Source organism: Marinobacter sp. (assembly GCF_052091845.1).
GTDB lineage: Bacteria > Pseudomonadota > Gammaproteobacteria > Pseudomonadales > Oleiphilaceae > Marinobacter.
Map to the genome: position 1 here is coordinate 1 of NZ_JBQDCO010000014.1, position 57243 is coordinate 57243.

At 52.9% G+C, this 57243-nt stretch carries 53 protein-coding genes and 1 tRNA gene (1 of these 54 only partly in view); 39 read left to right on the forward strand and 15 right to left on the reverse strand.

Annotated features, from left to right (window positions below; translation table 11 throughout):
• Window positions 1-17 precede the first annotated feature (17 nt).
• From mauJ to ACTHYN_RS06450, 7 genes are all read right to left on the reverse strand, one after another.
• Window positions 18-1217, reverse strand: coding sequence for a methylamine utilization protein MauJ (mauJ, locus tag ACTHYN_RS06420; protein ID WP_441811645.1), 1200 nt, complete (start codon window positions 1215-1217; stop codon window positions 18-20).
• Window positions 1218-1308: 91 nt separating this feature from the next.
• Window positions 1309-1641, reverse strand: a complete 333-nt coding sequence (locus ACTHYN_RS06425; RefSeq protein WP_441811646.1) for a YnfA family protein — start codon at window positions 1639-1641, stop codon at window positions 1309-1311.
• Window positions 1642-1934: 293 nt separating this feature from the next.
• Window positions 1935-2633 carry a TSCPD domain-containing protein gene (locus ACTHYN_RS06430; protein ID WP_441811647.1) on the reverse strand — a complete coding sequence of 233 codons (699 nt, stop codon included), beginning with the start codon at window positions 2631-2633 and terminating at the stop codon, window positions 1935-1937.
• Window positions 2634-2661: 28 nt separating this feature from the next.
• The gene (locus ACTHYN_RS06435; protein ID WP_441811648.1) at window positions 2662-4800 is read right to left on the reverse strand and encodes an adenosylcobalamin-dependent ribonucleoside-diphosphate reductase; all 2139 of its coding nucleotides are present in this window, start codon (window positions 4798-4800) and stop codon (window positions 2662-2664) included.
• A gap of 293 nt (window positions 4801-5093) precedes the next feature.
• Window positions 5094-5888, reverse strand: coding sequence for an ABC transporter ATP-binding protein (locus ACTHYN_RS06440; protein WP_441811649.1), 795 nt, complete (start codon window positions 5886-5888; stop codon window positions 5094-5096).
• 9 nt (window positions 5889-5897) lie between these two features.
• Window positions 5898-6800, reverse strand: a complete 903-nt coding sequence (locus ACTHYN_RS06445) for an ABC transporter permease (RefSeq protein WP_441811650.1) — start codon at window positions 6798-6800, stop codon at window positions 5898-5900.
• Window positions 6801-6874: 74 nt separating this feature from the next.
• Window positions 6875-7849, reverse strand: a complete 975-nt coding sequence (locus ACTHYN_RS06450) for an ABC transporter substrate-binding protein (protein WP_441811651.1) — start codon at window positions 7847-7849, stop codon at window positions 6875-6877.
• Window positions 7850-8080: 231 nt separating this feature from the next.
• On the opposite strand from ACTHYN_RS06450, the gene ACTHYN_RS06455 reads away from it, so the two are divergent.
• Together ACTHYN_RS06455 and ACTHYN_RS06460 are read left to right on the forward strand one after the other, a co-directional pair.
• Window positions 8081-9748 carry an AMP-binding protein gene (locus ACTHYN_RS06455; protein ID WP_441811652.1) on the forward strand — a complete coding sequence of 556 codons (1668 nt, stop codon included), beginning with the start codon at window positions 8081-8083 and terminating at the stop codon, window positions 9746-9748.
• Between the two features lie 124 nt (window positions 9749-9872).
• On the forward strand, window positions 9873-10364 hold the full coding sequence (locus tag ACTHYN_RS06460; RefSeq protein ID WP_441811653.1) for a thioesterase domain-containing protein: 492 nt from the start codon (window positions 9873-9875) through the stop codon (window positions 10362-10364).
• Window positions 10365-10372: 8 nt separating this feature from the next.
• Here ACTHYN_RS06460 and ACTHYN_RS06465 read toward each other — a convergent pair whose 3' ends face one another.
• Both ACTHYN_RS06465 and ACTHYN_RS06470 read right to left on the reverse strand, forming a co-directional pair.
• Window positions 10373-12061, reverse strand: coding sequence for an ABC transporter permease (locus ACTHYN_RS06465; RefSeq protein WP_441811654.1), 1689 nt, complete (start codon window positions 12059-12061; stop codon window positions 10373-10375).
• Window positions 12062-12211: 150 nt separating this feature from the next.
• Window positions 12212-13228 carry a Fe(3+) ABC transporter substrate-binding protein gene (locus tag ACTHYN_RS06470; RefSeq protein WP_441811655.1) on the reverse strand — a complete coding sequence of 339 codons (1017 nt, stop codon included), beginning with the start codon at window positions 13226-13228 and terminating at the stop codon, window positions 12212-12214.
• Window positions 13229-13474: 246 nt separating this feature from the next.
• Between ACTHYN_RS06470 and ACTHYN_RS06475 the strand changes: the two genes are divergently transcribed.
• The 3 genes from ACTHYN_RS06475 (at window position 13475) to ACTHYN_RS06485 (ending at window position 15926) form a co-directional block, all read left to right on the forward strand.
• Window positions 13475-13762, forward strand: a complete 288-nt coding sequence (locus ACTHYN_RS06475) for a PilZ domain-containing protein (protein WP_441811656.1) — start codon at window positions 13475-13477, stop codon at window positions 13760-13762.
• A gap of 122 nt (window positions 13763-13884) precedes the next feature.
• On the forward strand, window positions 13885-14451 hold the full coding sequence (locus ACTHYN_RS06480) for a hypothetical protein (RefSeq protein ID WP_441811657.1): 567 nt from the start codon (window positions 13885-13887) through the stop codon (window positions 14449-14451).
• A gap of 164 nt (window positions 14452-14615) precedes the next feature.
• Window positions 14616-15926: an HD-GYP domain-containing protein gene (locus tag ACTHYN_RS06485; RefSeq protein ID WP_441811658.1), complete on the forward strand. Its 1311-nt coding sequence runs from the start codon at window positions 14616-14618 to the stop codon at window positions 15924-15926.
• On the opposite strand, the gene ACTHYN_RS06490 is transcribed toward ACTHYN_RS06485, so the two are convergent.
• A complete protein-coding gene (locus ACTHYN_RS06490) occupies window positions 15916-17064 on the reverse strand; it encodes an organic solvent ABC transporter permease (protein ID WP_441811659.1) in 1149 nt (382 codons plus the stop codon). The two genes, ACTHYN_RS06485 and ACTHYN_RS06490, sit on opposite strands and share 11 nt — an antisense overlap.
• A gap of 233 nt (window positions 17065-17297) precedes the next feature.
• Here ACTHYN_RS06490 and ACTHYN_RS06495 point away from each other — a divergent pair, with 233 nt between their 5' ends.
• The 3 genes from ACTHYN_RS06495 to queF are packed head-to-tail and all read left to right on the forward strand — an operon-like array spanning window position 17298 to window position 19879.
• The gene (locus ACTHYN_RS06495) at window positions 17298-18248 is read left to right on the forward strand and encodes an ABC transporter ATP-binding protein (protein ID WP_441811660.1); all 951 of its coding nucleotides are present in this window, start codon (window positions 17298-17300) and stop codon (window positions 18246-18248) included.
• The gene (locus tag ACTHYN_RS06500; protein WP_441811661.1) at window positions 18245-19018 is read left to right on the forward strand and encodes an ABC transporter permease; all 774 of its coding nucleotides are present in this window, start codon (window positions 18245-18247) and stop codon (window positions 19016-19018) included. The genes ACTHYN_RS06495 and ACTHYN_RS06500 overlap by 4 nt, the downstream gene beginning before the upstream one ends.
• A 42-nt stretch (window positions 19019-19060) precedes the next feature.
• Entirely contained in the window at window positions 19061-19879 is an 819-nt protein-coding gene (gene queF, locus ACTHYN_RS06505) for an NADPH-dependent 7-cyano-7-deazaguanine reductase QueF (RefSeq protein ID WP_441811662.1), read from the forward strand.
• Between the two features lies 1 nt (window position 19880).
• On the opposite strand, the gene ACTHYN_RS06510 is transcribed toward queF, so the two are convergent.
• The gene (locus ACTHYN_RS06510) at window positions 19881-21326 is read right to left on the reverse strand and encodes an adenylate/guanylate cyclase domain-containing protein (protein ID WP_441811663.1); all 1446 of its coding nucleotides are present in this window, start codon (window positions 21324-21326) and stop codon (window positions 19881-19883) included.
• 152 nt (window positions 21327-21478) lie between these two features.
• Between ACTHYN_RS06510 and ACTHYN_RS06515 the strand changes: the two genes are divergently transcribed.
• The 18 genes from ACTHYN_RS06515 to secF all read left to right on the forward strand — a co-directional run bounded on the left by ACTHYN_RS06515 (window position 21479) and on the right by secF (window position 39369).
• Window positions 21479-22033, forward strand: coding sequence for a nitroreductase family protein (locus ACTHYN_RS06515; RefSeq protein WP_441811664.1), 555 nt, complete (start codon window positions 21479-21481; stop codon window positions 22031-22033).
• Between the two features lie 223 nt (window positions 22034-22256).
• Entirely contained in the window at window positions 22257-22655 is a 399-nt protein-coding gene (gene flgB, locus ACTHYN_RS06520) for a flagellar basal body rod protein FlgB (protein WP_441811665.1), read from the forward strand.
• A gap of 33 nt (window positions 22656-22688) precedes the next feature.
• Window positions 22689-23141 (forward strand): flagellar basal body rod protein FlgC, encoded by a 453-nt coding sequence (gene flgC, locus ACTHYN_RS06525; RefSeq protein ID WP_441811666.1) that lies wholly within the window; start codon window positions 22689-22691, stop codon window positions 23139-23141.
• A gap of 18 nt (window positions 23142-23159) precedes the next feature.
• Window positions 23160-23837 carry a flagellar hook assembly protein FlgD gene (locus ACTHYN_RS06530; RefSeq protein WP_441811667.1) on the forward strand — a complete coding sequence of 226 codons (678 nt, stop codon included), beginning with the start codon at window positions 23160-23162 and terminating at the stop codon, window positions 23835-23837.
• Window positions 23838-23863: 26 nt separating this feature from the next.
• Window positions 23864-25747, forward strand: coding sequence for a flagellar hook-basal body complex protein (locus ACTHYN_RS06535; protein WP_441811668.1), 1884 nt, complete (start codon window positions 23864-23866; stop codon window positions 25745-25747).
• An 87-nt stretch (window positions 25748-25834) separates the two neighbouring features.
• Entirely contained in the window at window positions 25835-26587 is a 753-nt protein-coding gene (locus tag ACTHYN_RS06540) for a flagellar basal body rod protein FlgF (protein ID WP_441811669.1), read from the forward strand.
• Between the two features lie 92 nt (window positions 26588-26679).
• Window positions 26680-27468, forward strand: a complete 789-nt coding sequence (gene flgG, locus ACTHYN_RS06545) for a flagellar basal-body rod protein FlgG (RefSeq protein ID WP_441811670.1) — start codon at window positions 26680-26682, stop codon at window positions 27466-27468.
• Between the two features lie 59 nt (window positions 27469-27527).
• The gene (gene flgH, locus ACTHYN_RS06550; RefSeq protein ID WP_441811671.1) at window positions 27528-28229 is read left to right on the forward strand and encodes a flagellar basal body L-ring protein FlgH; all 702 of its coding nucleotides are present in this window, start codon (window positions 27528-27530) and stop codon (window positions 28227-28229) included.
• Window positions 28226-29323 carry a flagellar basal body P-ring protein FlgI gene (locus tag ACTHYN_RS06555; RefSeq protein ID WP_441811672.1) on the forward strand — a complete coding sequence of 366 codons (1098 nt, stop codon included), beginning with the start codon at window positions 28226-28228 and terminating at the stop codon, window positions 29321-29323. The genes flgH and ACTHYN_RS06555 overlap by 4 nt, the downstream gene beginning before the upstream one ends.
• A gap of 8 nt (window positions 29324-29331) precedes the next feature.
• Window positions 29332-30318: a flagellar assembly peptidoglycan hydrolase FlgJ gene (gene flgJ, locus ACTHYN_RS06560; protein ID WP_441811673.1), complete on the forward strand. Its 987-nt coding sequence runs from the start codon at window positions 29332-29334 to the stop codon at window positions 30316-30318.
• 5 nt (window positions 30319-30323) lie between these two features.
• Complete coding sequence (gene flgK, locus ACTHYN_RS06565) at window positions 30324-32363, forward strand: flagellar hook-associated protein FlgK (RefSeq protein WP_441811674.1); 2040 nt, start codon at window positions 30324-30326, stop codon at window positions 32361-32363.
• A gap of 18 nt (window positions 32364-32381) precedes the next feature.
• Window positions 32382-33602, forward strand: a complete 1221-nt coding sequence (flgL, locus tag ACTHYN_RS06570; RefSeq protein WP_441811675.1) for a flagellar hook-associated protein FlgL — start codon at window positions 32382-32384, stop codon at window positions 33600-33602.
• Window positions 33603-33681: 79 nt separating this feature from the next.
• A tRNA-Leu gene (locus tag ACTHYN_RS06575) sits at window positions 33682-33768 on the forward strand.
• 41 nt (window positions 33769-33809) lie between these two features.
• The gene (queA, locus tag ACTHYN_RS06580) at window positions 33810-34922 is read left to right on the forward strand and encodes a tRNA preQ1(34) S-adenosylmethionine ribosyltransferase-isomerase QueA (protein WP_441811676.1); all 1113 of its coding nucleotides are present in this window, start codon (window positions 33810-33812) and stop codon (window positions 34920-34922) included.
• 14 nt (window positions 34923-34936) lie between these two features.
• On the forward strand, window positions 34937-36058 hold the full coding sequence (gene tgt / locus ACTHYN_RS06585; RefSeq protein ID WP_441811706.1) for a tRNA guanosine(34) transglycosylase Tgt: 1122 nt from the start codon (window positions 34937-34939) through the stop codon (window positions 36056-36058).
• A 30-nt stretch (window positions 36059-36088) separates the two neighbouring features.
• Window positions 36089-36451: a preprotein translocase subunit YajC gene (gene yajC, locus ACTHYN_RS06590; protein WP_441811677.1), complete on the forward strand. Its 363-nt coding sequence runs from the start codon at window positions 36089-36091 to the stop codon at window positions 36449-36451.
• A gap of 94 nt (window positions 36452-36545) precedes the next feature.
• Window positions 36546-38420 carry a protein translocase subunit SecD gene (gene secD, locus ACTHYN_RS06595; RefSeq protein ID WP_441811678.1) on the forward strand — a complete coding sequence of 625 codons (1875 nt, stop codon included), beginning with the start codon at window positions 36546-36548 and terminating at the stop codon, window positions 38418-38420.
• Entirely contained in the window at window positions 38413-39369 is a 957-nt protein-coding gene (secF, locus tag ACTHYN_RS06600) for a protein translocase subunit SecF (RefSeq protein ID WP_441811679.1), read from the forward strand. The genes secD and secF overlap by 8 nt, the downstream gene beginning before the upstream one ends.
• Before the next feature lie 79 nt (window positions 39370-39448).
• Here secF and ACTHYN_RS06605 read toward each other — a convergent pair whose 3' ends face one another.
• Window positions 39449-40249: an inositol monophosphatase family protein gene (locus ACTHYN_RS06605; protein WP_441811680.1), complete on the reverse strand. Its 801-nt coding sequence runs from the start codon at window positions 40247-40249 to the stop codon at window positions 39449-39451.
• Between the two features lie 184 nt (window positions 40250-40433).
• On the opposite strand from ACTHYN_RS06605, the gene trmJ reads away from it, so the two are divergent.
• The 13 genes from trmJ to der all read left to right on the forward strand — a co-directional run bounded on the left by trmJ (window position 40434) and on the right by der (window position 53127).
• On the forward strand, window positions 40434-41300 hold the full coding sequence (gene trmJ / locus ACTHYN_RS06610) for a tRNA (cytosine(32)/uridine(32)-2'-O)-methyltransferase TrmJ (protein WP_441811681.1): 867 nt from the start codon (window positions 40434-40436) through the stop codon (window positions 41298-41300).
• Window positions 41263-42066 (forward strand): serine O-acetyltransferase, encoded by an 804-nt coding sequence (gene cysE, locus ACTHYN_RS06615; protein WP_441811707.1) that lies wholly within the window; start codon window positions 41263-41265, stop codon window positions 42064-42066. The genes trmJ and cysE overlap by 38 nt, the downstream gene beginning before the upstream one ends.
• Window positions 42067-42143: 77 nt before the next feature.
• Complete coding sequence (iscR, locus tag ACTHYN_RS06620) at window positions 42144-42641, forward strand: Fe-S cluster assembly transcriptional regulator IscR (protein ID WP_441811682.1); 498 nt, start codon at window positions 42144-42146, stop codon at window positions 42639-42641.
• 18 nt (window positions 42642-42659) lie between these two features.
• Window positions 42660-43808, forward strand: coding sequence for an IscS subfamily cysteine desulfurase (locus ACTHYN_RS06625; protein WP_441811683.1), 1149 nt, complete (start codon window positions 42660-42662; stop codon window positions 43806-43808).
• An 82-nt stretch (window positions 43809-43890) separates the two neighbouring features.
• On the forward strand, window positions 43891-44319 hold the full coding sequence (ndk, locus tag ACTHYN_RS06630; protein WP_441811684.1) for a nucleoside-diphosphate kinase: 429 nt from the start codon (window positions 43891-43893) through the stop codon (window positions 44317-44319).
• 62 nt (window positions 44320-44381) lie between these two features.
• Complete coding sequence (rlmN, locus tag ACTHYN_RS06635) at window positions 44382-45494, forward strand: 23S rRNA (adenine(2503)-C(2))-methyltransferase RlmN (protein WP_441811685.1); 1113 nt, start codon at window positions 44382-44384, stop codon at window positions 45492-45494.
• Window positions 45495-45540: 46 nt separating this feature from the next.
• Window positions 45541-46341 carry a type IV pilus biogenesis/stability protein PilW gene (gene pilW / locus ACTHYN_RS06640; protein WP_441811708.1) on the forward strand — a complete coding sequence of 267 codons (801 nt, stop codon included), beginning with the start codon at window positions 45541-45543 and terminating at the stop codon, window positions 46339-46341.
• Entirely contained in the window at window positions 46331-47278 is a 948-nt protein-coding gene (locus tag ACTHYN_RS06645; RefSeq protein WP_441811686.1) for a RodZ domain-containing protein, read from the forward strand. The genes pilW and ACTHYN_RS06645 overlap by 11 nt, the downstream gene beginning before the upstream one ends.
• 36 nt (window positions 47279-47314) lie before the next feature.
• Window positions 47315-48433, forward strand: a complete 1119-nt coding sequence (gene ispG / locus ACTHYN_RS06650; RefSeq protein WP_441811687.1) for a flavodoxin-dependent (E)-4-hydroxy-3-methylbut-2-enyl-diphosphate synthase — start codon at window positions 47315-47317, stop codon at window positions 48431-48433.
• Between the two features lie 50 nt (window positions 48434-48483).
• Window positions 48484-49764: a histidine--tRNA ligase gene (gene hisS, locus ACTHYN_RS06655; RefSeq protein ID WP_441811688.1), complete on the forward strand. Its 1281-nt coding sequence runs from the start codon at window positions 48484-48486 to the stop codon at window positions 49762-49764.
• A gap of 42 nt (window positions 49765-49806) precedes the next feature.
• Window positions 49807-50472, forward strand: coding sequence for a YfgM family protein (locus ACTHYN_RS06660; RefSeq protein WP_441811689.1), 666 nt, complete (start codon window positions 49807-49809; stop codon window positions 50470-50472).
• Entirely contained in the window at window positions 50472-51644 is a 1173-nt protein-coding gene (bamB, locus tag ACTHYN_RS06665) for an outer membrane protein assembly factor BamB (protein WP_441811690.1), read from the forward strand. Before ACTHYN_RS06660 ends, bamB begins: the two co-directional genes overlap by 1 nt.
• A 61-nt stretch (window positions 51645-51705) precedes the next feature.
• Entirely contained in the window at window positions 51706-53127 is a 1422-nt protein-coding gene (gene der, locus ACTHYN_RS06670) for a ribosome biogenesis GTPase Der (protein WP_441811691.1), read from the forward strand.
• A 26-nt stretch (window positions 53128-53153) separates the two neighbouring features.
• On the opposite strand, the gene pta is transcribed toward der, so the two are convergent.
• The 3 genes in view from pta to ACTHYN_RS06685 are tightly spaced (at most 59 nt apart) and all read right to left on the reverse strand, a layout consistent with a single transcriptional unit that may run on beyond the window.
• A complete protein-coding gene (gene pta, locus ACTHYN_RS06675; protein ID WP_441811692.1) occupies window positions 53154-55310 on the reverse strand; it encodes a phosphate acetyltransferase in 2157 nt (718 codons plus the stop codon).
• A gap of 59 nt (window positions 55311-55369) precedes the next feature.
• Window positions 55370-56557, reverse strand: a complete 1188-nt coding sequence (locus tag ACTHYN_RS06680; protein WP_441811693.1) for an acetate/propionate family kinase — start codon at window positions 56555-56557, stop codon at window positions 55370-55372.
• Window positions 56558-56578: 21 nt separating this feature from the next.
• Window positions 56579-57243: the final stretch of an EAL domain-containing protein gene (locus ACTHYN_RS06685; RefSeq protein WP_441811694.1), read on the reverse strand. Its footprint extends 1753 nt past the window's final position; 665 of the gene's 2418 nt are visible here — the last part of the coding sequence; the start codon falls outside the window, past its right edge — the gene reads right to left on this strand; it ends in the stop codon at window positions 56579-56581.

Below are 57243 nucleotides of genomic sequence, written 5' to 3' on the forward strand. Positions count from 1 at the left end.
CTCCCACCTCTACCTGGTTACACCAAAGTGCTGCAGTTATTATCTGAATTCACGAGGAAAGGGTCCGTTCTAGCTAGTAAATCATTAGTTTCAGCATTGTATATTTCTACCTGACCATTCAAATATTTCCCTTTGGCGAATAACGCGGTATCACTTCTTACATGCATAGATTTTGGCGTTCCATCGTCCATGATATTCACGTGTTCGAGTGGATCAAAAATGAGGCGCCACTCACCAAAATCAAGAACGATGACTAGTTGAAGGATTCCGTCTTCTGAACTCAAATGAATGATTAATGAATTTTCGTGTTGTTGGACACCAGCGGGCATCAATCCTTCATAACTTTGAAATCTCTCCGAATCTCTTAATCTTAAAGAAAGACAAGGGATTTCTATTTGAGAGCCATCTTCAAGGGCTTCACCCTGCTTTAAGGATTCCACCATTTCACAACCGAGTATTTTCTCGAATCCTTCTAGTTCATAGAGATGCGTGCTGTGGTAAGTTGACTTACTTATGATACCTAATTCGCTCTCGATGGCTATTGAAGCCAATTCTTTGATTACTGATAGATCCTCACTTAATCGTTGAACTTCAGATGGCACATCGGGATCAACTGCAGGCTCACTAAAAGCATGTGCTACGGCACAACGCCCTTGAACATATAAGTACCTTCCTAAATCAGGTTGTGTCTCATTTAGCTCTTCCAAACGCTTGGTTGCTCTATAATCTTTAATTGCAGATATATTTCGATTGATCCATGATTTTTGCTCAGGCCCTCTATCGAACAAAATATTCAAAACCTTGAAGAAGCCTAAGAAAGCATAGGCTGGGCTGTTAATGCTCTGCGCTTCTCGAAATAACGCCAATGCACGACGTGATTTTTCATCTTCTGGTTCAGGCAAATAATCAGCCCTGAATTTTTTCGAAATATATCTCGAATTTGATTTTCCAACTCTCATCGGTTGCTCGCCGTTCGAGCCTACAGAAAACAACTCGGATATACCTTCTTCCTCAACCCAAGAAAGAGCACTTAAAAATCTATTTATCAAAAGCCTCCCAGACTCCATGTCAACACCAGCAGGGCAAAACAGAGAGACAGATTGTGCATCTTCATCAGTTTCTGGTCGCAGCAGATACGTACAACCGAGATACTCAATTTCCGTCTCTTCTGTTGGCCAGCCAAATTTTGCTTTGACTGCTACTGTGAGCCATTTCACGATACTTAGTCCTGCCTAACGCTTGCAGCATGCGCGCCTACGAAATGAAGCCGAAGGCGCAATGTAGTAGGCGTCGCCGTGCCTGCATTGGTTATGTGGTGCGCGGTGCAAACATGATGATTGCCATACCCACCAAAGCAACGCCTGAGCCAACCAAGTCCCAGGCGGTTGGACGGATGCCATCCACTGCCCAGAGCCAGAGTATGGCGGTAAAAATATAAACGCCACCATACGCAGCATAAACCCTGCCCGCAGCGGTCGGATGTAATGAAAGCAGCCAGGCAAATGCCCCAGGGCTCAACGCGCCCGGCACCAGGAGCCAGATAGTTTTACCCTCGCGAAGCCAGAGATAAGGCAAATAACAGCCAACAATCTCCGCTAAAGCGGTAACGAGGAATAAACCTACGGTTTTCAACTCAGACAATAGAACCGGCTCCTTGATAGTAACACATAACAGCGTATTAGACCGCACTCTTCGTTATTCAATATTATGACTTCCGCGTTTTTACGCATCGTGATTACGTTCTTTCTAAGCACTATGGTTGCAAATATATACTAAAATCAATCATTTACAACCTAAGTCTTGTCAAACTTCGTAATATCACCGCGTAATAACGAAGCGGTCACGCGAATACGGAATGTCTGTGAGTGCCAGCCACAAAAAAGGCCCGAGGCTTACGCGTCGGGCCTTATCTTCAAACTACCTTTTGAGTTAGCTCAACCACACTTACTATCCCCACAAGACAGGCAAGTAGCACACCCATCCATCACAATCACCGCCTTGGTGCTGCACTTGCTGCACATGGTGGCGTTGGGGGGGAAGTCACCGGCCTGGTCGTCGTTGGTGGCTTTTGTGCTTGTGGATTCAAACTCGGCACGCTTTTCGGCGAGAATGCGCTTGGTGGTTTCGCTCATTTCCTCGCTTTCCATCAGGCCAACAGCCTTCAGGTGCTTCTCGATAACGGCACCAATTTCCGCTACCAAAGAGGGCATGAATACGCCGCCTTTTTTGAAGTAGCCGCCGTTGGGGTCGTATACAGAGCGCAGCTCTTCCACCAGGAAGGTCAGGTCGCCGCCTTTGCGGAATACCGCTGAGATTACGCGGGTGAGGGCGATTACCCACTGGAAGTGCTCCATGGATTTGGAGTTAATGAACACTTCGTATGGCTGACGGCTTTCGTGGTCTGTGTCTTCGTTCAGCAGGATGTCGTTAATGGTGATGTACATCGCGTGCTCGGCCACGGGCGGCTTGATTTTGTAGGTGGTGCCCACCAAAAAATCCGGCCGTTCGATGTATTCATTCATCTGAACGAGCTGAGTTTCTGGCTGTGCTGCGACCTGCGGCTCGCTAGGCGCGTCTGTGTCGGCTTTCTTTACCCGGTAGCCGACGATCTGATTACTGATTTTAACTGTCATGTCTGTTGTCCTGTGTCGGTGTTCCGGATCAATACTTTCCGTATGTGCCTTCTTTTAGCGCGTCAAACAGGTTGGCGGCGGTATGCATCTCGCCGTCGTACTCCACCTGTTCGTTACCCTTCAGTTCCACCTTGCTGCCATCGTCCAGTGTGAATTCGTAAAGAGTGTTCTCAAGGTCTGTTTCTTTTACCAGTACGCCCTGGAAAGCTTCCGGGTTAAAGCGGAAGGTGGTGCAACCTTTCAGGCCTTTGTCGTAGGCATACAGGTAGATGTCTTTGAAATCCTGATAGGCGAAATCGGTTGGTACGTTCGCGGTTTTGGAAATCGAGGAATCCACCCACTTCTGTGCTGCAGCCTGAATGTCTACATGCTGTGCCGGGCTTACATCATCCGCGGTGGTGAAGTAGCTGGGCAGTTTTTTGTCTTCATCTTCTGAGAAGGGCATGGCGCCCTGGTTAACCATGTGGCGGTAGGCCAGCAGCTCGAAGGAGAACACGTCAACTTTTTCTTTGGTCTTGCGCCCTTCGCGAATCACGTTGCGGGCATAGTGGTGCGAGAAGCTCGGTTCTATGCCGTTACTGGCGTTGTTGGCCAGCGACAGGCTGATGGTGCCCGTGGGTGCAATGGAGGTGTGGTGAGTGAAACGACCACCTTTTTCTGCCAGAGCTTCTACCAGTTTGGGCTCTACGCTGGCAATTTCCTGCATGTAGCGGCTGTATTTGGCGTGCAGTACGCGGCCTTTCAGCTTGTCGCCTATTTTGTAGCCATCTTTGGCCAGTTGTGCGCACTTGTTCATCATTTTAGGGGTGATTTCGAAGTCGTCGTCCATGATTGGCGCTGCGCCTTTTTCTTCGGCAAGGGCGAGAGACTGGCGCCAGCCTTCTACGGCCATTTCCTGAACCACGTTTTCTGTGAACTGTACAGATTCTTCTGAACCGTAAGGCATGCGCAGCATGGCAAGGGTGGAGCCCAGGCCCAGAATGCCCATGCCGTGGCGGCGCTTGTAGGTAATTTCGTGGCGCTGCTCTGGTAACGGCAGGCCATTGATTTCTACCACGTTGTCCAACATGCGGGTGAAGATGCCCACCACTTTGCGGTACTTTTCATAATTGAAACTGGCTTTGTCGGTGAACGGGTAGTCCACAAACATGGTCAGATTCACAGAGCCCAGCAGGCAGCTGCCGTAAGGGGGCAGGGGCTGCTCACCGCACGGGTTGGTGGCGCGAATGTCCTCGCAGAACCAGTTGTTGTTCATCTGGTTAACCTTGTCGATCAGGATGAAGCCAGGCTCTGCGTAATCGTAGGTGGATGTCATGATGGTGTCCCAGATGAACTGGGCTTTCAGGGTGCGGTATATGCGGCACGCCACTTTGCCTTCGTTATTGACTACATATCCGTCCAGCACCGGGAAGTCGCGGTATACAAACTGGTCGGTTTTAGTCAGGTCCAGGCCTTCGTCTTCTGCTTCTTTTTCGGTAACCGGAAAGGAGAGGTGCCAGTCGTCGTTGTTACGAACGGCGTCGATGAAGTCTTCGGTAATCAGCAGCGACAGATTGAACTGGCGCAGGCGGCCGTCTTCGCGCTTGGCCTGGATGAAGTCGATCACGTCTGGGTGATGCACATCAAACGTAGCCATTTGGGCACCGCGGCGGCCACCGGCTGAAGACACGGTGAAGCACATGCGGTCGAAGATATCCATGAAGGATAACGGGCCAGATGTGGTGGCGCCAGCACCAGCCACGTAAGCGCCTTTGGGGCGAAGAGTAGAGAATTCGTAACCGATACCACAGCCGGCCTTGAGGGTGAGGCCTGCTTCGTGGTTTTTCTCCAGAATATCGTTCATGGAATCCTGAACGGAGCCGGATACGGTGCAGTTAATGGTAGACGTAGCCGGTTTGTGCGCTTCGGCACCGGCGTTTGAAGTAATACGGCCGGCAGGAATGGCGCCGTTCTTGAGCGCCCAAGCAAAGTTTTTCATGTGCTCGGCGCGTACGGACTTGTTCTCAACTTGCGCTATGGCTGTGGCAACGCGCTGAAACGTGGCGTTGATGTCCTTATCCACGGCTTCGCCGGTTTTGGTTTTGAGTTGGTATTTGGAGACCCAAATGTCGAGCGAAGTTTCCTGCATCGGAATCGTTGTAACCACTGCCTCTGCCTTAGCGTTCATTGCCACCCTCAATCTTAAGTATGTCGGTTGTCGCTGGCACCGTGGGCGGTGCCATGCTTCTTAAAGCGCCGGGAGCACCGGTATAGGTGCTAGCCCACTAAAATCACTATATGTAGGTTTATTTTCGACGAGTATAACAGGATATAGTGGTATGTGAATTTAAGCGGAACTATTGATAAGCGACTTACGGCAAAGAAAATCAATGGCAAATGACTTGCAAGAAGGAAAACTGCGGGAAATCCGGCGCTTGAGGTGCAGTGAAAAAATGCGGAAGCCAGGCTCCCGCATTTTTGCTAACCGAGCAGCAAGCTGTCGTCGTCTACTGACAGCCCGCGCTGTTTTTCAAACAGGTCCAGAAGGTCTTTCACTTCCAGGCCTTCGCGGTCCTTGCCTTTAATATCAAATACCACCTGGCCCTGGTGCAGCATGACTGTGCGGGAGCCCACTTCCAGCGCCTGTTTCATACTGTGGGTTACCATTAAAGCCGTCAGTTTTTGCTCTTCGATGATCTTGGTGGTCAGCGACAGTACGAAGGCAGCGGTTTTGGGGTCCAGTGCGGCGGTGTGCTCATCCAGCAATAAAATGTTGGAAGGCGTAAGACTTGCCATCAACAGGCTTACTGCCTGGCGCTGGCCGCCGGAAAGCAGGCCCATTTTGTCGCCCAGACGATTTTCCAGCCCCAGGTTCAGGGAGGAGAGGCTTTCCCGAAACTGCTCCATGTATTGCTTTTTTACGGCGGCACTCAAGCCCCGACGCTGGCCGCGTTTGATGGCAAGCGCCAGGTTTTCCTCAATGCTCAGTCCTTCACAGGTGCCTGCCAGTGGGTCTTGAAACACTCGTGCCACACGTCCGGCACGTTTGTGGGTAGACAGCTTGGTTACGTTGAGATTGTCGACAACAATGTTGCCGCTATCAACCAGCACTTCTCCCGCCAAGGCGTTGAGGAAGGTAGATTTGCCGGCACCGTTACTGCCAATCACGGTTACAAACTCACCCTGGTTCACGGTAAGGCTCATGCCCCTGAGTGCAGGGTTTTCCAGCGGCGTGCCTCTGCCAAAGGTAAGCCGGAGATCGGTTGCGCTGATCATGTTGCCTCCTCAGGCTTTCTTGCGGGAAAGTTTGTTAACCAGCGAATTACGGGCGCCGGGCAATACAATCGCCAGGGTAACCAGAATCGCGGTTATCAGGTTCAGGTCCTGGGCTTTGAAGCCAAGGAAGTCCGCGTTTAACGCTAACGCAATGGCCAAGCGGTAAATGATAGCGCCCACTACGCAGGCAACCAAAGCACGAATGACTGTGGTTGGTGTAATAACCGCTTCGCCGCCAATCAGCGAAGCCAGGCCGATCACGATAACACCAACACCCATGGTGACATCCGCTGCCCCCTGGCTTTGGGCGAACAGGGCACCGGCCAGACCAACCAGGCCGTTAGAGACAGCAACGCCCAGAATAATCATGGCTCCGGTGGCTATGCCTTGTGCCCGAGCCATTCTGGGGTTGGCACCGGTTGCGCGCATAGCCAGCCCGGTTTCAGATTTCATGAAGCGCCATAAAAGAATCAGGGCAATAAATACCACAATCACAAAGAGCAGCACGGGTACCTGATGGTAGGCCAAGTCCAGCGAATACCAGGGGGTGAGTACGGTTTCCTCGCCAAGTAGCGCTATGTTTGGCCTGCCCATTACGCGAAGGTTGATGGAATACAGGGCAATCATGGTGAGGATGGAGGCCAGCAGGTTCAGAATTTTCAGTTTTACATTCAACATAGCCGTAACCGCACCGGCGGCCATGCCGGCGAGTACGGCGGCACCCGTGGCCACCCAGGGGTTCCAGCCCTGCATGATCAGAACTGCCGCAACAGCCGCACCAAGCGGGAAGCTGCCATCGACCGTTAAATCCGGAAAATCGAGTACACGAAACGAGATGTAGATACCAAACGCAACCAGGCCGTAGATGAGGCCTGTCTCTATTGCGCCATAAAATGCAATTTCACTGAGCATGGGCAAGGATCACTGTGGAAGAAAAACGGGCGGCTCCTTTTGGGGTCCGCCCGTGTAGGTCAGTAGGTCGAATGTTACTTATCGCTTTTAACAACTTTTTGAGCGCCGGCAATCACGTCTTGCGACAGGGTAATGCCCATGCGCTCTCCGGCAGCCGGGTTCACGAACAGGTTGGATTTTTTCATGGTTTCGAAGGGCATGTCGCCAGGTTTTTCACCCTTGAGAATGCGTGCGACCATTACGCCTGCCTGTCGCCCGTGATCGTAGTAATCAAAGCCCATGGCCGCAACAGCCCCCCGGGCAACGGTTGCCGTGTCGGCTGCGAATACCGGTATTTTAGCGCGCTCACCTACGGAGATCACGGCTTCTGCGGCGCTGATAACCGTGTTGTCGGTTGTCAGGTATATGGCATCGGCTTTACCAACCAAAGAGCGAGCCGCGCCGAGCACTTCAGAGGTTTTGGTGGCGGCGCCTTTTTCCAGGGTCAGGCCGCGAGCTTTCGCGCGTTCTTCCAGCATATCAACCAGTGCGACCGCGTTGGCTTCGCCCGGGTTATACACGGTGCCAAGGCGCTTGGCATCCGGCATGATGCGCTGCACCATGTCCAGGTGCTGTTCGATGGGCACCATATCACTCACGCCGGTAATGTTGGCACCGGGTGCCTTGGCACTTTTCACCAGTTTGGCGCCTATGGGATCGGTTACCGCACCGAATACCACGGGAATATTGCGCGCAGCAGCGGCAACGGTTTGTGCGGAAGGAGTGGCGATAGCCACAATCACGTCTGGGCCTTCGCCTACAAATTTGCGGGCAATCTGGGCGGCAATGGCGGAGTTACCCTGGGCGCTTTCGTGCATGATTTTCAGGTTGTCACCTTCTTTAAAGCCTCGTTCGGCCAGCTCATCCTTCACGCCTTGATGAACGGCATCCAGGGCGGGGTGCTCAACAATCTGCGTAATGGCAACGACACGTGGCTCTGCAGCCTGTGAAAGACTTGCCATTGCAAGTAAGGACGCGCCCAACAGGGTGCGCAGGGTTTTCGAGGCCATATGTTATCTCCGGTTTTTTTGCTGTTTTGTTTGACGGTGGAAGAGTTTACCACAGCCCCACCACCTTAGTAGCAGGGCATGTTGTTGTGTCGCGGTCTGATCACACATTTTTTGGAAGAGTTTTGCACAGTTGCCCCAAGTCACGCTTTGACTCTCCATAATGTGTTGAAATACCCTACTAAAGTCTAAATAATGCTCCGATAAATCAAATAACGAAAGCAAGGAAGGTCCATGCAAACAACAAACAAACTTCCCCTCGATATGGTCTACCACTGGGAGACCACCAAAACGAACTCCCTCTACCTGACCCAGCCGATTGGTGATGGGAAGGTGGTGGAGTACACCTGGGGAAGGGCGGTTGATGAGGCCCGCCGCATGGCGTCATACCTCAAGTCACTGAATCTGCCTGAAAAGAGCCGTATAGGTCTGATTTCGAAGAACTGCGCGCACTGGATCATGACTGACTGGGCGATCTGGATGGCGGGGCATGTTTCCGTACCTTTATACCCAACGTTAAATGCCGACACCGTTAACTATGTGCTGAACCATGCTGAGTGTGACGTTTTATTTGTGGGCAAGCTGGACGACTGGGATCTGATGAAACCAGGCGTACCTGAGTCGGTTCGTTGCATTTCCTACCCTCTGAGCCCGCCCAACGACTTTGAAACCTGGGACGATATTGTTGCGAAGTATCCGCCTCTGGAGGAGAACGTGCAGCGTGATGGCAAGGAGTTGGCTACGATTGTTTATACCTCTGGCAGTACCGGTCGGCCAAAAGGCGTCATGCTCAGCTTCCTGAATATGGCGCATTCTGCCACCGGTGGTCTTGAGGTTCTGCAGGTTGGGCCTAATGAGCGCATGCTGTCTTATCTGCCACTGGCACATGTGTTTGAGCGCACTTTTGTGGAATTGGCCTCTGTGTATGCGGGCTTTCACTTGTTCTTTGCGGAGTCTCTCGACACGTTTGTTGAGGATATGAAGCGGGCGCAGCCAACTCTGTTCCTGTCTGTTCCCCGGCTGTGGGTCAAGTTCCAGCAGGGTGTTTTGCAGAAAATGCCACAGAAGAAACTGAATACGCTGCTTAAGATTCCTGTCTTGAACACCCTGGTTAAGAAAAAGATCCTTGCGGGGCTTGGGCTGGATAAAGTCAAGCTGGCCGGCAGTGGCTCTGCACCTCTGGCCAGCGACGTGCTGGACTGGTATCGCAATCTTGGTCTGGAGTTGTTGGAAGGCTACGGCATGTCAGAGAACTTCGCCTATTCCCACATCAATAAATTTGGCCGCTCACGCACCGGTTATGTGGGGGAAAGCATGCCAGGTGTGGAAACGAAAATCAGCCCGGAGGGTGAGATTTTAGTGAAAAGCCCGGGAAGCATGATGGGGTATTACAAGGACGAGGAGAAAACCCTTGAAGCTTTTACCGAGGACGGTTTTTTGAAAACCGGCGATAAAGGCGAAATTGATGAAATGGGGCGCCTGAAAATTACTGGCCGCATGAAGGAAATTTTCAAAACAAGCAAGGGCAAGTACATTGCACCTGCACCTATAGAAAATCGTCTGATGGCGCACCAGTCAGTCGAAATGGTGTGTGTATCCGGCGCTAATCAAACTCAGCCCTTTGCAATGATTCAGTTGGCCGAAGGCATTCAGCCGCAACTGGAAGATGCCGGTTTCCGGAAGAAACTTGAAGACAGTTTTGCTGAGCTTGTCACCAGCGTGAACAAGACAGTCGATCCGCACGAGCAGTTGGCTTTTGTGGTTATTGTGAATGACGAGTGGTCAATCGGAAACAGCTTTTTGACCCCAACTCTGAAGCTTAAGCGTAATGTGGTTGAAGATGCCTATGAGAACAAGGTGGATGAATGGTATGGGATGCGCCAGAAGGTTATTTGGCAATAACGCCTATTTTCATCGTTGAGATCAGGCCCGGCTATGCCGGGCTTTTTTCGTAACAGAGCCGACATTGGTCGCATAGGGAAAAGCGGATGGCGGGCATAGAATTGGTGTATGTCAGGAGGGATTTATGGCTCAACTTTCCGCAGTCCAGAACCGTATTCATGCAGAGATTCCGCTTTCCCGCGCTCTGGGAATTGAATTGCACTCATGGGATGGCAGTGCGTTGTTGGTTAGCGCGCCGCTTGAACTGAACAGTAATCATCAGGGTACGGGGTTTGGTGGTAGCGTCTATTCGGTGGCTGTAACCGCAGCGTGGGCGCTTATGGAGCTGGCGTTGGCAGACCTTGGCTTGAAAGGCAATGTGGTTGTGCAGACGGGCAGTATTGATTATCTGGAGCCGGTAACCTCAGATTTTTATGCCATTTGCCGGGTGCCGGGGGATGAGATTCCGGCGCGTTTCAGAAAAGGCCTTGCAAGACATGGTAAGGCAAGGTTGGACCTTACTGTTGAGGTATTTTGCGGGGCGCCAAACACCTCGCCACAGGCCGATCCGGTGGCTGTTTTTCAGGGGCGCTTTGTTGTGCAGGATGCCCGCTCCAGTATTGCGCCTCAGCTTTGAGGGTTATATCAGGCTATAGAGCGAGTGTTGGAAATTGATCTGCTCATCAGGATGATCGGGATAATACCGGCCAGAACAATAATGAGTGCCGGCAGGGCACTGTGGTACAGGCGCTCATCGGAGGCAAACTGGTATACGTAGGTGGCCAGGGTTTCAAAGTTGAATGGCCTCAGTATCAGAGTGGCTGGCAATTCTTTCATGCAGTCTACAAACACGACCAGCGCGGCGGTGATCAATGTGCCGCGAAGCATGGGCAGGTGAACCTTTACCAGTGTTTTGCCCGGGCTGTTTCCCAGTGAGCGGGATGCCATGTCCATGCTTGGGGTAATCTTCTGCAATGCGCTTTCTACGCTACCGGCCGACACGGCCAGAAATCTCACCGTATAAGCAAATACAATCGCGAATGCAGAGCCACTGAGCAGCAGGCCAGTGCTCACATCGAAGTAATCCCGCATCAGGCTGTCTAGCCAGTTATCAAAGCCCGCCAGAGGCACAATGACCCCTACGGCCAGTACCGCACCGGGCATGGCGTAGCCCAGGCTTGAAAGGCGCATGAGTACCTGCATTCCACGGGTGTTATGAAGTCTGCGGCTGTAGGCGAGGGTCACGCCGATGAGCAGGGTGGTTAGCGCTGCCGCTCCTGAGAGGAACAAGCTATTGAGAGTGTTGCGTATAAATACCGGGTTCCAGCTCTGATCAAAGTACTCCCACGCATAAACGCCCAACGTAACGCCTGGAATAACAAAGCCAAAGACCACCGGCACGGCGCAAACGGCCACGCAGATCAACTGCCGTGGGTAAGACATGGTGAACCGGCGAATCGGGTCGCGATTGTCTCTGGCGGCAAACTGTTGCTGGCGTCGCCGGGAGTAACGCTCAAGGGTAACCAGAATAACCACAAACATGAGCATGGTTGTGGCTATCTGGGCCGCGCCGCCCAGATTGCCCAGGTTCATCCAGGTATCAAACAGGCCTGCGGTGAGGGTTTGCACGGCAAAGAAATCCACGGTGCCAAAGTCGTTCAGGGTTTCCATCAATACCAGTGAAAGCCCAACCGCGACGGCAGGGCGGGCGATGGGAAGAACCACCTTGAAAAATGTGCTCAGTGCTGAGTGGCCAAGGCTGCGGCTGACCGCAAACAACGAAGGGGATTGCTCCAAAAAAGCAGCGCGTGCCAGAAGGTACACATAAGGGTAAAGCACCAGGCCAAGCATTAGCGTGGCCCCTTCCAGACTGCGAATTTCAGGGAACCAGTAATCGGCGGCGTTACCCCAGCCAAACCAGCCCCTGAGCGAATCCTGAACCGGGCCGGCGTAATCCAGGAGGCTGGTATATACATAGGCAATCACATAGGCCGGCACGGCAAACGGCAACAGCATGGCCCACTCGAAAAGTTTGCGCCCCGGGAATTCGCACATAGTAACGGCCCAGGCGGTTGATAGGCCTATCACCAGTGTAATTGTGCCGACGCCTGCCATCAGCTTTAAAGTGGTGCTCAGATAACGGGGAAGCGTAGTATCCATCAGGTGTGGCCAGATATTTTCTTCGGGGAAGAAGGCCAGAAAAATGACGGATAAAACCGGGAGGGCGACAATGGCTGTGGTTAACAGGGCGCTGAACAGCCAGTGGCGAGAAGTGCGCTTTGCCAGCAAGGGCTGGGTGAGCCCGGGGTTAACGCTGGTCGCGGCCTCGCTCATAGAGTTCCTGTTAATGAGGTTGATTGGTTAGACGTGCATTGAAGGGTGTCGATTGTAATCAGCTCAAATAGTCGCTGCAATGATTGGAATCATTTGTGGGAGTGATAGATTGAGAAAGCGAGGGCGATGAGGCCGCCCCCGCCAACAGATTTATTCGCCGTCGTAGTCTACACGGTCAACCAGCTTGACTGCCGCGTTACGGTTTTCTGCGATATCGTGCAGAGAAAGGCTGTCTGGCTGGATCTCACCCCACTCTGCCACCAGACCGGTTGGCTTAACGTTGGGATTTGCAGGGTATTCTGTGTTTGCTTTGGCGTAGATGCCCTGAGCCTCGGGTGAGGTCAGGAATTCCATCAGTTTGATGGCATTTTCACGGTTTGGCGCGCTTTTGGTCAGGGAAATACCACTGATGTTGATGTGGGTTCCGCGGCCATCGGCGTTCGGGAACACCAGGCGAACGGCTTCGGCCGCCGGGCGCTGATTTTCATCCTGCAGCATGTTGCCGTAGTAGTAACTGTTGCCGATAGACACATCGCACACGCCCTCTGCAATCGCCTTGATTTGGTCACGATCGCCGCCTTGAGGCTTGCGTGCCAGGTTGTCTTTCACCCCTTCCAGCCAGGTTTCTGTTTCGGCTTCGCCGTGATGGGTAATCATGGATGAGATGAGGGCAATGTTGTAAGGGTGCTTGCCGCTACGGGTGCAAATGCGGTTATCCCACTTATCATCTGCAAGCTCTTCATAGGTGGTGATTTCACCTTCTTCAACGCGCTCTTTAGAGGTGTAGATCAGGCGCGCCCGGGTGGTGAGGCCAATCCACTTGCCTTCCGGGTGGCGCAGGCTTTCGGGTATGTTTTTATTCAGCACATCGCTGTCCACACCCTGAACCAGATCACGCTCGACCAGTTCGTTGAGGCGTGAGATATCCACGGTCATAACCACATCGGCCGGACTGTTGCGGCCTTCGCGCTCCAGGCGCTCAGCCAGGCCCTTCTTGGCGAATACCACGTTACTCTTGATGCCGGTTTCCTGCTCAAAGGCATTCAATAGAGGCTCAAGAAGATACGCCTGGCGGTATGAATAGATATTAACTTCGCCATCTGCAGAGGCTGCAAGAGGTAGGGCTGTGAGGGCGATTGCCGCTGTAGCGGCGAGTTTCATGCGCATGGTGCATCCTTAGCGGGTTTTGGTTTGGTGTGCGTTTGTGATTGAGTGCCATCCGGGCACTGATTGAGAGTCACAAACGCCTAAAAACGCCAACCATTCTCATTTGTGTTACGCGCGAAGTCAATATTCCCTTTGGCGTACTTCGTTTAAAATAGTGTTACTCTGTTTATTGTGATTCATACGATATAATTCGCATGCACACACGTTAATCTACTATGTACCTTAGTAAAGCAGTGGACGTCGCAGATGAGTGTAGATGATCGCAGGGAGCACTTTCGTACAGCGATGTGTGCCAAGGTGAAGGTGAATCACGAACAACTGGGAGAATTTGTGTTCTCTACCCGGGATATATCTGATGGCGGCGTGTTCGTTGTGGTAGATGATGAGCCGTTCACGCCGGGAATGGGGGATAAAGTAAAGGTACAGGTGCAAGGTTTGCCCCTACCGGCACCCGTGCTGGATATGGCCGTTGTTCGTATAACCAATGATGGTTATGGCCTGCAATTTGAAGAATGTGAAGAGAGTGATAACTGACACGCATTTTTGCAGCGCCTTCCCGTGGGTAATACCTCTCTCCAGTGAGATTGTCGTTAAGGATTAACGAGAGACTCGTGATTTATTTCAGATTCCATAGTCCAGTTAAGAGCGCTATACGCTTGTTGGTTCTAGCCGGTGTTCTGGTAGCTCAGTCTGGCTGCGCGACCTACTACGCTCACTACGCTATGTTCCCTGCCGAAAACTCCCAAAAGGAGCCGAGGACCATTCGGTTGTCCTGGCATAGTGCTGAATACCCTTCCTGGTGGTTTTTATCGGATCGTGCCACACCTGTAACCCTGGAAACTCAGTGCAGTGATCGTTCCTGGCGGTTATATGACAGTACTCATGCCCAGGCGGGCGAATGTGGCAAGGGTATTCGCGCGTGTGGAGAAAGCGGGGTTGATCGGCGCGTTCATGGAGGGGAGTCGGTCAATGCCGGTGATGCCTGCATAACGATTAACCCTTCGAACCCTGAGGCGCGGATCGCAGATATATCAGGCCGGCTGGAGTTGTTGGTAGCCTGCCGGCCCGTTTCTGCAGTCAAGGGTACGGATGAAGACGAAGTTAATGTTGATTATATCCGCGCATCAACGGTGCCTTACACGGTATACAGCCGTAAAACAGAGCGCGGCACCCTGAGTGCTCGCCCGCCCAGGTTTGATCGTGCGGTATGTAACTCAGATTAATGAGTTGTGATGGCGATCACATTGCTACAAGTTGTTTCCTTTTGAGTGACATGGTTACGGTTTGTCTTTCTGCGGTTACTTTGAGCTACCAAATTGTAATGGACTATTTCCGGATACCATTCAAGAATAGTACCTGTTAAAAAACACCTGTTCAGGAGCGAATAGTGGGCGTTGGTCAGAAAAAAATAGCGGTACACGATCTGGAGGTTGGCATGTTTGTGTCAGACCTGGATCGACCGTGGCATCAAACGCCATTCCCTATTCAAGGCTTCCATATTCGTTCCCAGAACGATTTACGCGCGCTTGTTTCATACTGCAAGTGGGTGTCTGTTGATGTTGCAGAATCCCGGGATACCGTTGAGCTTTCCAGGGTGGTCCGACCGGCTTTTGGAGCTAGGGGGCAATACAAGCGAGAGGGCCGGGAAGAGCTTCATCTTCCGCCGTTGAGCATACGCGAACCCGTAAAGTACACCGACGTTACCACCCTGAAGCGGGAGATGAAGTTATCAAGGCGCCTGCTTGAGGATGCGGGGGTTGCACTTGAGCAACTGTACGCCGCGGTATCCGGTCAAGAGGCTCGGGATTTGCGCCCGGTGGCTGCGGTTGTCAGCAAAATGGTACGCAGTGTTGTTCGCCAGCCAGATGCATTGCTATGGCTTAGCCGCATTCAGCAGCATGATAACCATATATACCAGCATGCTTTGAATACATCCGTTTGGGCCATTGTGTGCGGTCGACAGCTGGGGCTCAATGAAGGTTTGCTGAACCACCTTGGTCTTGGCTGTTTGCTTTCTCAGGTTGGCAAAACACAACTGCCTGAAGAATTGCTCAGCCAGGAAGGGCAGCTTGGCCCGGAAGAGTATGCGCTTTATCGTACCTATGTTGATAAAGGTATGGCGATGCTGGAAAAGAGCGGGCTTTCAAGAGCGGTGCTGAGTGTTGTGCAAGGCCATCGTGAGCGCCATAACGGTTCTGGTTTTCCTGTAGGTGTTCGCGGCGACAGAATCCCTGTGCTGGCTAAAATTGCCGGGCTTGCAGAGTTCTTTGAATCACTTATCGAACCAAGAGAAAGCCTGGCAGAGCCTATGACACCAGCAAAAGCGGTGGCTTTGCTCTACGACATGCGAAACATTGAGTTTCAGGACGATTTGGTTGAAAGCTTTATTCGCGCGATTGGTATTTACCCCACGGGCAGTCTTGTCGAATTAACAGACGGCCAGCGTGGTATTGTCATTTCTCACTCCCCTGAACGTCGGTTGTGGCCGCGTGTGATGGTTATGACAGACCGTCATCACGAACCCTTAAAAACTGCGAGGGTTGTGGATTTGGCAAAATACAACGAGAGCCGAACGGCAGCAGACATAATCGCCATCAAGGAATGCCTGGCACATGGCACAGGGGGGTTGGACCCGGTCGGTTACGATGTAACCGGCGCGGAATCTCGCTGGAGTCTTAGTCGGCTGGTCAGTCGGTAATAACAACCCGAAGGGTTTTCCTTATCCACCGGTAAGTGTTTTCAGGTGAAAAACTTATAACGATCTCAGACTCGCCGCCCGCCGGGCCATCTGCGTAGTAGTCCACTTCTGCCATTTGTGCGCTATAGGAATGCACCACCACATCCTGTGGCCTGGTGGTAATGACCTGCAGGTCAGAAAGCTCAGCGTTACCACCTATGCGATTTATCTTTATCTGTTTATTGCTGCTGTCGCTTGCCGGGTGTCTGGCAATATGATTATCCAGGTAGAAGCGGTTTCCAATAAGGGTTGTAATCTTTTTCAGTTCACGCTTCTGATAATCCTCAGCATCTTCGGCATCCACCTCATCCATGGATCGAGCTGCCTGAATAATGCGCTGTTTTTTTGCCCGTAAGTCTTGTTTATATTCAACGTTTGGGTTCCATTCTTCATCATCTTTCGGGCGCTCGGGCGCGTTCTTTATATAGTCTTCGGTTGGGGGAGCTTCGCACAGCTCATCCCCAGCCGGATAAAAGCAGATCTGGGCAAGCAATTGGTTGGCGGGCGAAGGGGTGTCGCCGGTTGCGTCAAATTTGCGTGCACTTACGTTGAAATCAATGGGGCTGGTCAGGTTGGGCAGAGCTGCATTCAATTGCTGTATTACGCGGTCCCGAATGTCAATGCCTTTGCCCTCCCGCACGCCCTCAGACCAGTTCAGGTTGATGAGAAATCGAGTGAGGTTGTTCAGTGGTACGTTGGAGATAGCTTCGGCTTCCGTTCCTGTGTGGCCAGGCAGGCCTTCACTATCGACGGTTGGGGTTGGTAGCTGCGCCCGGATATCCGGAAAGAACTCCAGCAGTGTAACCCACTCTTGCGTGGGTACATCTTCGGCAATAAGCAGGTCGCCCACCCAAAGGCTCAGAGTTTCACCAGGGTAGTACTGAAACTGACCGTAGGCATTCGTTTTACCGGATTGGCTGGCGGTCTGGTAAGTTAAGCCGCTGATCCCCAGAGCGTTAACTGTTCCGGTATTTGTATCATTGCCATCACTGTCACCGTCGCCGCTAAAACATCCCGCGAGAAGCGGGCTGATAAAAAGCGAGGCAAGAAGCGCGCGGGGCAAGGTAAGTGATGGGCGAGTGAGGTGAATGGCAGCCATGGTTCGTCTTTCATTCCCTGGGTCTCGACCGTGCCACTGAAACCATCGTGGGCGGTCATTTGTAAATTGTTGTAACTGCATTATAAGCAGTTGCTTAAAGCTATATCGGGATACCTGTCGCAGTTTACCTATTTCGCAGATAGCGAACTGCCGCGCTTTCAACCTTGAAAAAGGCGAACATGCCTCAACTTATTAGTGTTCTGTGAACGCCGCTTTGAGAACCGGAACCTGTTATGACCCATGCTTTGGAAATTGAAGGACTCACCAAAATCTATGCCAGTGGTTTTGAAGCTCTTAAGGGAATCGACCTTCATGTGGAACAGGGGGACTTCTTTGCCCTGTTGGGCCCGAACGGCGCGGGAAAATCGACCACACTGGGTATTGTAAGTTCTTTGGTGACCAAATCTGCTGGCCGGGTGAAGGTGTTTGGTTACGACATAGATACCCATCTTTCTGATGCCAAGCGTCACTTGGGTGTTGTGCCGCAGGAGTTTAACTTTAATCAGTTTGAGAAAGTGTTTGATATCGTCACCATTCAAGCCGGCTATTACGGGATTCCCCTGAAAAAAGCGGCAGTGGCGGCTGAGAAGTACCTGAAAAAACTCGGGCTTTGGGATAAGCGTAATACGCCAGCGCGCATGTTGTCTGGTGGTATGAAACGCAGGCTGATGATTGCTCGCGCCCTGGTACATGAGCCCAGGTTGCTCATTCTGGATGAGCCCACGGCGGGCGTGGATATAGAGCTACGGCGCTCAATGTGGTCGTTTCTTGAGGAAATGAACCGACAGGGCACCACCATTATTCTGACGACCCACTATCTGGAAGAGGCGGAAGCCCTGTGCCGGAATATTGCCATTATTGATCACGGTCGTATTATCCGGAACACCAGCAAGCGAGAATTGCTGCAGCAACTCAGCCTGGAGACATTTCTGCTGGATGCCGAGGTGGCGCCGGATAAAGCCCCTGAACTCGACGGTTTTGCCACCAGATTGGGAGGCGAAGGCGTGCTTGAAGTAGATGTTCAAAAAGGCCAGTCATTGAATGAAGTATTTATTCAACTGGAACGGCAGGGGGTTAACGTCGTCAGTATGCGTACGAAAGCAAATCGGTTGGAGGAGTTGTTTATCCGTATGGTGGAGCATAATGCCACCGATGCGGGGTTGAACACGGAGGCCGTATCATGAATGCTCAGGCGCTGTTGACGGCTTATAGAACGATTGTGTTGCGCGAAATCCGACGGTTCACTCGCATATGGCCACAGACATTGCTGCCACCCGCTGTGACCATGACTCTCTATTTTATTATTTTTGGCAATCTGATTGGTTCCAGAATTGGCGATATGGGCGGCTTCGACTATATGTCGTTTATTGTGCCCGGGCTGATAATGATGGCGGTTATTACCAGTTCATACGCCAACGTGGTGTCTTCGTTTTTTTCCATGAAATGGCAACGCAGCGTGGAAGAGCTGCTGGTGTCGCCGGTGCCGAACTGGATTATACTGGCTGGCTACGTAACCGGCGGCATGGCTCGGGGTCTGGGTATTGGCGTTATTGTGACATTTTTGTCGTTAGCATTTACCCGGTTGCAAATTCATAATTTGCCAATGGTTGTGGTAACGGTGTTTTTAACCTCTGCGTTGTTTGCCGTAGGTGGTTTCATTAATGCGCTGTTGGCCACCAAGTTTGACGATGTTTCCATAGTGCCAACGTTCGTTCTTACCCCTCTGACGTACCTCGGTGGGGTGTTTTACAGTATCGATCTGTTGCCGGACTTCTGGCAGGGCGTGTCAATGGTTAACCCGATCCTGTACATGGTGAATGGTTTCCGGTTTGGCATACTCGGCGTTTCGGATGTAAACCCGTTTGTGTCCCTTGGCATGATTTTGGTGTTTATAGCGGTGTTTTCGTTTATCGCTCTTAAGTTGCTGGCCCGGGGAAAGGGTATACGGCACTGATGTTACGTGTGTTTTCAGATATATTGATTTTCAGGAAATCCTATGGCCCTTGATAACGCGCCGCTTGGCAAAAGCAGTGATTACCCGGATCGCTACGATCCTGCCTTACTTTTCCCGGTAGCCAGGGAGGAAAATCGCCGCCGCATTGGCCTTGAAGACGGTCGGTGGCCATGGTTCGGGGGAGATCTTTGGCAAGCCTGGGAGCTATCCTGGCTGCGCCCAAATGGCATTCCGGATCTGGCTTGGGCCGAAATCCGGTTTCCCGCGGCTTCGCCGTCGCTTGTGGAATCCAAGTCGCTTAAATTGTATTTGAACTCTTTAAACCAGACAGTGTTTTCTTCTGCTGATCAGGTTGTGGAGGCCGTAACAGGAGATCTATCCAGCGTTTGCGGTGCGGCCGTGAATGTTCGGCTCCTGAGCGTGGACGACTCAGGCACAGCGATCGGGCGCCCATCAGGCTACGAGCTGATTGATAACGAGACAGTCAGCGAGGTGGTGTACGACTATGCGCCCGAGTCGCTTTCTGCCCACGGGCCAGAGGTTACAGAAAAGCTTTGTTCACACCTGCTGAAAAGTAACTGCCCGGTGACCGGTCAGCCTGATTGGGGCACAGTGCTGATCAGCTATACTGGCTCAGCTATCGATCGTGCCGGGTTGTTGCGGTACATAGTGAGTTTTCGGCAGAAGCAGGATTTTCACGAGCATTGCGTGGAAACGTTGTTTACGGACATTCTTGAGCGGTGCAAGCCTCAAAGTTTAACGGTTTGTGCCCGCTATACTCGTCGTGGCGGCCTGGACATCAACCCGTGGCGCAGCACAGAACCCGAAGAGCAGGTCGGTCCAAGGTTAATGCGGCAGTAAATCAGTCCCGAACGCTGTCTTCTTCATGCCGCAGGCGTTCTGCGGCATCTTCCAGGGCACTGAGTATGCTCCTGCGTTCCTTCTCTGAGATTTTATCGGAATCCAGATACATGGCAAAACCGCTGCGTTCATGCTCCATAAAGCTCCGGTTTGGGCCCATGTCTCTGCGGAAGTCTACCACTTCGTAAATAGGTACGGGTCTGCCGAAACCTTTTACGGTGATCTCGCCTTTGTCGCGGCACATAATCCGGTCTTTGATTAATGAGAAGGTCTCGTAGGAGACAAGAATTTCCCCTGGTTCGGCAAGCGATTCCAACCTGCTGGCAAGATTTACTTCCTTGCCGATAATGGTGTAATCCATACGGTTTTCAGCGCCAAAGTTGCCTACGGTTGTGTAACCGGTGCTGATGCCCATGCGAATTTCCAGTGGCGTTTTAATGCCCTGGCTGCGCCACTTCTGGCGCATTATTTTCATGTGTTTGCGCATATCAATGGCCATGGACACGCACGCAAAGGCATCTTCCCTCTGGCCCCGACTTGTGGGGTCGCCAAAGAACACCATAATAGAGTCGCCCACAAACTTGTCGATAGTGCCGCCATACCTGAGAGCCACTTCAGACATGCCGTTAAAGTAGTGGTTCAGCAATTCAGTGAGTGCCTCTGGCTCCATTTCTTCCGAAAGCTCGGTAAAGCCTTTTATGTCCGAGAAGAAAACGGCGAGTTTTTTGCGTTGGGTTTCAAGGCGAACGTCTCGCTCCCCTGTAAAAATGGACTGCCATACCTGAGGGGAAAGGTACTTTGATAGCTTGTGTGAGAGCGCAATGGATTGTTCGCGCTGGTTTTGTATCTGGGTTTTTGCCAGCATCAGGGCACGGGCTTGTTGGTGTGAATAAAACGCTGTCACGCAGATGTACAGGCCAGTGGATAGTATCGACAGTATGCTGGTGAGTAGCGGCGATTGAAACGATTCAGCCGGACCGAAGAGGGCGAATAACGCGACGATAGACGCTATCATAAAGCCGCAGCCGATCAGAAACTGCCGAATACCGCCAATGATCAGCGCGCTGAATATAAGCATCAGGGCGACGGATGCAGAGGGAATAGCAACCAGGCCAATGCAGCCGATGAAACCGCCCCCGATAACACAATCTGCGATGAGCATTTTCTGGCGAATGCGGGGGGAGTGTCTCAGGAAGGTTCGCCGGGTAAGTAAATAGGCTATGTGAGGCCAGCCAAGCGCGCCGGCAATTAGCCACAGGTGCCATTGCTGAAACGCGCCCTGCAAAACGCCCGCAATAATAATGGCAGTTGTGGCTGTATACGCCAGTAGACGCCCGTTGTAATCGGGCATGGGAGGAATCGCCACTGGGCTGTTCAGGGCTTCGGATGACAAGGATTTTTCTACGCTATTGCTGGCATTGCGTAGATCTGCGGAAGCACTCATCATGTACGCGGATCACTCATGGCGCTGGAACCGTATAATTTTAGTTATGGTATGCGGAGTACGACTAAAGGTTAACAGTATTACTTATAACCCACAATTCGCGGGACACGCTTGAGTAGTACCCGATCAGAATTCAGCTACCGGAAATTTAAAATATGAGTTCAGTCACTGACTTTTTGCTCAATCGGGCATCTGAGCCACGGCTGGAAGTGCCGGCTCCGGATGTTTCCACACTTGATCAGGCCTTTGAATGCGCGGCGCGCGCGCCTGACCATGCGTTACTTCGCCCCTGGCGTTATCTGGTGGTTGAAGGCGAGGGGCTGAAGGCTCTTGGAGAGTTATTTGTAGCGGCGCATTGTGATAGCGGTGAGGAAAAGAAACTGGAAAAAGTACGCAAGAAAGTACTTCGTGCGCCTATGATTGTAGTCGGCATTGCCTCGCCAAAAAAACATCACAAGGTGCCGGAGGTAGAGCAAATACTGTCTGCAGGCGCAAGCATGAGTTTCCTGGGTCTGGCCCTGCAAGATGCGGGCTATGGCGTCATGTGGCGTACCGGTAAAATGGCTTATCATCCTGTAGTGCGTGAAGGGCTTGGCCTTGATAAAGAAGAGTCGATTATCGGGTTTCTTTATACCGGCACTGTTTCTTCCTCCAAGCCTGCGGTGCCCCGGCCGGCATTAGCCGAGTTTGTCGCACGCTGGCCAGTGTAAATCAGGCCCATGCCCCCACTGCCGATGGTGGGGGAAGCAGCTTGCCGCTTTCATTGTTGTTTGCCGTTTTCTTTCCCTTCTTTATACCTCTTTTGCCCCGCACCCTGCTGTAAACGCCCGAATTCAACGGCCCCGAAAAAACTGGCATTAGCATTGCTTTAATCATGGCATAGAACAAAACCGGCAAGGCCCAAGTCGCCGGCGACAAGCATTCGGAGGTTACATGGCGATCACTTTTGACAAGGCTCTCGGCATTCATCAACACGCGCTGGAAGCCAGAGTAAAGCGGGCTGAGGTTTTGGCCAACAATATGGCAAACGCCGATACGCCTGGCTTCAAGGCGAGGGGTGTGGATTTTCAGGCAATGATGCAAAAGGCCCAGGACAACATGAGCGGCTTTGGCATGGAAAAAACCCATGCAGCCCATATGGATACGTCGGCAGGCGCCGGAGATTCAGATTTGCTTTACCGGGTGCCAAACCAGCCTTCAGTGGATGGTAATACGGTTGACGCTCAGGCAGAACAGTCTCGCTTCATGCGTAACGCCATGGATTATCAAGCCAGTTTTCAGTTTCTGAACAGCAAGTTTACCGGCCTGACGAAAGCCATCAAAGGCGAGTAAACGCCGTTTCACGATTAGCGAAGGAGAGACATCATGTCACTGGGCAGCATCTTTGACATCGCCGGTTCCGGCATGACAGCGCAATCGTTGCGGCTGAACACTACCGCCTCAAACATTGCCAACGCAGAGACCGCAAGTTCGAGCACAGATACCACTTACCGCGCACGCAAACCGGTTTTCTCGGCTGTTCAGCAGTCACTGCTGAACCCGGACCAACAGGGCCCGCTGGGTGCCCGGACAGAAGAAGGGGCAGGGGCGGGGGTTCGCGTAGACGGCATTATTGAAAGTGACGCCGAGTTGCAGATGCGCTATGAGCCTCAACATCCGGCAGCTAACGAAGACGGCTATGTATTTTACCCCAATGTGAATGTGGTGGAAGAAATGGCAGACATGATGTCTTCCTCAAGAAGCTTTCAGATGAACGTGGATATTATGAACACGGCCAAATCCATGATGCAGCGCATCCTGACACTTGGTCAGCAGTAACGGGGCGAGGGCCGAATCATGAGTGCAGTTAACGCAACACAAGCCACTGATGTGCTGGGTAATTACAGATCCCAGACGCAGGGTGCTGCCGGGGGCAATGGCGAGCTTGGCAAGAACGAGTTCATGGAATTAATGCTGGCGCAGCTTAAACACCAGAACCCGTTGGAGCCCCAGGATAACGGCGAGTTTATTTCCCAGCTTGCACAGTTCAGTTCGCTGGAAGAAATGCAGGCGCTGTCGGGCAGGGTAGATGATGTTGTTGGGCAGTTCCGCTCTACTCAAGCGCTTCAGGCATCGGCGATGGTTGGCAAAACCGTTCTGGCACCCTCTGAAGTGGGCATTTTGGGGGCCGAAGGCGAGATTTCCGGCAACATCCAGGTCCCCGCTTCTACGGGCGGTGTGCGGTTGTCTATCCAGAATCCAGAGGGCGAATTGGTGCGCCAAATTGATCTTGGCAGCAGCTCGGCGGGTGTGAAATCGTTCAGCTGGGATGGCAAGGATGGCGACGGCAACAGCTTGCCGCCTGGCCCCTACAAGATTGTGGCTGAGGGGTCTTACCCTCAGGGTAGTGTGCAGCTCCCCGCGCTTGTCAGTGCCAATGTAGACAGTGTGTCCTTAGGCCAGGGTGGGTCCGTTACCCTTAACCTGGCGGGCATGGGTTCTATTGCACTTTCAGATGTTAAACAAATTAAATAATACCGGTGTCAGATCAGGGGTAAGTTATGGCTTTTAATACAGGGCTCAGTGGCCTTAGGGCGGCAGCGGTAGATCTGGACGTAACTGGCAATAATATTGCCAACGCCAGCACCGTTGGGTTTAAGAGTAGCCGTGTGCAATTCGGCGATTTGTACGCCAGTGGCTTTCTGAGCTCTGGCAGCAACCCGGTTGGTGACGGCGTGAATGTTCAGGACGTAAAGCAATCATTTGGTCAGGGTAATATCAGCTTTACAGATAATGGCCTGGATATGGCCATTGAGGGCGATGGCTTCTTTGTTCTGAATAATGGGGGCGAAACTCGATACTCACGAGCTGGCCAGTTCACCATTGATAAAGATGGCTTTGTGGTGAATAACCAGTCCATGCGGGTTCAAGGTTACACTGCCGATGGCGATGGTAATCTTTCGGGAATTCGTGGTGATCTGGAAATTACGACTGATAATCTGGCACCACGTCGCACCACCAACCTGCGCTCTGAGCTGAACCTGGATTCCCGGGAGTCGGTACTTGAGTCTCGGGTGCGTGATGTGGGGCCGTTGGCATTTGGTGATGTTAACGGCGAGCAATTTAAGGTGACATACACCGACGGAACCCCCGCCTATTCGGTGGACTTAACGGGTGCGACTACTGCCCGCGAGATTGCCGGTAAGTTAACAGATGCACCTGGGTTGAGTGCTTCAGCGACTACAGCCGCGAACGTGGCGCTTACCGACGCGGATATTACAACGGCAGGCACGGCGTTCACGTTCGACCTTAAAATTAATGGGGCATCGCTTCAGCTGGATACCAGTAACGTGAACAGCCTTGAAGATCTCAAGGCTGCGATCAATGACTCAAACGATACCGCTATCTCTGCCGCTATTGTGGATGATGGTACTGGCACTAACACCAATGTGCTGCGTGTTAGCCATAACCAGGGTGAGAACCTTGATATCACGTACACTGGTGGCGCGGTCTCGGAAACCGGCGATATTAATGTAACTGGCGACCGCACAATTGCAGGTGTTGCGGCGACTGGAGGCTCTGGCAATAATTTTGCGACCGAGTATGGCCAGTCTCCCATTCGAATAACCAACGAATTTAACCCGCAGGATCAGCGTACTTATAACCACGCTACCTCAACGTCAATTTTCGATAGCCTGGGTAATTCCCATGAACTCACTCAGTTTTTCGTGAAAGAGCCCTCGCCGGGAAGCGGTGTGGGGGTGAGCGAGTGGTCGGTTTACCTGCAAATCGACGGTGAGATGGTTGCCGGTACTGATTCAACACCTTATACCGCAAGGTTTGATCAGGACGGTACCCTGCAGTCGATTAACGGTGATGCCAGTGGCGAAATTGTAATCACTGATTGGGTTCCCAAGGATAAAGACGGCCAGCCTAACGGTGCCGACGGCCCGCCAGCTGCAGGTGCCGCAGTTACTACTCCAATTCCAGACCCACCCACTACCTCAGCTTTTGTGCTTAGTTTGGGTGACACTACCCAGTATGGTGCCACGTTTGGCGTTGATGATCAGAGTCAGAATGGTTACACCACCGGCCGCTTGTCTGGTCTGGATGTGTCCAGGCAGGGCGTTCTGTTTGCCCGTTACACCAATGGCCAATCCACCGCTCTTGGGCAGGTTGCACTGGCTTCTTTCAGCAATACCGACGGGCTATCACCGGTGGGGGATACCAGCTGGGTTGAAACCTTCGAGTCTGGCCAGCCAGTTATTGGTAAGCCTGATACCGGAACGTTAGGTGGCATAAAGGCCAGCTCGGTTGAGGAATCCAACGTTGATCTTTCCGGTGAGTTGGTGAACCTGATCATTGCGCAGCGTAACTATCAGGCCAACGCCAAGACAATTGAAACCTCCGATGCCGTCACTCAGACCATCATCAACCTTCGCTAACCGGCTTTGAAGTAAATATGGCATGACTCCTGCAATAACGTCTGAAAGAGTACTGGAAACAGTCAAAATTCCGGCAGGAGTTGTCCCATGGACAAAGCACTTTATATCGGTATGTCTGGCGCCAAGCAGAATATGCTGTCCCAGCGTGCCCATGCCAATAATTTAGCCAACGTAAACACCACCGGCTTTAAGAAAGACTTCGCCCAGGCGCGCAGCATGCCAGTGTTCGGAGAACACCATCCTACCCGTGCCTATGCCATGGCGGAGCGGCCAGGAACTGATCTTTCTGCCGGGGCTCTGATGCAAACCGGCCGCAAAATGGACGTTGCTCTGGAAGGTGAGGGCTGGCTGGCGATTCAAAACGACCTTGGCGAAGAAGTTTTCACCCGCTCCGGAAGCCTGCAAGTCGATGTAAACGGTCTAGTGCGGCTTGCCGGTGGCGAAATGGTTCTGGGCAATGGTGGCCCGGTTGCACTCCCTCCTTTCGATAATGTCCAGATTGGCGCCGATGGCACTGTGTCCATCGTTCCTGTTGGTGGCCCACCGGATCAACTGGTTGAAGTGGATCGGTTAAAACTGGTCAATCCGGCCCGGGAATCGCTCGAGAAAGGTCTGGATGGGTTTATTCACCCCAAGCCCGGTCAGGCTGTTGAGGGTGGCGAGCCGGCAGACGGTGCGCTCCGTGTGGCTTCCGGTTTTCTGGAAAGCTCTAACGTGAATGCGGTGGAAGAAATGATCTCCAACCTTCAGTTGTCCCGCCAGTACGAGATGCAGGTGAAGGTTATGCGCACCGCAAACGAGAATTCCGAAGCAGCGGCACGACTGTTGCAAAACCTCTGATAGTTTTTTGAAAACAACGTAAAAACAAGGCTGGCCAGGCCAGAAGCGGCAAATTTTAGCCGCCTGCCAGACACCGGCAAGGAGTAATGACTATGCATCCGGCTCTTTGGGTTAGTAAGACCGGGCTAAGCGCCCAGGACACCAACATGTCGACCATCTCTAACAACCTGGCAAACGTGAACACCACGGGGTTCAAGCGTGATCGGGCGGTGTTTCAGGATTTGTTGTATCAGGTTAACAGGCAACCCGGTGGTATGAATACACAGAACTCGGAGCTGCCTTCAGGGTTGCAGCTGGGCACGGGTGTGCGAGTAGTTGGTACAGCCAAACAGTTCTCGCAAGGCAATCTTGAGGTTACCGAGCAACCTTTGGATCTGGCGGTAGACGGCCGTGGTTTTTTGCAGATCGCAATGCCGGATGGCCAGACAGCTTACACACGGGACGGCCAGTTCCAGCTTAACGCTGATGGCGATGTGGTCACTCCTGAAGGTTACCCGCTGGAGCCCAATATCAACATACCGGACAACGCCACCAGCGTCACTATTGGTAAAGACGGTACTGTTTCCGCTATTACGGATGACCAGGCCGCGCCCGTAGATCTTGGCCAGATTACGTTGGTTGATTTCATCAACCCGCAGGGGTTGCAGGCGATTGGCAACAACCTGTTCAAAGAAACCAATGCCAGTGGCGACCCTGCTGAAGGCGAGCCAGGGCTGGCCGGGCTAGGTTCACTGGAGCAGGGCATGGTGGAGTCTTCAAACGTGGAAGTTGTGGAAGAACTGGTGAACATGATCACCACACAGCGAGCTTATGAAATGAACTCAAAAGTGGTTTCTACAACCGACCAAATGCTCCAGTTCATTACTAACAACATCGGCTAAGGCTATGAAATGTCTGGCTTTGTGACACAAAGTGAGAGGCTAAGCGTGGGGAGTAACTCATGAAACTGACGACATCAACCTGGTTTGCCAGATCAGCCAGTACCTGCTTGCTGGTATGGATGCTTGTACTATTGCAGGGATGTACCGCCATGAGCCGGCCCCGTGCTGAACCGGATGACCCCGCCTACGCACCTGTGCGCGCCCAAGCCATGATGCAGCGCGATCCCGAGTCGGGAGCTATCTATCAAAACTCTCGTAATTACAATTTTTACGGCGATACCGTTGCCCTGAATATTGGTGACGTACTCACGGTGACTCTTAACGAATCAACCCGTGCGAGCAAGAATGCCGAAACCAAAATCAAGAAAGAAAACGACATATCTCTGCCGGAGCCCAATATTCTTGGCAAGGATAATATAGGCATTGCAACGTCTATCCAGAACGATCGGGACTTCCAAGGTAAAGCTGAGGCAGATCAGAGCAACAGCCTTGCGGGCAATATCACCGTTACAGTTGTTGAGGTGCTACCGAATGGCGTACTGAAGATTCGAGGTGAAAAGTGGTTGTCACTCACCAATGGTGATGAGTATGTACGGTTAACTGGTTTGGTGCGCCCACAGGATATCGACCCGGGTAACATGGTGGCTTCCAGCCGCATAGCAAATGCCCGCATTGCGTATGGCGGCACAGGCGATTTTGATCAGGCGAACCAGATGGGCTGGCTTGCACGGTTCTTTAACAGTGAGTGGTGGCCCCTATGATGTTACGTCGAGGCGTGGTGTTCTCGTTGCTGCTGGCTGTTTTGGCGTCACCGGTTATGGCTGACCGTCTGAAAGATCTGGCGCGGATAAAGGGGGTCCGTAACAACCAGCTTGTGGGGTACGGCCTGGTGGTTGGTCTTGACGGAACCGGCGATAAAGCGCCGTTTACCAATCAGACTTTCCGCAACATGATGAATCAATTTGGCATTACTTTGCCTGCCGGTGTAAACCCGAAGCTTGCCAACGTGGCAGCCGTTACCGTGAGTGCGACCTTGCCGCCCTTTGCTAAAGCGGGCCAGGAAATAGATATTACTGTGTCTTCTATTGGTAACGCAGACAGCTTGCGCGGCGGAACGCTGCTGATGGCTCCCCTGAAAGGTGCCGATAATAACGTTTATGCCATGGCCCAGGGCAGTCTTGTGGTTGGCGGGTTTGGAGCTCAAGGGCAGGACGGTTCGCGCATTACGGTGAACGTTCCCAGTGTTGGCCGCATTCCGAACGGCGCCACTATTGAGAGGGAAATAAAATCTCCTTTTACTCGCGGTGACACGATTACCTTCAATCTGATGCGCCCGGACTTTACAACCGCACGCCGTGTGGTCGAGGTGGTCAATCAGCACCTGGGGCCAGACATGGCCTATGCCCATGATGCAACGTCGATATCGGTACGTGCCCCTCGTGACCCGTCTCAACGTGTGAGCTTTCTTTCTATTCTGGAAAACCTTGAGGTAGACCCGGCAGACGACGCTGCAAAAGTGGTGATTAACAGCCGCACCGGCACCATTGTTGTGGGGCAGAACGTGAAGGTTAGCCCTGCGGCTGTGACCCACGGCAACCTTACCGTAACGATTCAGGAAAACCCCGAAGTGCAGCAGCCTAACCCGTTTGCGAATGGCACTACCGAAATTGAGCAGGACACGCAGATTGCTATTACTGAGGAACCGGCCCGCATGTTCAAGTTCGGGCCGACAATCACATTGAATGAAATCGTGCAGGCCGTAAACCAGGTAGGCGCAGCCCCCGGGGATGTAATGGCGGTACTGGAAGCACTGAAACAAGCTGGTGCGCTGCGCGCCGAGCTCATTGTTATTTAGGTGGCATGATGCAGGACTACCAGCTTCAGCAAGCGCGGGTATATACAGACTTCAGTGGACTGAATGCACTGAAAAATGGCGCTCGGGATGATAAGCAGGGCGCACTTGAGGAAGTTGCGCGCCAGTTTGAGAGTATTTTTGTGTCGGAAATGCTGAAGTCCATGCGCAAAGCCGGCGATGTGTTTGCGGAGGGTAATTACCTGAATACCAATCAGTCTGAAATGTACCGCGACATGTTCGACAGCCAGTTGAGTTTAACCATGTCTGGCGGGCAGGGCACCGGCCTTGCGGAAGCCCTGGTTCGGCAGTTGGGCAAAGATGTTCCCGGAGTCGATAAACAGGGTGGCACTTTGGCTTCGCACAAAACAACGCTGTCCGATTATGAGCGCAGTTTGCCAAGGCTGTCTCCCCGGCTGCCTGAGCGCGTGGAAGAGGTTAGTGGCGTTGCCGAGGCTAAAAATGAGATGCCTGCGGTAGAAGGCGTTGGCCCTGCGCCTGGCGAGTTCGACTCTCCGGAGCATTTTGTAAGCACGCTTTTGCCACTTGCAGAGAAGATTGCGGCAGACACCGGAATTAACCCGAAGCTTATGGTTGCACAGGCTGCCCTGGAAACCGGTTGGGGGCGCCACATGATAAAGGGCGACGGTAACCAGCCCAGCTACAATCTTTTCGGCATTAAAGCGGATAATCGCTGGCAGGGCGATTCTGTGTCCATCACTACCACAGAGTTTCGTGAAGGAGTGCCTATGAAAGAACGCGCAGACTTCCGTGCTTACCCGGATTACGAATCCAGCTTCCGGGATTATGTCTCGTTTTTAGAATCCAACCCCCGGTACCGCGACGTGCTTGCCAGTGCGGATCAGCCAAAGGTGTTTGCTGAAAAGCTTCAGCAAGCTGGCTACGCCACCGATCCACAGTATGGTGACAAGATCAATCGAATTATGAACCGCGAATCTCTAACGACACTATCAATGACTAACGGGGCCGGGGAGTAAGCATTATGGCGGGACTGATTGGTATTGGCCTCACAGGTATCCTTGGCCACCAGGGTGCCCTGAATACCACAGGCAACAACATTACCAACGCGAATACCCCCGGCTACAGCCGGCAGGAAGTGGTTTTCGAAACCCAGCAGGGCCAGCGCACCGGCGCCGGGAGCGTCGGTACGGGTGTCAGTATTTCGGAGATTCGCAGGCTGGCAAACGAGTATCTTGTGCAGCAGGTTCGTGAAGACTCCACGTTAACTGGCGAGCAGCAGACACTCAACACTGAACTCAGTCGGCTGGACAATCTGTTGGGCGGGGAGACTACGGGCCTTAACGGTGCCCTGAATAATTTCTTTGCAAGCTTGCAAAATGCTGCAGAAGATCCGGCCTCTTTGCCTCAGCGTCAGCTAGTGTTGAGTGAGGCCCAGCAGGTGGTTAATCGCTTTCAGGCACTGAACCAGGAGTTCATCCAACAGCGCGAATCTATAAAAACGCAAATGCAGCAGGGCGTGAAAGATGCCAACACCCTGATGAAAAATATTGCGGAGCTTAACCTGGCTATTTCTGAATCCCCTGGCCTGGCCCAAGGGAAAATGCCCAACGAGTTGCTGGATCAGCGGGACGAATCCTTACGAAAGCTGTCTGAGCTGGTCAATATTCGGGTCACGGAAACCGAGGGAAGTCAGGTAAACGTATCGCTTTCCAACGGGTTGTCATTGGTTGTTGGGCGTAATGCGGCGCAGCTTGGCACCCAGAATAGCGCAGAAGACCCTACCCGCCTTGAGTTCACGCTAACCAATGGTGGTCGCACCCTCAATATTGACGAGCAAATCACCGGCGGCGGGCTGGGTGGTCTAAAGCGTTTTGATAACGAGGCACTCAAGCCTGCATTTGATGAGCTGGGACGAATTGCTATCAGCATTTCTTCCGCCATGAATCACCAGCACGAAATCGGTATGGATCTTGCGGGCGAGCTGGGGGGGCTGTTTTTTTCCGATGTAAACGATCTGGCGGTTCAGAGAAGCCGGGTAGTGGCCAACGCCAACAATCAGCTGCCAAGAGACGGACAGCTGGCGGTGGAAATTACCGACAGCAGCAAACTGCCGGCCGGAAGCTGGACGCTGCAATTTGGCGGCGATGGGCGTAGCTTTGAGTTAATCGACAAGGCCTCCGGAAAAGTTGTCAATCAGGGCCGGTTGCCCGATCCGGTGGAATCGGAAATATCCATGCCCGGTTTTAATATCCGTATTGAAGGCGGCACCTTCAATGCTGGCGATAAGTACCTGATTCAGCCCAGCCGAAATGCAGCAGAGTCGATTAACCTGGAGGTTAGCCGGGAAGAAGATCTGGCGTTTGCCAGCCCGATACGAGCCACCACGGGTGAACAGAATACCGGCACCGGAGAAATCGATCAGGGCGCTATGCTGAACGTGCGTAACCCGTTTACCGGTTCTTTATTGCCTGGTTTTCAGAGCTCGGGAGAGTTGGCGAATGGCCCTCTGACCATCAAGTTCGATACAGACCCTAATGACCCTTCCGCTTTAACCTACACAGTAACCGGGCCGGGTGGCACAGTTGTGGGCACGCCGAATCAGCCCTATGACCCGGGCAAAACCAACACGGTGTTCAGTGGCGACCCGGCGGATGGCGATGACTACCAAGGGTTTCAGTTCAAGATCAAAGGTAAGCCGGCGGTAGGTGATTCCTTTGAAATCGGTTACAACGATAATGGCATTTCAGACAACCGCAATGCAGAGCTGTTGGCTGCGCTGGGCACTGCTAACACCATGAATGGCGGAACCCAGAGCTTCACAGAAGGCTATGCCGGTGTGGTAGAAGCTGTTGGCGTTAAAACCCGCCAGAGCCAGTTTGATCTGGAGGCGGGAAAAACCTTGCTGGAACAGTCGTCCGCTCAGCGCGAGTCGGTGTCGGGTGTGAACCTTGATGAGGAAGCCGGCAAGCTGATTCAGTTCCAGGCCGGTTATAACGCCTCTGCCCAGGTAATTTCGGTAGCTCAGGATTTGTTCAACACACTGTTGCAGACGTTCCGGTAACAGATGAGGTGATTTGGCATGATTAGAATTTCATCACAACAGGTATTCGCAAGCGGTATCAACCGGCTGCAAGAGCTGAACAGCAGCCTTAACAGTACGCAACAGCAGATATCTTCAGGCAAGCGTGTGAATAAACCGTCAGACGATCCTGTGGCTGCGGCTCGCATACTGAAGCTTGATCAGGAATTATCTCGGGTAAGCACCTATGAGCGTAACGTTAGCCTCGCAGATAACCGGCTGAAACAGGAGGAGAATTCGCTGGCAAGTGCCATTGATGTCATTCAACGTATTCGCGAGCTAACAGTGCAGGCAGGCAATGGGTCGCTATCCCCCAACGATCGCCAGTCTATTTCTTCAGAAATGAAAGAGCGGTTGGGGCAGCTAGCAAATCTTGCGAATACTCGTGATGCTTCGGGTGAGTATATTTTCAGCGGTTTTCAGGGGTCGGTTCAGGCGTTTCAGCAAAATGAAGAAGGCCAGTACGTTTATCAGGGAGACGAAGGTCAGCGGGTTCTGGAAATTGACGATGGTGTAACCGTGCCCATCAGTGACCACGGTAAGGGCATCTTTGTGGATATACCTGCGGCCGTTACCGGGAGCTACACTAATGATGCCTCCGGGGGATTCCTTTCTGGTGTGAAGGTAGTGAATGAAGCGGATTTGAACGCCGGTTTTAACGGCTCTCCCCCTGGCGATATCACCATTGAAGTAGACGCCGCCGGTAATATTCAAGCACAGGATATGAATGGAAATACCCTGCCTGTAGCTCCCCCCGTTTATGAAAGCGGCGAGCCCTTTGTAGTGGCTGGTGTTGAGGCGACGATATCCGACGTGACCGAAGGTGACGGCGATACGTTTACGTTGAATATAAACAAAAAACAGTCAGTGTTTGGCACCATAGAAAACCTGATTGCGGGGCTGGATTCTATGGAGAAGGGGACGCCCCAAGGCCAGGCAGCCTACGAAGACATGGTCGCCCAATCCCTGACCAATCTTGATAACGCTCAAGAGAGCATTGTTCTCAAGCAAACCGAACTTGGCGGCCGCATGAATGCTGTTGAATCCACCAAGGAATTTCTGGCAGATTCTTCTGTATACACAAACGAAATCCGCTCCCAGTTACAAGATGTGGATTACGCAGAGGCCATCAGCAATCTAAGCTTCCAGAGCTTTGTGTTGCAGGCGGCTCAGCAGTCATTTGCACAGGTGTCCCAGCTGTCTTTATTCGATCGATTATAATTTTTTGGGTTTGATAAAAAACTAGCGGCTTCTGGTGTTGCTTTCACGTTCAGGCTCAGTATAATTCCCCCTCTTCGTTGGCGGCGTGGTGAAATTGGTAGACACGACGGATTCAAAATCCGTTACTAGAAATAGTGTGGCGGTTCGAGTCCGCCCGCCGCTACCATATTCAAGTCGCGTAATGCGGCGTCGTGAACAGCCCGGTCCATGAACGTCTCCGATTTTCATTTTGAACTCCCGGACGAACTCATCGCCCGGTACCCCCTCAGGGAGCGCAGCGCTTCCCGCCTGTTATCACTAGATGGCATTACAGGCGATACCGCACATCGTTTTTTTACGGATCTCCCGGACTTACTCCAGCCCGGCGACCTTCTCGTTTTTAACGACACCCGTGTGATTCCCGCCCGCCTGTTTGGAAAGAAGGAAACCGGCGGCCAGGTTGAAGTGCTGGTAGAGCGCGTAACCGGTGAATGCGATCTGGTGGCCCATGTGCGCGCCTCTAAGGCACTGAAAGTGGGGCAAAGGGTAGTGCTTGAGGATGGCTCCGCGCTCCGTATGACCAGTCGTAGCGAGGCCCTGTTCCATTTTGAGAGCGAGGCTGAAGAGCCGGTTCTGGATCTGCTGGAACGCATAGGGCACATGCCTCTGCCGCCCTACATGGACAGGCCCGACGAATCAACCGATCGTGAGCGCTACCAGACCGTTTACGCCAGGGAGGCCGGTGCAGTCGCAGCTCCGACAGCCGGTTTGCATTTCGACGAAGCAGTGCTTGAGGCACTGAAAGCACGGGGCGTTGAGAGCACGTTTGTCACATTGCATGTGGGTGCGGGTACGTTTCAGCCAGTGCGGGTCGAAAATCTGGATGACCATGTTATGCATAGCGAAGTTGTGCATGTGTCTGAGGAGACTGTTGAAGCGGTTAACCGCGCCCGTGCCAGGGGTGGTCGTGTAGTTGCCGTTGGCACCACGTCTGTGAGGTCTCTTGAATCGGCAAGTCGTGGTGGTTGTTTGCGGCCGTTTCAGGGCGAAACCGATATTTTTATCTCTCCAGGTTACAGGTTTCAGACTGTTGATGCTTTGGTCACCAACTTTCATTTGCCCGAATCGACATTGATTATGCTGGTTAGTGCATTTGCAGGCTTTGAACATGTAAGGCGCGCTTATCAAAGTGCGATTGCCGAAAGATACCGCTTTTTCAGTTATGGCGATGCCATGTTTATCACCGGGCAAGAACTGAGCCGCGGTATGTTGCTTGGCGCACCGGAAAAGCCTGTCGAAGCTGACGGCTCAACATCATTAAACATCGGAGACAAGTCGTGAGCGAGTCCTGTTTCATGTCCTTTGAAAAACTCGGAGAAGATGGTCTTGCCCGGCGTGGCCGGCTTACATTTCCCCGTGGAACCGTTGAAACACCGGCTTTTATGCCGGTAGGCACCTATGGAACAGTTAAAGGAATGCTGCCCCGCGACATTCATGAAACCGGTGCAGAAATCATTCTGGGTAATACCTTCCATCTGATGTTACGCCCAGGCACAGAAGTTATAAAAGCCCACGGTGACCTGCACGATTTTACCCAGTGGAAAGGCCCGATCCTTACCGACTCGGGCGGCTTTCAGGTGTTCAGCCTCGGCGAAATGCGCAAGATCACTGAGCAGGAAGTGACCTTCCGCTCCCCGATAGACGGCTCGCCGGTTAAGCTGTCGCCAGAAATTGCGATTCAGGTTCAGCGCGACCTTGGGTCAGATATTGTGATGATCTTTGACGAGTGCACGCCGTACCCGGCCACGGAAAAACAGGCGAAGGACTCCATGGAGCTCTCGTTGCGCTGGGCAAAGCGCAGCAAAAATGCCCATGAAGGCAGCCCGTCTGCGTTGTTTGGTATTGTTCAGGGTGGCATGTACGAAGCGCTTCGAGACCGTTCTCTTGAGGGGCTTACCGACATTGGTTTCAATGGCTACGCCATTGGCGGGCTGTCTGTCGGCGAGCCAAAAGAGGATATGATTCGCATTCTGAACCACTTGACGCCCAGGATGCCCCAGGATAAGCCGCGCTACCTTATGGGTGTGGGTCGACCTGAAGATCTGGTGGAAGGGGTGCGTCGTGGCGTTGACATGTTTGACTGTGTGATGCCCACCAGAAATGCCCGCAATGGCTATCTGTTCACATCGACCGGAATCGTAAAGATCCGCAATGCACGGCACCGCCACGATCCCTCGCCCCTGGATGATCAGTGCGACTGTTATACCTGTGAGAACTTTTCGAGAAGTTACCTGCATCATCTGGATAAGTGTGGAGAAATGCTTGGCTCTCAGCTGAACACTATCCACAACTTACGCTACTACCAGAACCTCATGGCTGGATTGCGCGGGGCCATTGAAGCAGGTACATTGTCGGACTTTATAACTGACTTCTATGCTCTACGCGGCCAGACAGTGCCAGCCATGGGTAATGAGTAAATCCTTTTGCTTAATCAACGGAGAGTTTTGATGAAATCAATCAAGTTGTTGTTGGCCGGCCTTCTGGCAATGGTACCCGCTCTGGCCATGGCTCAGGACGGTGCTGCTGGCGGAATGGGCGTTATGGGCCAGGTGATTTTCTTCGCTGGCTTTATTCTGATTTTCTATTTCCTGATCTGGCGTCCGCAGTCCAAGCGTGCCAAAGAGCATAAGTCTTTGATGTCTGGCCTGAACAAGGGTGACGAAGTGGTTACCTCTGGCGGTATCGTTGGAAAGATTACCAAAGTCACTGATGATTTCATCGTTGTTGAAATTGCCGAGAACGTTGAAGTTAAAATACAGAAAGTAGCCGTTGCTGCCGCACTGCCGAAAGGTACGCTCAAAGACATCTGAGCAAGGACAATACGGCCGGCCCTGATACCCGTCGGCCTGAACCTTTCTGGATGAAACACCAAAGCCGGCTTTCGGGCCGGCTACAAGGGATCCCATGCTGAACAAGTACCCGCTTTGGAAAAACCTGGTTATCCTGGTCGCGATCGTGATCGGGTTTATCTACGCTTTACCCAACCTGTTTCCCGATGATTACGCTGTGCAGATCACTGGCGCTCGCAGCAGCACCGAAGTGGACTCTGCGGTGCTCGAAAGGGCTCTTGATGCGTTGGACTCGGAGGGCATTGAGGTTAAAAGCAGTACGCTTGAGGATCGGGATGCCCTTATCCGGTTAACCAATTCCGATGATCAGTTGCGTGCCCGCCCAACCGTCCAGGCCGTTTTGGGTAGAGACTATCTGGTTGCGTTGAATATGGCGCCATCCACACCGGCCTGGCTGAAAAAGCTGGGTGCCGGACCCATGAAACTGGGTCTCGACCTGCGAGGTGGTGTGCACTTCCTGCTGGAAGTGGACATGGATACCGCCGTCGGGCAGCGGCTTGATGCCGTATCTGGCCAGATTAAGCGGGAACTGCGTGAAGAGCGCATTCGTTACCGGGGCGGGGACGTTGAAGGCGACAGAGACATAGTGCTGAGTTTTCGTGATGAAGCCTCGCGCTCAGAAGCCTTTACGCTTATCAAGCGTCAGTACAGCGAGTTTCTACTGGATCAGACCATTGTTGAGGACGAGTTCCGGATTGTTCTTACCTTGTCTGAAGGAGAGGTCACTGCTATTCGCAAGTACGCTCTGGAGCAAAACCTGACGACCATCCGTAACCGTGTTAACGAGTTAGGGGTTGCAGAGCCGCTGGTTCAGCAGCAGGGCGCTAATCGGATTATTGTCGAACTCCCGGGTGTTCAGGATACCGCCCAGGCAAAGCGTGTTCTTGGTGCCACGGCGAACCTGGAATTCCGTATGGAAGCCCGCCCGGATGACCCGGCAAGCGAAACAGAGCAGTTCAGCTTTCGCGATGAGCCCCAACGCACTGCCCGGCTTGAGCGCGACACGATTGCCACTGGTAACAATGTAGCCAACGCACAGCAGGCTTTCGATGAGAATGGTCAGCCACAGGTCAGTATTACCATGGATTCTGTGGGTGGCGACTTGATGAACCGGGCTACGCGCAACGCCATTGGTCGGCGCATGGGCGTTCTGTTTATTGAGTTCCGGACCGAAACAGAAACGAAAATGGTAAACGGTGAGCCGGTAGAAACAGAAAAACGGGTGGTAGAGAAGGGTATTATCAGCCTGGCAACTGTTCAATCTGCGTTGGGTAGCAGCTTTCGTATCACCGGTCTGGATTCCATTCCAGAGGCGTCGGAACTTGCCTTGCTATTGCGTGCGGGCGCTTTGGCAGCGCCCATGTACTTTGTGCAAGAGCGCACCATCGGGCCAAGCCTGGGGCAGAAAAATATCGATGCTGGCATGATGTCCGTAGGGCTCGGCTTTATTCTCGTGCTGCTATACATGTTGGTTTATTACCGCGGATTCGGGCTAGTGGCGAATATCGCTCTCGCCGTCAACATGATGCTTCTTATTGCCTGCATGTCCATTCTCTCAGCCACGCTTACGCTGCCCGGTATCGCCGGTATCGTGTTAACGGTAGGTATGGCAGTGGATGCCAATGTATTGATATTTGAGCGTATTAAAGAGGAAATCAGAGGGGGTGTTTCACCACAGCTTGCCATTAATTCCGGCTACTCCCGTGCGTTTGTATCCATCTTTGATGCCAATATTACGACCCTGCTTGTGGCTGTCATCCTGTTTGCAATGGGCTCCGGCCCGGTAAAAGGCTTCGCGGTAACGCTGTGTATCGGGATTTTGACCTCAATGTTCTCCGGTCTGATGGTTAGCCGGAGTATCGTCAATATGGTTTATGGCGGCCGCAGGGTCGAGAAACTGTCGATCGGAGGAAAGCTCGCCAATGTCTGATGATCAGAAACAATCGTTTGATTTTATGGGGTTCCGGAAAATCGCTTCTGCAATCTCCATCGCTCTGGTCGTGGCGTCTATCGCACTTCTGGGTATTCGTGGTCTTAACTTCGGCATGGACTTTACCGGCGGTACATCGGTAGAGCTGGAATATGCGCAGGCGCCGGAACTGGATCAGGTTCGTTCCGCTCTTACCGGGGCAGGGTACGAACAGTTTGTCGTTCAGAATTTCGGTGCCGACACGATTGTGCTTGTGCGTTTGTCGGAAGCGGGTAATGACAAACTGGCGCAGGAAATTACCGGTGTTTTGAAAGCCGACGGCGATGATCTGAAACTGATAAGTTCCGAGTTTGTCGGGTCACAGGTGGGCGACGAGCTTAAAGAGGATAGTGGTCTGGGGCTTTTGATCGCGCTTGCGGTTGTGCTCATTTATGTGGGCATGCGGTTCCAGTTCAAGTTTGGTATTGCGTCGGTGGTGCCTTTGGCCCATGACGTTATTATTGTTCTCGGAATTTTCGCACTGTTTCAGTGGACGTTTGATCTTACCGTTCTTGCCGCTTCGCTGGCGATTATCGGCTACTCGTTGAACGACACCATTGTTGTGGCGGACCGCATTCGTGAGAATTTCCGAAAAATGCGGGTGGGTGATTCCTGGGAGATTATCAATGAATCTATCCATCAGACCATTGCACGTACCATAAATACCTCTGGTACCACCTTGGTGGTTTTGTTAGCCCTTTATTTCCTGGGTGGCGAAGCTATTAACAACTTTGCGCTGGCGCTGATTATCGGTGTCGTCGTGGGTACTTATTCATCTATTTATGTATCCGCTAACCTGTTGATGGTGATGGGTGTTTCCCGCGAGGATCTCATGGTTCCAGCGAAAGAGGGTGCAGCAGGCTCTGAAGAAGAGGATGAAGCTCCCCCGGAATGGCTTAATCGCATGTAAGGCAGAGCCGGGGTAATCCGCGGACACAAAAAAACCGCCACTTCTCAGTAGGCGGTTTTTTTGTGTCTGAACCCTGGCCTCAAGTGGGTATGCGGCCCCGGAACGGGTGCAGAATTTTCAGAACTTCCCGGAGTAACTTCGGGTTGGCAACCACCAGTTGGCGAGCCTTGTTTGTAGACGGGTTGCCTGAGAAATCGGCAGTGAGTGCACCAGATTCCATTGCCAGAGTTACACCTAGCTCCAGGTCTGCTGGTTCCGGACGGAATATAACGGCAGCATCCATCAGGCCCGCCGACACCCGTGCAATATCCAGCACCACGCAACCAGACGCGCGGAACACAGAAGAATTCCGGGCCAGCACTGCGGCCATTTCACCCCAAAGAAGCGGATTGTCGCTCTTGCGTGCCTGGTCTAGCAGGTTGGTTGAAAATGCTGCTTTATCAGCGTGTCTGATGTCAGACGCCCTTACTCTGCGGCTGTTCAATGCGGCACCGCGACCACGGCTGGCTGAATACTCTTCACCGGTAACCGGGTTGACCAGAAGAAGGTTTTCGGTGCGATTATTCTTCTTTTGCGCCAACGCCAGCGCAAACTCAGGGATGCCTCTGAGGAAGTTTTCGCGACCCATCACCGGAAAAATATGCCAGCTTCTCTCGCTGGTTCCGGCATCCGCCTCGTTTAGCGGTGCGATGCTATGATCCTTGTAAGCTTTTTCGAGTTGCTCGACAAAGTTGTCATAAATGGATTGCTCAACCCGGTCCAACTGGAGGCGACGTTCTTCATCGTCTTTTCCGATGGGCTCCTGGCGCTCAAAGTGGGCTTTAAGATAGTCCGACCCCTGGCGCGCGACGCGCAGGGCCATTTTAATAGCTGGTTGCATCTGAGTGATCGTTATCCGGAAGTGTTAAGGGCGGGCATGATAGCAAAGATCACCCGCGCTTGTATGTTTTTTGACTCAGGAAAAACGCAGACAACCTCATATCATCGGTTTTCGGGGGCGCAGAAAGTGGCCCCTTTCTGGTATCATTAGTACCCTTAAATTTATAACCCTGGGCCAGCCGCCAATGCATAAGCCATCCCCACCACTGGAAGGGCCGGACGCGTTTCAAGATAAAATCCGGATAGTCCTGGTTGAGACCTCTCATTCCGGGAATATTGGAGCCGTCGCTCGAGCCATGAAAAACATGAAGCTCGCCAATCTGTGGCTGGTTAATCCGAACTCCTTCCCGGATGAGGCCTCTTATGCCCGGGCCGCTGGCGCCTCCGATATACTCGACCGGGCCCAGGTTGTACAAACACTGGACCAAGCGCTGGAAGACTGTGTAATGGTGTTGGGCACCAGCGCCCGGGGGCGAAAAATACCCTGGCCAGTCGTACCCCCGCCGGAGGCTGCCACAATTGCGGCAGAAAATAGCCAGGCGGGCCAGGTTGCGCTGGTTTTTGGCCGTGAGAACCACGGGTTAAGTAATGATGAGCTCCACCGTTGCCACTACCATATTCATATTCCGTCCAACCCTGACTATAGTTCACTGAATTTGGCTATGGCGGTTCAGATTATGTGTTATGAGTTGCGCATGTTGTACTTGCGCAACCTTGAAGAGGGCGAAGGCAGTCCATATCTGGAGCCAATGATGGCGCCCGGCGACGCTGGCTGGGATGTGCCTCCTGCCAAAGTAGGAGATGTTGAGGGTTTTTTTGGACACCTTGAGCAAACCCTGCACGATGTGGATTTTCATCGTCGGGACAACCCAAGACAGTTGATGTCTCGATTGCGTCGGCTGTTCCAGCGGGCCAGGCTTGATCAGATGGAGATCAATATTCTGCGTGGCGTGTTGAGTGCTGTGCAGAAAGCGTCAGGGGCATCGGCAAACTCCAGGTCAGCTGAGTCAGAAGCTGGCACCGAAATCGGACAGGAAAAGGGCCATGTTTAGGCATTTGCGTGAGGATATTAAAAGCGTTTTTCATCGAGACCCTGCGGCCAGGAACACCTTTGAGGTTCTGACCAACTACCCGGGGCTTCATGCGCTGCTTATTCACCGATTCTCCCATTGGCTTTGGAATGCCGGGCTTAAGTGGCTGGCCCGTACTATCTCCACGCTCGCGCGGTGGTTTACCGGTATAGAAATACACCCGGGAGCCACTATCGGTCGGCGGTTTTTTATTGATCACGGCATGGGTGTCGTGGTCGGCGAAACAGCGGTGATAGGTGACGACGTTACCCTGTACCAGGGTGTGACGCTTGGCGGTACCAGTTGGGACAAAGGCAAGCGTCATCCCACGATCGGCGACGGCGTGGTAGTGGGGGCAGGCGCAAAAATACTGGGGCCTTTTGAGGTTGGAGAAGGCGCTAAAGTCGGCTCCAATTCTGTGGTTACCAAATCGGTTCCCGCGGGAGCTACTGTAGTGGGAATCCCGGGCCGGGTCATAGTAAAGCAAAAAACGGAAGACAATGCGCGCCGCAAGCTGATGGAAGAACGTATGGGTTTCGACGCTTATGGTGTGACAGAGGAGATGCCAGACCCGGTTGCACGATCTGTGCGTGCGCTGCTTGATCATATGCATGCGGTAGACGAACGCCTCGAAAACATGTGTCAGGCACTGCGTAAGGTAAATAGCGAATACCAGAACGGCGACTTGCCTGTTCTGGATGAAGACGATTTCGATTGCGTGCGTGACGATAGTGAAGAGCGCGGCTGAATACTTGACTGAATTACTTGGTCAATTCATACTCGGTTCTCAATACTGAGATTCAATCCCATCACGGGGCTGATGCCATGAAGTTGACGACTAAAGGCCGCTACGCCGTTACGGCAATGCTTGATCTTGCTCTCCACGGGGGAGCTGGGCCGGTGACGCTTGCGGATATTTCAGCCCGTCAGGAAATATCGCTTTCCTATCTGGAGCAGCTTTTCTCACGCCTTAGGCGCCGGGAACTGGTGGCTAGCATCCGTGGGCCAGGTGGTGGATATCACTTAAGCCGTGGCGCTGCCGATATATACATCGCAGATGTTGTCGATGCGGTTAATGAATCCCTCGACACAACGCGGTGCGGCAATAAGGGTGATTGTCAGAACGGGGAGAAATGTCTGACTCATCACCTGTGGTCTGATCTGAGTGATCAGATTCATCAGTTTCTCAGCGAGATCAGTCTCGGAGACCTGATGGAAAGACATGAAATCCGCCAGGTGGCGGACCGGCAGAACCGGCGTCAATCTGAAGCCGGTTCTGACACGATTAATACCGAGCGTCTGATTGATCAGGCGCCCGCCTGATTCAAGTCTCTGTATTTTATGAAAAAGCCCGTATACCTCGACTACGCGGCAACGACGCCAGTTGATCCCGCCGTTGCTGACGAAATGATCAAATACCTGACCCCGGATGGTTTTTTCGGCAATCCGGCCTCTCGCTCCCACGGTTTTGGCTGGCAGGCAGAAGCGGCCGTGGAAACAGCTCGCAGCCAAGTGGCAAGCCTGATCCACGCCGATCCCCGTGAAATTGTCTGGACCTCTGGCGCTACCGAATCCGATAACCTGGCCATTAAAGGGGCGGTTGCAGGCCGTGAAAATGCGCATCTTGTAACGTCGACGATTGAGCATAAAGCGGTTGTGGATACCTGCAAATGGCTGGAACAGCAGGGCGTTGAGGTTACTTGGTTAGAGCCGGGCAGCGACGGACGTATACAGCCGGATCAGGTGTTCAATGCGCTTAAAACAGACACTGTGTTGGTCAGCCTGATGCTCGTGAACAATGAGCTGGGGTGCGTAACCGATATAGCGACCATTGGCGCAGAGCTGCGTAGTCGTGGTGTTCTGTTTCACGTGGACGCAGCCCAGGCTGCCGGCAAGCTGGCTATTGATGTCACAGCTATGCCAGTGGATTTAATGTCGCTCTCGGGGCATAAGGTTTATGGCCCCAAAGGCGTCGGGGCACTTTATGTGCGGCGCTCTGCAGATGTACGTATAGCCGCACAAATTCATGGGGGTGGTCACGAGCGGGGAATGCGCTCAGGCACGCTGCCAACTCACCAGATTGCCGGTATGGGCAAGGCGCTGGCCATTGCCGAGGCTTCTCTTGAGGACGAAATGAGGCAGCTGGAGGACTTGCGAGCCTCTTTCATGGAAGGTTTGAGTGAGTTGTCCGGGGTCATCCTGAACGGTTCTGAAACCCACCGCGTGCCAGGGATTATCAATCTTTCCTTTGATGGCGTTGATGCTGAGTCGTTGATGTTGGGCCTTAGGAGCCTGGCTGTATCTTCAGGCTCTGCCTGTGCATCCGCCGCCGTTGAGCCGTCGTATGTACTTCGTGGGATCGGGTTGAGCGACGAAGTTGCGCACCGGGCGTTGCGTTTTTCAATAGGACGCTACACGACCGCTGAAGAAATGGTGTTTGCCAGCGCGCAAATTGTTGATGTTGTTACTCGTCTTCGTGCTGTGCGGTAGGCAGTGGGTCTGTGACTGCGTATAATGCCAGTCCTGAAATTTACCTGTACTCATTTAACCCAATCCCTACTGGAGAAATACCATGGCTAACGAACGCACACTTTCCATTATCAAGCCCGATGCCGTTGCAAAGAATGTAATTGGTGAGATCGACAGCCGTTTTGAGAAGGCTGGCTTGAGCATCGTTGCGGCACGCATGATGCACCTTACCCAGGAACAGGCTGAAGGTTTTTACGCCGAGCATAAAGAGCGGCCGTTTTTCAATGATCTGGTTGCATTCATGACATCCGGCCCGGTTGTTGTCCAGGTTCTGGAAGGTGAGGGTGCCATCCTGAAAAATCGCGACCTGATGGGTGCTACTAACCCGAAAGAAGCTGAAGCTGGCACAATCCGCGCTGACTTCGCGACATCAATCGATGCCAACGCGGCTCATGGTTCCGATTCTGCAGAATCTGCAGAACGTGAAATCGCCTATTTTTTCAATGACAGCGAAATCTGCCCACGCGGCTGATTCTGTTGGTCGGGGGCTGCCGTTGGTAGTCCCCGCATTGGTTATCTGATCGAGGTTATGAAATGACAGCGGCCGCTGAAAAAACCAATCTTCTGGGGATGCCGAGAGCTAAGCTTGAGGCTTTCTTTGATACCTTGGGAGAAAAGCGTTTTCGCGCTACTCAGTTGCTGCAGTGGATGCATCAGCGTGGTGTGGATGACTTCGATCAAATGACCAATGTGAGCAAATCCCTGCGGGAAAAGCTCAAAAAGGTGGCGGTTATCCGTGGCCCGGAAGTCGTGTATGACGAAACGTCAAAAGACGGCACTCGTAAATGGGTTATGCGCATGGATAACGGCAACAGCGTTGAAACCGTGTTGATCCCGGACGGCGAGAGGGGCACTTTGTGCGTTTCCTCGCAGATTGGCTGCACCCTTGATTGCACATTCTGCTCCACGGGTAAGCGGGGCTTTAACCGCAACCTGACAGCCGCAGAGGTCATCGGGCAGGTGTGGGTCGCTCGCAAAGCGTTTATGCCCTTTGAGCCAGGCCCGGACCGGCCCATAACCAACGTTGTCATGATGGGGATGGGAGAGCCCCTGATGAATTTTGATAACGTTGTAGATGCGATGAATCTGATGATGGAGGATCTCGCTTACGGCATCTCCAAGCGGCGGGTTACGCTCAGCACATCGGGTGTAGTGCCGGCTATTGACAAGCTTGCCGAAGTTACCGATGTTTCACTGGCCATTTCACTGCATGCCCCCAATGATGAGTTGAGAAACAAACTGGTACCGCTCAACAAGAAGTATCCTATAGTGGAACTTCTCGCGGCAACAAAGCGTTATTTCAGCCGTTTGCCGGAAAAGCGCAAAGCAACGATTGAATACACGGTTATTGAGGGAATGAACGACAAGCCAGAGCATGCGAAGGAGCTTGCTGTGTTGCTACGGGATCTTCCATGCAAGATTAACCTTATTCCCTTTAATCCTTTCCCCGAAAGTGATTTCCGTCGGCCTAGCATGAATGCTACCCGTCGATTCCAAGCTGTGCTGAACGATGCCGGTTATATCGCGACAATCAGAACGCCCCGTGGTGATGATATCGATGCTGCTTGCGGTCAGTTGGTTGGCCAGGTAGAAGATCGTACTCGTAGAAGCCAGCGTTACATTAATGTTCAGCAGGTGAATCCCTGAGCGGACGCTTGCACTGCTTAACCCGCGAGGAATGTAATCTGTGACTATCAAATCGGTACGTAGGCGTCTTGTTACGGTAGCAACGTTGCTGCTTGCTTTCCTCGTTACCGGGTGTGTCACTACAACGGATAGTCGGTTTACCCGTGAGGCCGACCAGCACAAAGCGGTTGAGAATTACGTTCAATTAGCAACCGCCTACATTGGTCAGGGTAATACCGAGCGGGCGCGCCATCACCTGGATCGCGCACTCGAAATTGAGCCAGACAGTCCGGAGGCGCTTGCGGCCCTGGGCTTGATACACAATAGTGATGGTGATGCAGAGCTTGCTGAAAAGAGCTTCAGAAAGGCTATTTCCAGTGATTCCAGCTACACGCGTGCAAGGGTGTATTACGGTGCTTTTCTCTATTCTCAGGGGCGGGTGGAGGAATCGCGCGATCAGTTCCTGGTTGCGTCCAAGGACACTGACTATAAAGACAGGGGATCTGTTTTCTACAACCTTGGCATGACACAAGAGCGTCTGGGCCTGCAAGAAGAAGCCGTTGCCTCGTATCGTCGTGCGTCTGAGCTGACCCGTGGAGACGCTCGTTCGTTGCTTTCACTTACCCGGGTTATGGTGGATTCCGGCGATATTGCTGGCGCTGCGCGTCATTATGATCGGCTAACGAAGATGATGGCGAGAAACAAACGTTTGCAGCATTCGCCCGAGAGTCTGTTTATCGGAATTCGTATTGCGCGTTATTTTGGAGACAGGGATCAGGAAGCGAGCCTGGCGCTGCAATTGAGAAATAACTTCCCGGAGTCAGTAGAGTACCAACAATACAAGGCGCTGATTTCTAATGACAACTGATGACATCCAGCAAACCGCGAACAATGAAGGCGTTGGCCAGCAGCTGAAGCAGGCAAGAGAAAAGCATGGACTGAGCATTTCTCAGATTGCAGATGCGCAACATTTGAGAAACGGCATTATTCAGGCTATCGAGAACGGTGACTACAGCCAGATCGGCAGCGAGCTGTTTCTTAAGGGTTACGTGCGCGCTTATGCAAAACAGGTGGGTCTGGACGGCAACGTGATCATTGCGGATCTGGATCGGGAACTTGAACCAGGGCGGATACAAAAAGCACGAGAGCTTGAAGCGAATCCGCTGGTCGACATTGAACGCCGTAGACGGAGAAAACGCCGGGTTGCCAAATTGTTTCTGCTGGTTTCGGCGGCTGTGATTGTTGGTGCATTTGTTGTCATGTTTGTTATGCCAAAATTCGGCTTTTTCGGGGCTGGTGCTGAAGGACCGGTACCCACCGAAACCAGCAAACAGGTGAATGAGGCATCAGCGTCGAATGTAGAAGTAGATGCGCCCGCCGTATCGAGTAGTGAGCCCGTAGCCGATACTACGGCAGCTCCTTCTGCTCAAGAGTCGCGTTTGGAGTCGCAGGCGGAACAAGTTACAGAACCCGAAGTGGAAGACCAGATACCCATTGTTTCTCAAACCACCGAGCCAGCTCTGGCTCAACCACCGGTGAGCGACGAGCCCGGTTCTGCAACCGGTCAGCTGGAAATTGTGTTTACCGGCAATTGCTGGGTGCAGGTTAGAGATGCATCTGGAAACCGCCTGGCGAGCTCTATGAAGAGGGCAGGTGAACGGCTTGCGGTGTCAGGTGAAGCGCCTTTGAAAGTGGTTATAGGCGCGGTAGACACAGTTAAATCGATTCGTTTTCAGGGCGAGGCCGTGGATATTGATAAATTTCCGGTGGTGAACAATCGCGCTGAGTTTACGCTAGCAATCTGAACCCATTTTGTATTTATCTATTTTGGTCATAAACAAATGAAACAGGAATCCCCGATCAAAAGGCGAGAGTCCCGGCAAATTATGGTCGGGAATGTACCCGTTGGCGGCGACGCACCCATCGCGGTGCAGAGTATGACAAACACCAATACGTGCGATGTAGACGCTACGGTCGGTCAGATCACGGCGCTGCAAGACGCTGGCGCAGACATAGTTCGGGTGTCAGTGCCTTCGATGGAGGCCGCTGACGCTTTCGGAAAGATACGCGAGCGAGTGTCTTTGCCTTTGGTTGCAGATATACATTTCGATCACAAGATAGCGTTGCGTGTCGCCGAGCTGGGTGTCGATTGCCTGCGGATCAATCCGGGCAATATCGGGCGTGAAGACCGTGTGAGCGCGGTGATCAGCGCATGCCGCGATCGCGATATTCCAATGCGTATTGGTGTGAATGCCGGCTCACTGGAGAAGGATCTTCAGCGTAAATATGGGGAGCCAACCGCCGATGCGCTGGTTGAGTCGGCCATGCGCCATATCGATATTCTGGATCGGCATGATTTTCAGAGCTTCAAGGTCAGCCTGAAAGCTTCAGAAGTTTTCATGACAGTGGATGCCTATCGCAAAATTGCCACGCAAATTGACCAGCCTTTGCACTTGGGTATTACCGAGGCCGGCGGGCTTCGCTCGGGTACGGTAAAGTCATCCATCGGCCTTGGTATGCTGTTAATGGATGGCATTGGCGATACCATTCGTGTGTCTTTGGCGGCAGACCCTGTTCAGGAAATCAAAGTAGGCTTTGATATTCTGAAAAGCCTGAGGTTGCGTAGCCGGGGCATCAACTTTATTGCCTGCCCCAGCTGTTCACGTCAGAACTTTGATGTCATACAAACGATGAATGACCTTGAAGTGCGGCTTGAAGATGTCAATGAGTCCATGGATGTTGCCATTATTGGTTGCATTGTTAATGGCCCAGGCGAGGCCAAGGTGGCTGATCTGGGGCTTACCGGTGGTAGCCCGAAAAATCTGTTTTACAAAGATGGCAAACCGAACCAGAAACTAGATAATGCCACTCTTACCGATGACCTCGAACGCCTTGTTCGGGAAGAGATCAAGCGCCGCAAAGAACGCGAAGACGCTATTATTACACGCTCAGACAAATGATCGGTTAACGCAGTCAGGCACGACTATCCAAAGAAAACTAAGGGTTTACATTGGCTAAGATTCAGGCAATACGCGGGATGAACGATATCCTGCCAGAGCAAACACCGGTTTGGCAGTTTGTTGAGTCCACGGCCCGCAAAGTATTGCGGCAGTATGGTTATCAGGAAATCCGTATGCCAGTGGTGGAGCAAACCGATCTTTTCAAGCGCTCTATTGGTGAAGTAACGGACATCGTCGAAAAAGAGATGTATACCTTTTCGGATCGTAACGGTGACAGCCTGACCCTTCGGCCCGAGGGGACTGCTGGTTGTGTTCGTGCAGCCGAGGAGCACGGTTTGCTCTTCAACCAAACCCGCAGGCTTTGGTACACCGGGCCTATGTTCCGACACGAGCGCCCGCAAAAAGGCCGTTACCGTCAGTTTCATCAAATTGGTGTTGAGTGCTTTGGGATTCAGGGGCCTGATATTGACGCGGAACTGCTGATTCTCACTGCCAGGCTTTGGCATGAGCTGGGGCTGGGTAGCCACGCGCGCCTTGAAATTAATTCTATCGGTTCGGCAAAGGCCCGAAACGAGTTTCGTGGCGCCTTGGTTAACTATCTGGGGCAGTACAAAGAGCAGCTTGATGAGGACAGCAAGCGTCGCCTTGAGACTAACCCGCTTCGTATTCTGGACAGCAAAGACGAAGGGACGCGCAAACTGCTTGTGGATGCGCCACGTCTTGAACATTATCTGGACGAAGAGTCCAAAACACACTTTGCCCGGCTTAAAGAGTTGCTGGATACGGCCGGCATCGCTTACACAGTGAACCCGGCTTTGGTTCGCGGGCTCGATTATTACGGCAAAACCGTGTTCGAGTGGGTAACTGATAGCCTTGGCGCCCAGGGAACTATATGTGCCGGCGGCCGATACGATGGCCTGGTGGAGCAACTGGGGGGCAAGCCGACCACGGCAGTAGGGTTTGCTATGGGGTTGGAGCGTCTCATTCTGTTGCTGGAAACCCTTGGGCTGGTGCCCAAGGAAGCGAACAGTAATGCGGATATCTATGTAACGGCCATGGGTGAAACTGCTGTTGCCCCGGCTCTGGCCCTCGCGGAAACCTTGCGTGATCAGCTGCCGGACCGGGTGATTGTCAGCCACTGTGGCGGTGGCAGCTTCAAGAGCCAGATGAAAAAAGCCGATAGAAGTGGGGCGCGCTACGCCGTGATCCTGGGCGACAATGAGTTGGAGAATGCAACGGCGGGTGTGAAGCCGCTGCGTTCAGATGAAGAACAGAGCAGTGTGGCTCAGAGTGAGCTGGCTGCAGCGCTGGCCAAAGCCCTGGCGAGCTGAGTCGCAGCAATACAAAATTAAAAATACATTACCGGAGTCAACATGGCGGAATTGAACACCGAAGAGGAACAGGTACAAGCGATTAAGGACTGGTGGAAGCGTAACGGCAGTTCTCTTCTGATCGGCATCGGTGCAGCCCTGGCAATTGTATTTGGTTGGCAGGCTTGGCAGAACTACCAGCATCAACAGCGTACTGAGGCCGCAAACCAGTTTGCGACTCTGCTGGGTGCGTTTGGCAATGACGCAGATGACACCGCCGGTGAGACCGTAGCCTTTGTTGCCAAAACGTTGCGTGAGGAATATACCGACAGTGCCTATGCGGTATACGGCAACCTGGTTCTTGCTCGTCAACAACTGCTGGAAGACAGTAATGCAGAAGCGGCTATTGAGTCACTTCAGTGGGCTCTTGATAAAACTGATGGGCACGAAGCGGTTGCGCTTGTTGTACGTAACCGTCTTGCTCGGGCCCAGTTTTCTGCTGAGCGGTACGATGAGGCCTTAGCGACAATTGACGGTGCCGGAGGCCAGGATAACGCCCATGCGTTCGCGGCCATGTTCTCTGAGCTGCGCGGCGATATTCTGCTGGCCAAGGGCAATAAAAAAGCTGCGCGTGAAGCCTACCTGGCCGCTCGCGAACAAGGCCAGCAAGGCCGTAGCGGCATTCTGGAGCTAAAATTGTCTGACCTTGGTGTTGGAGAGGAGGCTTGATGCGGTTGACTGGCAACAGGCTGATTCAGGCCGGGTTTTTTGCAGTCTTGGCGGTCGCTTTGGGCGTGTCCGGGTGTAGCACCACAGATACCTTTGAACAACCGGTGGACGTGCCCGATGTAGACAGCACCGTGCAGTTCGAAACAGTTTGGAGCAGGTCGGTTGGCAACGGCCACGATGGTGACTTTATATACCTTTCACCACTGAATGCCCGCGATACTGTATACGCAGCCTCGGCCGATGGTGAACTGGTTTCCCTCGATGCCGAAACGGGAGAGTTGAACTGGAAGCGGAATCTGGAAGATCGTATCTTTGCCGGTGTTGGCGGAGATCGGAGCCAGCTTTACCTGGTTACCCGAGAAGCTGACCTGGTCGCTTTTTCCAGTGAAGACGGTGAAGAGTTATGGCGCAGTGCATTGCCCACGGAGGCGTTGGCCGCTCCCCAGTCAAATGGGGCGCTAGTGATCACCCAGACTACTGATGGCCGGGTCCTGGCTTTTGATACCGCCACGGGTGACAAGCGTTGGCAGTATGATGGCGTAGTGCCGGCACTTTCCTTGCGGGCAGCAGCGGCCCCGTTGGTCGGTGGCGATGTGGTACTTGCTTCGTTCTCTAACGGCAAGCTCATTGCGTTGTCAGCCGATGCAGGCCAACCTCTTTGGCAATACGAAGTAGGTCAACCCCAAGGTCGTACAGAGCTCGAGAGGCTGGTGGATATCGCTGGTCAACCTCTGGTTCTGGATAGTGCTGTGATGGTATCTGGATACCAGGGCAAGCTAGCGTTGGTTGATATTCGTACTGGTCAGGAAATCTGGAGTCGCAAGGCCTCTAGCCTGCACGCTCCGATGATTGGCGGTAATAATATTTATTTGTCTTCTGCGAACGGCGATGTGATCGCTTACCGAGGTTCTGATCGCAGAGAGCTTTGGCGCCAGGACAAGTTGTCCTGGCGCCAGCTGACTCAGCCGGCGGTTTACGAAAACTATGTGGTTGTTGGTGATTATGAGGGCTACCTGCACGTACTGTCTGCAGACGATGGAAGCCTGATGGGCCAACAACATTACGACAGCGATGGCCTGCGGGTTCCATTACAGCGCATGGCCGACGGAAACCTGATGGTTTTCGGAAATGGCGGTAAACTGTCTGTATTCAAACTGAGGGAGCGGAATTAATCCGCACTCCCTCAACGCTCTGCCGCACGCTGAGCCTATAATATCTGTATAGCGAACCATTATGACCCCAGTAATTGCCCTTGTCGGCCGCCCCAATGTTGGCAAATCGACATTATTCAACCAGATGACACGCTCCCGGGATGCGCTGGTGGCGGACTTTCCCGGTCTGACCCGGGATCGCAAGTACGGTGAGGGCACATACGAAGAGCAGCGCTTTATCGTTATTGATACCGGCGGCCTTACAGGTACTGAAGAAGGGCTCGATGCCGAGATGGCTCGACACTCCATGCAAGCGGTAGAGGAAGCTGATACCGTTCTGTTTCTGGTGGATGGCCGCGCGGGACTGACAGCGGGTGATGAATTGATAGCTGATCATCTGCGGCGATCGGGAAAATCCGCTCATTTGGTGGTTAACAAAACCGACGGGCAAGACCCGGATATCGCAGCAGCTGATTTTTATAGCTTGGGGTTTGAGTCAACGTTTATGATAGCGGCGTCTCACAACCGTGGCATCCGTTCGATGCTTGAGTTGCTGCTACCCTCCGCGGAAGACCAGGTTGAAGCCGACCAGGCTGCCCGTTACCCGGGGGTTCGCATAGGTATTGTGGGCCGCCCCAACGTAGGCAAATCAACACTGGTTAACAGGATGCTGGGCGAAGAGCGGGTGATTGTCTACGACATGCCCGGTACAACCCGGGACAGTGTGTATATCCCCTACGAGCGCCACGAGAAACAATACACTCTTATTGATACTGCGGGTGTCCGGCGCCGCAAGAATGTGAATGAGGCTGTAGAAAAGTTTTCTATTATCAAGACGTTGAAGGCGATCGATGACGCCCATGTGGTGATACTGGTCATTGATGCCCGCCAGGGGCTCGTGGATCAGGATTTGCATTTGATCGGGTTTGTCCTGGATGCCGGCCGTTCACTGGTAGTTGCCGTGAACAAATGGGACGGAATGGACCCTGACGACCGCGCCAAGGTAAAAGAGCAGATAAAGCGTCGTCTGGATTTTCTTGATTATGCCGACAAACACTATATTTCTGCGCTTCATGGGTCGGGTGTGGGTGTTATGTATGATTCGGTGCAGGCCTGCTACGAATCGGCCATGGCAAAGTGGCCAACCAACTACCTGACAACCATCCTGGAAGACGCAATTTCTCAGCATCAGCCACCTATGGTTCGCGGGCGCAGGATTAAGTTGCGCTATGCCCACCAGGGCGGCTCTAACCCTCCCGTCGTGGTGGTTCACGGCAACCAGACAGCTGCGCTGCCTGGGTCTTATAAGCGTTACCTTGAAAATACCTTCCGCAAAGTGCTGCGGGTAACGGGTTCGCCCATTCGGTTTGAGTTCCGATCCAGTGAGAACCCGTTTGCCGGTAAGGTGGATCGGAAAACGCCTCGCCAGAAGGTTAAGCAGGATAACGACTTGAAAGCAGGGCGCCGTGTGAAAAGAACCCGCCAGAAAAGTACCAAGCGCTGAGAAGTTCAGTTGCTGAGTGGGCTGGCTTAAGCCAGCCCCGCATCCTCCACCTGCTTTGCCTGCACCGCAGTGAGTGCAATAGTAAACACGATATCTTCTACCAGCGCGCCCCGCGATAAATCATTAACCGGCTTTCTTAACCCCTGAAGCATGGGGCCAATACTCACAACATTGGCACTACGCTGAACCGCCTTGTAAGTGGTATTGCCAGTATTGAGGTCCGGGAAGATGAACACGGTTGCTTTACCTGCCACGTTGCTTTTAGGCGCTTTACTTCGGGCAACGCTTTCTATGGCGGCAGCATCGTATTGCAACGGGCCGTCGATAAGTAAGTCTGGCCGACGCTCGCGGGCTATTCTGGTTGCTTCGCGCACCTTCTCCACGTCGTGGCCAGTGCCTGATTCGCCGGTGCTGTAGCTAAGCATAGCGACGACAGGTTCAACGCCAAAGGCTTCCGCTGATTCCGCGCTCTGTATCGCAATATCCGCAAGTTCCTCAGCATTCGGATCTGGGTTAATAGCGCAGTCGCCGTAGACCACAACCTGCTGTGGCAGCAACATGAAAAAAACGGAGGAGACAACCTTGGCCTGGTCGTGGGTTTTGATCAACTGCAGGGCAGGGCGCACGGTGTTGGCAGTGGTGTGGATTGCACCGGAAACCAGGCCGTCGGCCTCATCCAGCGCGACCATCATGGTGCCCATAACGACGTTGTCTTCCAGCAATGCCTCGGCCATATCTGGCGCTAACCCTTTGTGTTGGCGCAATTCAACCATGGGAGCAATATAGCTTTTACGTACTTTTCCAGGGTTGATGATTTCAATGTCGGCCGGCAATTCCAGGCCCTGTGACGCGGCGATGTTCTGAATCTCCGCTTCGTCGCCGATCAGTGCACAGCGAGCAAGCTTTCGCTGGTGGCAAATAATGGCGGCTTGCACTGTACGTGGTTCACAACCTTCTGGAAGTACGATGCGCTTGTTGGCGGCCCGGGCACGCTCAGACAACTGGTAACGGAACGCCGGTGGCGATAAACGGCTCTGAATGGCTACCCGCAGGTGTTCCTGAAGCCAGTCGGTATCAATTTTTGTGGCGACGGTTTCCATGGCCTTTTCGATTCTGTCCGGATCGTCGGTTGGAATCGCCACAGACAAATTCGCCAGCATGTGTGCGGTCTCATAGGTATTGGTGTGAGAGCTCAATACCGGTAGCCCGGTGTTCATGGCCCGGGAGCACAGATCGATTACCCGCTGGTCGGGTATAAGGCCGCCGGTCAGCATTAAACCGGCAAGAGGGACACCATTAAGCGCTGCCACTGCAGTGGCCACAATAATATCTTCACGATCACCGGGTGTGACCATCAGAGTGCCTGGGCCCAGGGTTTGAGTCATATTGCGGATTGATCGCGCGCACACAGACACTTTCTGGACTCTGCGACTGTGCATTTGGCCCTCGTGCAGTACCGGAATATCCAGCTCACGGGCGATATCGGATACCCGGGGTGCCATCAGATCAGGCTGCCAGGGGATTTCGGCCAATAGCCGGAAACGCCCATCCCGAAACACGCTACAAGCATTCTCGTAGTCAATGGTTTCGCTGGGTGTCTGGCTGATGTTGCTATAGGGTTCAAGCCCCGATCTTTCTGGTTCGCCAAGCTTGTTCAGGATTACCGCAATCACATCCTGTGTGGACATATCCGAGAACAAGCGAGCGGCAAAGTCCAGATCTTCATCCAGTTCGGCGGCACTGCATTTTCCTGGCGTGCTGACCAGCACAACCTCGGACCCCAGGTTGCGAGCCACTTCAACGTTAAGTCGTGCTATGTAGGCTTCAGTGCGATCGGGCACCAACCCTTCGATGATTACAACGTCAACATCCTTGGCAACTTTCTGATACTCACCCACAACGGTTTCCATCAGAAAATCCGATTTCCCCCGGTTCAGTAGGTGCTGGGCTTTTTTCAGCGGGTATGGCTCTGGTGGCTGCAGGTGGCTGCGAGAGCGAACAAAGGTTACGGATGAGTCTTTGCCGTTGTTGTGCTGGGATTCACCCTGGTTAACAGACTGGCAGAAGGGCTTGTAGAAGCCAACGCTAATGCCAACGCGCTCCATGGCGCGCAGTAGGCCCAAACAAACGGATGTGAGCCCTGAGCCCATGGATGTTGGCGCAATAAACAGACTTTTTGCCATATAGGGTTTCCGATGGTTCAGTAAAAGGTTGGTTTAAGTGGTTTGGTTCCGGGTGTTGGTCATGATGCCTGAGACAGGCGCGCGGCCTCGCGGGCAATAACCAGCTCTTCGTTGGTCGGGATAACCAAAACCGGGAAGCGTGAACCGGCGTGCTCTATTCGGCCTTCGGTGTGGTGGCCATGGCACTCATTGCTCCCGGTATCCATAGCAAACCCCAGAAGCTTTAAATGGCTCAGGGTTTTTTCACGCACTTGCACACTGTTTTCCCCTATACCACCTGTGAATACCAGCGCATCCAGCTGGCTCAGCGAGGCCATCATGGCGCCCACGTATTTTGCCAGTCGGAAGCAGAAAATCTCAATGGCGAGAGTGGAAGGTTCGTGGCCGCTATCAGCCAGTTTGCAGAGTGTGCGCATATCGTTGGTTTGCCCTGAGATTCCAAGCAGCCCACTTTCATGGTTAAGTACCTTGTGAACGTCTTTCAGGGCGACACCACGGGTGCGCAGATATTCGAAAAGCCCAGGGTCGATATCGCCGCTGCGAGTACCCATAACCAGCCCTTCGAGGGGCGTTAGCCCCATACTTGTATCTACGCTCAGGCCATTTTTAATCGCCGTTATGCTGCAGCCGTTGCCCAGGTGGGCTGCAATAATTGAGGTGGTTTCGGGCGTTTTGCCAAGCCGGCGGGCGGCTTCGTTGGCCATGAAGAAGTGGCTTATGCCGTGGAACCCATAGCGCCGCACAGCCCAATCACGATAATAGGCTTCTGGTAATGCATAAAGGAATGCGCGGGGCGCGAGGGTCTGATGGTAGGCGGTATCAAACACGGCGATCTGTGGCGTTTCCGGAAACTGCCCCCTCGTCGCTTCGATCCCGGCGAGGTTGACCGGGTTATGAAGAGGTGCAAGCCCGGCGCAATGGTTGATGGCTGTAACAACATCGTCGTCAATCAGAACAGCTTCGCGAAAAGTCTCTCCGCCGTGGACAACACGGTGACCAATAGAAGAGGGCGTCTCGGACATAAGCTGGCGTTCTCTGAAAGCTGACACCAACGCCTGCAGAGCCTGTTTGTGATTGGTGTTGGCCGGAAGAGTCACGGATTGGTTGTCGCCATCAATTCGTGCAAACGCATCCGCCTGGTTCAGGCGCTCAGCCATTGCTGAGGCGATTTTGTTTTCATTTTCGTCGAAGAGGGCGAGCTTTAAAGAAGAGCTGCCACAGTTAACAACAAGAATGGATTGTTTCATGTTCCCACAGTTCCCTGGGTGTCAGGTTGGTGTACGGTGGTTGGTTTTCAGCCACTCGGAAAACGCCCCGGCGGAGAGTGGACGGCTGTAGAAATAGCCCTGGGCGAAATCGCAGCCTTCCTGTTTCAGGAAGTAGGTTTGCGATTCTTCCTCAACGCCCTCTGCAATGATGGTCAGTCCCAGGCTGTGAGCCATGTTGATGATCGCACGCACCAGAGAGGCGTCCTCCGGCTCTTTCAGCACATCCTGGACAAACGATTTGTCGATTTTAAGGGTGTCAAACGGGTAGCTCTTAAGGTAGCTGAGGGCGGAGTAACCCGTGCCAAAGTCATCGACTGATAGGCGTACCCCTGCTCGGTCTAACTGTTTGAGAATGTCTGCTGTTTCAATAGAGTTGTCGAGCAGTAAGCTCTCGGTGATTTCCAGTTCTAGCCTTTCAGGGGCCAGGTTATTATTGGCAAGGGCGCTCATCACTGCGTTGGTAAAACCCGGGTCGCGGAATTGTCGTGGGGATACGTTCACGGATATGCCAATATCCTGGCCAATGGTATCTTTCCATTCTCGTGCTGAACGGCAAGCCTGCTCAAGTACCCATTCGCCAATGGGGATGATTAAACCTGTTTCTTCAGCGAGTGGAATAAAGTTATCTGGCATAACCACACCCATTGCCGGATTGTTCCAGCGCA

What these genes read in the sequence shown, in the direction of transcription:
- secD (WP_441811678.1), top strand. Translation starts at nt 36,546, where the DNA reads ATGCTGAACAAGTACCCGCTTTGGAAAAACCTGGTTATCCTGGTCGCG.
- flgG (WP_441811670.1), top strand. Translation starts at nt 26,680, where the DNA reads ATGCATCCGGCTCTTTGGGTTAGTAAGACCGGGCTAAGCGCCCAGGAC.
- ACTHYN_RS06625 (WP_441811683.1), top strand. Translation starts at nt 42,660, where the DNA reads ATGAAAAAGCCCGTATACCTCGACTACGCGGCAACGACGCCAGTTGAT.
- trmJ (WP_441811681.1), top strand. Translation starts at nt 40,434, where the DNA reads ATGCATAAGCCATCCCCACCACTGGAAGGGCCGGACGCGTTTCAAGAT.
- ACTHYN_RS06530 (WP_441811667.1), top strand. Translation starts at nt 23,160, where the DNA reads ATGAGTGCAGTTAACGCAACACAAGCCACTGATGTGCTGGGTAATTAC.
- ACTHYN_RS06495 (WP_441811660.1), top strand. Translation starts at nt 17,298, where the DNA reads ATGACCCATGCTTTGGAAATTGAAGGACTCACCAAAATCTATGCCAGT.
- ACTHYN_RS06555 (WP_441811672.1), top strand. Translation starts at nt 28,226, where the DNA reads ATGATGTTACGTCGAGGCGTGGTGTTCTCGTTGCTGCTGGCTGTTTTG.
- ACTHYN_RS06680 (WP_441811693.1), bottom strand. Translation starts at nt 56,557, where the DNA reads ATGAAACAATCCATTCTTGTTGTTAACTGTGGCAGCTCTTCTTTAAAG.
- flgB (WP_441811665.1), top strand. Translation starts at nt 22,257, where the DNA reads ATGGCGATCACTTTTGACAAGGCTCTCGGCATTCATCAACACGCGCTG.
- ispG (WP_441811687.1), top strand. Translation starts at nt 47,315, where the DNA reads ATGAAACAGGAATCCCCGATCAAAAGGCGAGAGTCCCGGCAAATTATG.
- ACTHYN_RS06440 (WP_441811649.1), bottom strand. Translation starts at nt 5,888, where the DNA reads ATGATCAGCGCAACCGATCTCCGGCTTACCTTTGGCAGAGGCACGCCG.
- ndk (WP_441811684.1), top strand. Translation starts at nt 43,891, where the DNA reads ATGGCTAACGAACGCACACTTTCCATTATCAAGCCCGATGCCGTTGCA.
- flgK (WP_441811674.1), top strand. Translation starts at nt 30,324, where the DNA reads ATGGCGGGACTGATTGGTATTGGCCTCACAGGTATCCTTGGCCACCAG.
- ACTHYN_RS06470 (WP_441811655.1), bottom strand. Translation starts at nt 13,228, where the DNA reads ATGCGCATGAAACTCGCCGCTACAGCGGCAATCGCCCTCACAGCCCTA.
- ACTHYN_RS06515 (WP_441811664.1), top strand. Translation starts at nt 21,479, where the DNA reads ATGAGTTCAGTCACTGACTTTTTGCTCAATCGGGCATCTGAGCCACGG.
- ACTHYN_RS06605 (WP_441811680.1), bottom strand. Translation starts at nt 40,249, where the DNA reads ATGCAACCAGCTATTAAAATGGCCCTGCGCGTCGCGCGCCAGGGGTCG.
- bamB (WP_441811690.1), top strand. Translation starts at nt 50,472, where the DNA reads ATGCGGTTGACTGGCAACAGGCTGATTCAGGCCGGGTTTTTTGCAGTC.
- ACTHYN_RS06510 (WP_441811663.1), bottom strand. Translation starts at nt 21,326, where the DNA reads ATGATGAGTGCTTCCGCAGATCTACGCAATGCCAGCAATAGCGTAGAA.
- ACTHYN_RS06455 (WP_441811652.1), top strand. Translation starts at nt 8,081, where the DNA reads ATGCAAACAACAAACAAACTTCCCCTCGATATGGTCTACCACTGGGAG.
- ACTHYN_RS06460 (WP_441811653.1), top strand. Translation starts at nt 9,873, where the DNA reads ATGGCTCAACTTTCCGCAGTCCAGAACCGTATTCATGCAGAGATTCCG.
- flgL (WP_441811675.1), top strand. Translation starts at nt 32,382, where the DNA reads ATGATTAGAATTTCATCACAACAGGTATTCGCAAGCGGTATCAACCGG.
- ACTHYN_RS06450 (WP_441811651.1), bottom strand. Translation starts at nt 7,849, where the DNA reads ATGGCCTCGAAAACCCTGCGCACCCTGTTGGGCGCGTCCTTACTTGCA.
- ACTHYN_RS06465 (WP_441811654.1), bottom strand. Translation starts at nt 12,061, where the DNA reads ATGAGCGAGGCCGCGACCAGCGTTAACCCCGGGCTCACCCAGCCCTTG.
- tgt (WP_441811706.1), top strand. Translation starts at nt 34,937, where the DNA reads ATGTCCTTTGAAAAACTCGGAGAAGATGGTCTTGCCCGGCGTGGCCGG.
- yajC (WP_441811677.1), top strand. Translation starts at nt 36,089, where the DNA reads ATGAAATCAATCAAGTTGTTGTTGGCCGGCCTTCTGGCAATGGTACCC.
- ACTHYN_RS06500 (WP_441811661.1), top strand. Translation starts at nt 18,245, where the DNA reads ATGAATGCTCAGGCGCTGTTGACGGCTTATAGAACGATTGTGTTGCGC.
- ACTHYN_RS06660 (WP_441811689.1), top strand. Translation starts at nt 49,807, where the DNA reads ATGGCGGAATTGAACACCGAAGAGGAACAGGTACAAGCGATTAAGGAC.
- ACTHYN_RS06645 (WP_441811686.1), top strand. Translation starts at nt 46,331, where the DNA reads ATGACAACTGATGACATCCAGCAAACCGCGAACAATGAAGGCGTTGGC.
- ACTHYN_RS06435 (WP_441811648.1), bottom strand. Translation starts at nt 4,800, where the DNA reads ATGAACGCTAAGGCAGAGGCAGTGGTTACAACGATTCCGATGCAGGAA.
- queA (WP_441811676.1), top strand. Translation starts at nt 33,810, where the DNA reads ATGAACGTCTCCGATTTTCATTTTGAACTCCCGGACGAACTCATCGCC.
- iscR (WP_441811682.1), top strand. Translation starts at nt 42,144, where the DNA reads ATGAAGTTGACGACTAAAGGCCGCTACGCCGTTACGGCAATGCTTGAT.
- ACTHYN_RS06540 (WP_441811669.1), top strand. Translation starts at nt 25,835, where the DNA reads ATGGACAAAGCACTTTATATCGGTATGTCTGGCGCCAAGCAGAATATG.
- rlmN (WP_441811685.1), top strand. Translation starts at nt 44,382, where the DNA reads ATGACAGCGGCCGCTGAAAAAACCAATCTTCTGGGGATGCCGAGAGCT.
- flgC (WP_441811666.1), top strand. Translation starts at nt 22,689, where the DNA reads ATGTCACTGGGCAGCATCTTTGACATCGCCGGTTCCGGCATGACAGCG.
- ACTHYN_RS06445 (WP_441811650.1), bottom strand. Translation starts at nt 6,800, where the DNA reads ATGCTCAGTGAAATTGCATTTTATGGCGCAATAGAGACAGGCCTCATC.
- flgH (WP_441811671.1), top strand. Translation starts at nt 27,528, where the DNA reads ATGAAACTGACGACATCAACCTGGTTTGCCAGATCAGCCAGTACCTGC.
- flgJ (WP_441811673.1), top strand. Translation starts at nt 29,332, where the DNA reads ATGCAGGACTACCAGCTTCAGCAAGCGCGGGTATATACAGACTTCAGT.
- pta (WP_441811692.1), bottom strand. Translation starts at nt 55,310, where the DNA reads ATGGCAAAAAGTCTGTTTATTGCGCCAACATCCATGGGCTCAGGGCTC.
- ACTHYN_RS06490 (WP_441811659.1), bottom strand. Translation starts at nt 17,064, where the DNA reads ATGGCTGCCATTCACCTCACTCGCCCATCACTTACCTTGCCCCGCGCG.
- queF (WP_441811662.1), top strand. Translation starts at nt 19,061, where the DNA reads ATGGCCCTTGATAACGCGCCGCTTGGCAAAAGCAGTGATTACCCGGAT.
- ACTHYN_RS06430 (WP_441811647.1), bottom strand. Translation starts at nt 2,633, where the DNA reads ATGACAGTTAAAATCAGTAATCAGATCGTCGGCTACCGGGTAAAGAAA.
- ACTHYN_RS06535 (WP_441811668.1), top strand. Translation starts at nt 23,864, where the DNA reads ATGGCTTTTAATACAGGGCTCAGTGGCCTTAGGGCGGCAGCGGTAGAT.
- der (WP_441811691.1), top strand. Translation starts at nt 51,706, where the DNA reads ATGACCCCAGTAATTGCCCTTGTCGGCCGCCCCAATGTTGGCAAATCG.
- secF (WP_441811679.1), top strand. Translation starts at nt 38,413, where the DNA reads ATGTCTGATGATCAGAAACAATCGTTTGATTTTATGGGGTTCCGGAAA.
- ACTHYN_RS06475 (WP_441811656.1), top strand. Translation starts at nt 13,475, where the DNA reads ATGAGTGTAGATGATCGCAGGGAGCACTTTCGTACAGCGATGTGTGCC.